This is a genomic window from Xenorhabdus cabanillasii, from assembly GCF_003386665.1.
GTDB lineage: Bacteria > Pseudomonadota > Gammaproteobacteria > Enterobacterales > Enterobacteriaceae > Xenorhabdus > Xenorhabdus cabanillasii.
On record NZ_QTUB01000001.1, the window covers coordinates 3,457,979 to 3,515,649 of the forward strand.

General features: G+C 47.6%; 23 protein-coding genes and 5 pseudogenes (2 of these 28 running past the window's edge). 4 read left to right on the plus strand and 24 right to left on the minus strand.

What is annotated here, in order from left to right; genetic code table 11:
- Positions 1-1,076, plus strand: the 3' portion of a protein-coding gene (locus tag BDD26_RS15655; protein WP_170140417.1) for a thioesterase domain-containing protein. The gene continues 574 nt to the left of window position 1, outside the view; 1,076 of the gene's 1,650 nt are visible here — the last part of the coding sequence; the start codon falls outside the window, past its left edge; the stop codon is at positions 1,074-1,076.
- Positions 1,077-1,366: 290 nt separating this feature from the next.
- Here the strand turns inward: BDD26_RS15655 and BDD26_RS15660 are convergent, their stop codons facing one another.
- Positions 1,367-2,992, minus strand: a complete 1,626-nt coding sequence (locus tag BDD26_RS15660) for a cyclic peptide export ABC transporter (protein ID WP_115827075.1) — start codon at positions 2,990-2,992, stop codon at positions 1,367-1,369.
- Positions 2,993-3,181: 189 nt separating this feature from the next.
- On the opposite strand from BDD26_RS15660, the pseudogene BDD26_RS20325 reads away from it, so the two are divergent.
- Both BDD26_RS20325 and BDD26_RS20870 read left to right on the plus strand, forming a co-directional pair.
- Positions 3,182-3,311, plus strand: a pseudogene (locus BDD26_RS20325) (IS6 family transposase); the annotation flags it as partial.
- A gap of 59 nt (positions 3,312-3,370) precedes the next feature.
- Positions 3,371-3,506: pseudogene (locus BDD26_RS20870) on the plus strand (IS6 family transposase); the annotation flags it as partial.
- 66 nt (positions 3,507-3,572) lie between these two features.
- On the opposite strand, the gene BDD26_RS15670 reads toward BDD26_RS20870, so the two are convergent.
- From BDD26_RS15670 to BDD26_RS15740, 17 genes are all read right to left on the minus strand, one after another.
- Complete coding sequence (locus BDD26_RS15670; RefSeq protein ID WP_115827076.1) at positions 3,573-4,436, minus strand: 3-hydroxyacyl-CoA dehydrogenase family protein; 864 nt, start codon at positions 4,434-4,436, stop codon at positions 3,573-3,575.
- A 248-nt stretch (positions 4,437-4,684) separates the two neighbouring features.
- The gene (locus BDD26_RS15675) at positions 4,685-5,416 is read right to left on the minus strand and encodes a GNAT family N-acetyltransferase (protein ID WP_115827077.1); all 732 of its coding nucleotides are present in this window, start codon (positions 5,414-5,416) and stop codon (positions 4,685-4,687) included.
- Between the two features lie 203 nt (positions 5,417-5,619).
- A complete protein-coding gene (locus tag BDD26_RS15680; protein ID WP_115827078.1) occupies positions 5,620-6,723 on the minus strand; it encodes a cupin-like domain-containing protein in 1,104 nt (367 codons plus the stop codon).
- A 9-nt stretch (positions 6,724-6,732) separates the two neighbouring features.
- The gene (locus tag BDD26_RS15685) at positions 6,733-11,793 is read right to left on the minus strand and encodes an SDR family NAD(P)-dependent oxidoreductase (RefSeq protein WP_115827079.1); all 5,061 of its coding nucleotides are present in this window, start codon (positions 11,791-11,793) and stop codon (positions 6,733-6,735) included.
- 34 nt (positions 11,794-11,827) lie between these two features.
- Entirely contained in the window at positions 11,828-16,759 is a 4,932-nt protein-coding gene (locus tag BDD26_RS15690; protein WP_147299026.1) for an AMP-binding protein, read from the minus strand.
- Between the two features lie 4 nt (positions 16,760-16,763).
- The gene (locus BDD26_RS20570) at positions 16,764-18,341 is read right to left on the minus strand and encodes an AMP-binding protein (RefSeq protein ID WP_115827081.1); all 1,578 of its coding nucleotides are present in this window, start codon (positions 18,339-18,341) and stop codon (positions 16,764-16,766) included.
- 43 nt (positions 18,342-18,384) lie between these two features.
- A complete protein-coding gene (locus BDD26_RS15700) occupies positions 18,385-25,155 on the minus strand; it encodes a non-ribosomal peptide synthetase (protein ID WP_115827082.1) in 6,771 nt (2,256 codons plus the stop codon).
- 17 nt (positions 25,156-25,172) lie between these two features.
- Complete coding sequence (locus BDD26_RS15705) at positions 25,173-26,807, minus strand: serine hydrolase domain-containing protein (RefSeq protein WP_244922753.1); 1,635 nt, start codon at positions 26,805-26,807, stop codon at positions 25,173-25,175.
- Between the two features lie 13 nt (positions 26,808-26,820).
- Positions 26,821-29,889 carry a zinc-binding dehydrogenase gene (locus BDD26_RS19780; RefSeq protein WP_244922819.1) on the minus strand — a complete coding sequence of 1,023 codons (3,069 nt, stop codon included), beginning with the start codon at positions 29,887-29,889 and terminating at the stop codon, positions 26,821-26,823.
- 154 nt (positions 29,890-30,043) lie between these two features.
- Positions 30,044-31,444: a hypothetical protein gene (locus BDD26_RS20335; RefSeq protein ID WP_244922754.1), complete on the minus strand. Its 1,401-nt coding sequence runs from the start codon at positions 31,442-31,444 to the stop codon at positions 30,044-30,046.
- The gene (locus BDD26_RS19785; protein ID WP_211305484.1) at positions 31,392-33,464 is read right to left on the minus strand and encodes a type I polyketide synthase; all 2,073 of its coding nucleotides are present in this window, start codon (positions 33,462-33,464) and stop codon (positions 31,392-31,394) included. Before BDD26_RS19785 ends, BDD26_RS20335 begins: the two co-directional genes overlap by 53 nt.
- Positions 33,461-36,937 carry an AMP-binding protein gene (locus tag BDD26_RS15715; RefSeq protein WP_211305485.1) on the minus strand — a complete coding sequence of 1,159 codons (3,477 nt, stop codon included), beginning with the start codon at positions 36,935-36,937 and terminating at the stop codon, positions 33,461-33,463. Before BDD26_RS15715 ends, BDD26_RS19785 begins: the two co-directional genes overlap by 4 nt.
- On the minus strand, positions 36,937-38,175 hold the full coding sequence (locus BDD26_RS15720; protein WP_115827083.1) for an ACP S-malonyltransferase: 1,239 nt from the start codon (positions 38,173-38,175) through the stop codon (positions 36,937-36,939). Before BDD26_RS15720 ends, BDD26_RS15715 begins: the two co-directional genes overlap by 1 nt.
- Positions 38,172-43,013 (minus strand): AMP-binding protein, encoded by a 4,842-nt coding sequence (locus BDD26_RS15725; protein WP_115827084.1) that lies wholly within the window; start codon positions 43,011-43,013, stop codon positions 38,172-38,174. Before BDD26_RS15725 ends, BDD26_RS15720 begins: the two co-directional genes overlap by 4 nt.
- Positions 43,006-44,661 (minus strand): amino acid adenylation domain-containing protein, encoded by a 1,656-nt coding sequence (locus BDD26_RS15730; protein WP_038260990.1) that lies wholly within the window; start codon positions 44,659-44,661, stop codon positions 43,006-43,008. The genes BDD26_RS15725 and BDD26_RS15730 overlap by 8 nt, the downstream gene beginning before the upstream one ends.
- Positions 44,662-44,910: 249 nt before the next feature.
- Entirely contained in the window at positions 44,911-46,059 is a 1,149-nt protein-coding gene (locus BDD26_RS15735) for an acyl-CoA dehydrogenase family protein (protein ID WP_115827085.1), read from the minus strand.
- Positions 46,052-46,303 carry an acyl carrier protein gene (locus BDD26_RS15740; protein ID WP_038260984.1) on the minus strand — a complete coding sequence of 84 codons (252 nt, stop codon included), beginning with the start codon at positions 46,301-46,303 and terminating at the stop codon, positions 46,052-46,054. The genes BDD26_RS15735 and BDD26_RS15740 overlap by 8 nt, the downstream gene beginning before the upstream one ends.
- A gap of 453 nt (positions 46,304-46,756) precedes the next feature.
- On the opposite strand from BDD26_RS15740, the pseudogene BDD26_RS15745 reads away from it, so the two are divergent.
- Positions 46,757-46,876, plus strand: a pseudogene (locus BDD26_RS15745) (IS630 family transposase); the annotation flags it as partial.
- Between the two features lie 4 nt (positions 46,877-46,880).
- Here BDD26_RS15745 and BDD26_RS20340 read toward each other — a convergent pair.
- The 6 genes and pseudogenes from BDD26_RS20340 to BDD26_RS15775 all read right to left on the minus strand — a co-directional run.
- A pseudogene (locus BDD26_RS20340) lies at positions 46,881-46,964 on the minus strand (type II toxin-antitoxin system prevent-host-death family antitoxin); the annotation flags it as partial.
- 161 nt (positions 46,965-47,125) lie between these two features.
- Positions 47,126-48,082: a fimbrial protein gene (locus BDD26_RS15755; RefSeq protein WP_115827086.1), complete on the minus strand. Its 957-nt coding sequence runs from the start codon at positions 48,080-48,082 to the stop codon at positions 47,126-47,128.
- A gap of 12 nt (positions 48,083-48,094) precedes the next feature.
- On the minus strand, positions 48,095-50,578 hold the full coding sequence (locus tag BDD26_RS15760) for a fimbria/pilus outer membrane usher protein (RefSeq protein ID WP_115827087.1): 2,484 nt from the start codon (positions 50,576-50,578) through the stop codon (positions 48,095-48,097).
- A gap of 77 nt (positions 50,579-50,655) precedes the next feature.
- Positions 50,656-51,282 carry a fimbrial biogenesis chaperone gene (locus tag BDD26_RS15765; protein WP_306414906.1) on the minus strand — a complete coding sequence of 209 codons (627 nt, stop codon included), beginning with the start codon at positions 51,280-51,282 and terminating at the stop codon, positions 50,656-50,658.
- A 171-nt stretch (positions 51,283-51,453) separates the two neighbouring features.
- The gene (locus BDD26_RS15770) at positions 51,454-52,002 is read right to left on the minus strand and encodes a fimbrial protein (RefSeq protein ID WP_115827088.1); all 549 of its coding nucleotides are present in this window, start codon (positions 52,000-52,002) and stop codon (positions 51,454-51,456) included.
- Between the two features lie 342 nt (positions 52,003-52,344).
- A pseudogene (locus BDD26_RS15775) lies at positions 52,345-57,671 on the minus strand (non-ribosomal peptide synthetase) (it continues 701 nt past the right edge of the window).

Here is a 57,671-nt window from a genome sequence, read left to right on the forward strand (position 1 = left end):
TCACGGTACAACTTGGTCAGGGCTATATTGCACCAAAATCGTCCCTGCCTATTCATCTCTATACCGCAGATGAAACTATCAGCGAGGATATCTGGCACGGTTGGTTTGGTGTCGCCGGCCTCAATTCCGCACGCCACACTATCGGTGGGACGCATTTCTCCATTATGCACCCTCCTTTCCTGAACCAGATAGCGGACTCAATCAGCGAACACTTGCAGGCCGTACCTGTTTACGATCCGCGTGTGACGATTCAACGAGGCTCGCAGTCAGTGCCACCGCTATTCTGTATACCCGGTGCAGGCGCCAGTTCTTCCAGTTTGCTTGAACTGGCATTGTCATTCCCACCACAACTTCCGGTATACGCTTTGCAGGCACGTGGTTTAACTGACGAACATAACTGTCCTCATACAAGTGTGGAAGGCGCTGCTCGTACCTATATCCGGTACATCCGCCAAATTCAGCCTTATGGCCCTTATCATCTGTTGGGTCATTCTTTTGGCGGCTGGATTGCTTTCGAAATAGCCCTGCAACTGCAAGCGGCAGGAGAACGAGTATCTGATCTGATTCTTATTGATACCGATGAACCTAATCCGCCAGGAAATACTCTCAAGCCGGTCAACAGAGTCGGGACGATAATGGAGCTGATCGATATCTACAATATGATGCTGAGCCAGCCTCTGCCCCTGACAAAGCAAGATTTTGATGATCTGGAGCCAAATGAACAGATTAAATATCTACTTCATGCTTTGGTGAATGCCGGTCTCCTCCCGGCCAAAACACCAACGTCACTGTTACAAGGGGTCATCCGCGTGATGCAAGCTAATCTGAACACTTGCTATACACCCCGTACTTGCTATGAGGGGCTTGTTCATCTGATCAGCGCAGAGGAAGGCGATGCAGAAGAAACGAAAACCCGCGAAACCATGTGGAGAACTTACGTAACTCAACTCAATCCTATGCTTGTACCCGGCAATCATATGACTATGCTATCTATGCCTCAGACTAAACACTGGGTAGCTCAGTTATGGCAGAAGCTGGAATACATGCAAAAAAACAAATTTCGGCAGGCTAAATAAGTCGATAATGATCTAAAGAGAAGGATGGCTAAAATTACAGGCCATCCTTGAAGGCTATGAACTCGCACTGTCTCTTGAACAAGACTTGTGATCAAGAGACAGCCCGCATAGCGGGTGGTTTTATTTAAGTAGCGTAAGCTTCTTAAATTGGCTAAAGCCATAACCAAAAAAGCCAGCATCCGGCGCAAACGAAGAATCGCCAGTATGGATATTGGTTATCTGGATAAGGTATTAGATGCTGGACTTACCGCATTGGGTAAGAAATAAACTTTCACGCTCTTGCCCTGGCTCTAATCCAGCTTGGATTTTATTTCTTTAACTTTTCCATCTTCCAACTGAATGACTCGTTCTGCAATATCAAAATATGCATCATCATGGCTAATTACAATAATGGTCTTCCCTCTGGCTTTTAGTTCTGGCAATAATTCTGTATAGAAGATCCGTTTAAATACAGGGTCTTGATCAGCTGCCCATTCATCAAATAGATAAATAGCGCGGTCTTCTAAATAGGCAGAGACTAAGGCTAACCGTTTTCTCTGACCGGCAGAAAGATCGGTTGTTGAGAACTGCCCGTCAACAATCTTGACTTTGTGACCCATATTTAAGGATTCAATATAATGCGTTGCTTTCTCCGTGATATTAGCACCTGTATTTAATAGTTGGTCGAATAAATGATAATTGGAAAAAACGGCTGAAAAGTACTGCCGATAATGTTCATTATTCGTCTCATCCATTTTTATACCATTAAGCCGGATAGAACCTTCTTCCTGTTCGAACAACCCAACTAGCAACAAGGCAAGAGTGGTTTTCCCGCTCCCGTTTCCACCAACAATAAAGACGATTTCACCTTGGGAAATTGTCAAGTTTATAGGCCCAAGTTTAAATTCCCTATCCTCTGTGTCAGTGGTGTAATGATGAATAACATCCTTTAATTCAAGTGAAAGTGGCTTTTCGGTGACAAATGGATCAGGGGAATTATTCTGCTGTGACAAAGATTCGTCTAGCTCACTGCCTAATCGTTTTATTTTTTTTAATGAAATTTCGGCCAGTCTCAATTCAGGAATAGCACCAATAACCTCACTGATAGGGCCGGATAAAAACAGAACAATCAAGGTGACAGTCATTAGATTTGTAGGCTCTTGTGGCAACCAAAGGGGGACAACAAAAATCATCAAACCGATCACAATATAAAAGACGATAGAGCCAGCATTCAGTACCCAGATATAATTATTGTTGGCTTTAATACAGATCTGTTTGAATTTCTTTGCAGCAGGAGAAATGACGTTATTAATAAACTCCTTGCTTTTATGTCTATTTAATTTCAGCTCTTTACTGCCATCGATAAGATGTTGGAAGTTCAGATATATTTTATCAACCTGCTCACGCATCTCTTCCATCAAGCGAATTGGGCGTTTTTCCAAAAAATAGAAAATGTACATTGTTATCAGACAGATAGAGGTCAAAATAAAGAATAACTGCCATGAAAGCCATGCCAGATAGCCGAAGCAGGCAATAATAAGTGTGATATTACCGAAAACAGTCGGAGCTAACATAAAGGAGTGTATAAATACATCGACATCTTTAGTCAGCATTGCCAGTAGCCCATGTTTCCCAAATTGATTCAGTTTCTTAAAAGGTGCGCGTAATATTTTATTACTCAGACTTAAGCGAAGGGTATAAATTGTTGATTGAGTTAAATGTGATAACATAATTTCTGATAATGTCTTAGTAACAAAAAAAAGAATACAGACAGCAAAAAATTGCCATATAAAAGAAAAAAGATAAATATTACCTGTCATTCCTCGGCTAATCATTCCTACGACCGAAGCACCAGAAAATCCACTGATTAATGCAAAAGTTGTTGACAGAAGCAGCAATATCCAGGATTGGCGATAGAGATAAGATATTAAAGTCATAAAGTAACCGTTAGTTATAATAGTTTATGAGTAATATAAAAAAGATGAGTAGCCGTGGGAACTGCCCTCACAGCCTCTCGATTCTGTCTCATTAACGGGATATCAGGTATGTTCATCGGTTTTTTAAGAGAGTTCCGATGATATCCCTGATCCAAAAAAACCTTCAAGCGCCTCCTTTATCTTGTTGATATTATCGCCCAATGTGTTCGCTGATATCTGGATTACGTACTGAGTCTGCGTAATCATCGAAAAGATGATGGCAGAGCGCGGGATTGACGTTTATCATTCCACGTTCCCCCGCTGGGTTTCGCGGATAGTTAAACGTTTCCATTTGATTAAATAGGCGGTGTCAAACGATGAACACGCGCTATGTAGAGATTCAAAAATTTCAGACGGGCGCAAACCCTGCTTAGCCGGGATTGAACAGACCAACATGTTACGCAAAGGACAATATTCTCTAGAGCCGAGCAGTTTTATTTCACCCGCCGCCTTCTTCTGTCAACTTACTGCATGAAAATAAACCAAGCCCATCTTCACTCTAACTTCCTTTATCAATGCGACAAAACCAAGTTAAGCATCTTCAATTATGATGGGTATATGTATAAAATCCCTTACCGGATTTGCGCCCCAAATGCCCCGCATCAACCATTGTTCTCATCAGTGGGCAAACCCGGTACTTTGAATCCTGAAACATCAGGTAAAGCACATCAAGGGAATTAACCACCGTATCAATGCCGATTAAATCCGCCGTTTCCAGAGGTCCCATTTTATGGCCGAAGCACCCTTTGAATATCGCATCCACATCTTCCGGCAGGGCTACCCCATCTTGCACAGTGAAGGCTGCCTCATTCATAAATAAATGGGAAATCCGGTTAGAAACAAAGCCGGGGCTATCTTTCACCACAACGGCATTTTTACCCAATATGGACAACTGTTCCAAACAGCGTTCTTGGGTTTGTTCTGACGTATTCAGGCCGATAATGACCTCAACCGTCGGTTTCAAATACACCGGATTCATAAAATGCACCCCAATGACCTGAGAGGGAGAGTGGTGGAACGAACCCAATTTAGTGATAGGAATACAGGAAGTATTTGCTGCCAATACTGCGTCGGGAGCAATAAATTCCGCCATCCGCGCATAGAGTGCTTGTTTTAGCTCAATATTCTCGGTGATATTTTCCACGATCAACTCACAATCGGATATCGCCTGTAAATCCTGCTGCCAAACGATGTTTTGCAGAATCATTTCAGGTGTTTTTCCTTTGGCGAGCGGACTGAACAACGGCGCATAATTCGCGGTTTCCATAATGCGCTCTTTGCTCTGTTCACAAGAAAGTCCATTTTTTTCGATAACAACCACATCATGCCCGCGCAGAGCACAATCGAAGGCCAGGCTGGAGCCAATATTGCCCCCACCCACTACAGCTATTTTCAGTTTTGACATAGTGACTATTTTCTTATTTGCGTGTTAGCGGTTGTTAATACCCACCCTCATCCGCGCTATTGCATTATTGGCAATAACGTGAAATTTATCGGGTACATATCGGATGAATTTCCAGTTGCCGTCATGAACGCGGCAACTGGCAAAATGAAAGGAAAGATTTCAAACTAATTGAATAGAACTGGCTAACTTACTCATTGAGCGATTCATGGACGGAACCGCTCATGAACTAACTGAATATCAAACATCACTCAGTTTTTCGAATCAGGGGAAACCAGCTCCCACTTACCAAACAATGTTAACCCCGAAGCTTTTGCCAACGCCACAGATGCGGAGTTATCGAGCTGGCAGCGATACTGCGGTTCATACCCTTGAGAATAAGCAAATTTACTGATAGTGCGCACTATCTTACTGGCGTGGCCCTTGCACCGGAAAGATACCTGTGTCAGTACACCAAGATCGGCGATTTTCGCATTATCCCAAGGATACATACTGGCAGCACAAACTAATCTGCCTTGATCAAAAGAGCCGAATACCGCCCAATGATCCAATTCCACATACGCATCATCCAGATCTTGTTCTGAAACAGCAGACTGGAAATCCGCAAAAACCGTCTCATCTCCTTCTTCTTCCAGCTTACGCAGATCACCTTCCAGCTTCTCTTGCAGCAAGATTTTCTTTTCGGCTTCAGAGAAGTAAAAAATATAATCAGCTCCGTGCAGCGTAATTTCTGCTTCACTCAGTTTCTGGCGGAAAATCGACTCGGACATCGTTTCCTGATGATAAAGCCCTGCTTTTTCAGCCAGCTTTGGCGTCATAACTGCCAATATCCTGCCATCCGTCGTTTCCAGGACCATAAGCCGATCACATTCTTCCAGATTGGCGTTAGCGGCGATAGTGAGCACTTCATCACTATAAAGCACATCCCCATTTAACAAGGGAGCTTGCCAAAAATCCGTTATCGTTTTTGAAAATAAAGACATACTTCTTACTCGCTTTAGGTGAAATAGGTATCTAGAAAAAGCGTCTCCGGTACAGTCCGCACTGTTCACGTATACTGTTCAACGCAATATGTCATTATCCATCAATGCATCACGTTCAAATCAATGCACAAGACAGACAATCAGATTGTTCATTTCCCATTCAGAAGTCAAATGATCATTAATAATGAAACAATCTTTAATCATTACGTCATGCTAGAAAGGATATTGCGCTGATAAATATGCTCGAACTCAGGAACCGCCGCAATCGGGGCATTGGCTATCCAACCGTGCCCCCGCTGACTTTTGAAATCAAAATAGTCGCGATATTCTGCATTCGTCAGAAAGTTATAAGTTAAAGAAATACTGGGCGATAAAGTATGTACTTCATGGGATAACCCTTTCGGGATCAACATAATTTCACCCGGCAACAGGTCAAATTGCCAAATATGATCCTTCTGTCGGCTCTGGCGGGCAGATTGATGCATCATCGATGGGTCAACCGATGGCGATAAATCAGCGCGCCCTTCCGCGGTATTTCTGACCACATCCTCCAGTGATTCGGAAAAAATCCAGCCCGCTTTTCGGCCGACCACTTGGCACAGCACCGCATTCGTTCTCATTCCATCAACATGCAGGCGGGTACATGCGCCCGGTGCGGAGAAATAAAGCCCCCAATCCTGACACATACGCTTGTTGGGATGAAGAGAACCAACCTGAACCCAAGGGATCTTATAGCCACTTTCAGGCAGGAAATAAGGCCGTTGCCAATGATCCTGAATGCGTTGGAACGCCAGAAAACTAAATGAATCGGTTTTTACCCGATGTCCCAATCCCCACGTGAATAACAGATGCTTAAAGAATGAATCGTAAGTGTAACGGAGATAATCCAGATCATTGCCCATTTCCCCCAATTCAACCGCAGGTAACGAGGCAATTTCCTGTAAATAAGTACGCAACTCAACTTTGCTTTTTGGTTTAAAGCCCGCATCCTGCAACTGCACGGACATGTTGCCGAACTCCCTGGCAAAATAATCAAAATTCCAGATTTGCTTCGCTTGCCAATCCTTCAAGCCGTCCGCCACAATCACGGGTTCTTTTTTCAGTAAATAACGTTCACTGAACTCAGCGACCGAGATACCCGTGACTTTCTCCACCGTTTGGTATTCCGCTGATTCAAGGCGCATCAATGCATCACTGCTTTCCTTCTCTCGCTGTATTTTCTTACTGCGCCGATAAATGCTGACCTCTTCGTGAGCCCACATTGCAATATCACCGAGCGCATTCCAGGTCGTGTCGAAAAAACTCATTTTTTCCTCCTAAAAATTAAACTCTGAATCGACATCCTGATCATTGACCTGAGCGGATGCCATTGATGCATAGCCATAATTGAGATTTGTAAGCAGTTCCTTTATTTCCGCATCAGGATCTGCAATGACTTCATCTATCAACGTAAAGAAGTAATCAAACACTGCTGTTACGGTCTCTTCACTGAACATATGCCGGCGGAACTGAATTGTGCAGTCAAACGCATTTTTGGTTTCAGACACATCCATCGCCAGGTCGAACTTAACGGCTTCCAGTGTCAATTCGAGCCGGGAAAACGCATTTCCTTCCTCAAACTCATTCGCTCCATTCAGGCTCAATGGCAGATAACCGAACACCACATCAAACAGCGGATGTTTCCCCTGACGGCTCTGGAAGTCACTCTCAGCACTGAGATCTTCCAGCAATGCACTCATCGGATAGGTTTGATAAGGCGCACTTTCAGCCCACTGTGCATTCAGCTCCAGCAAATAATCCGCCATCGAGGCTCCTGCCTCTGGCTCCATTTTCAAGGCCAGCATATTGACGAGATAACCGACCAGCGCCAACTCTTCCGGCTGCATACGCCCTGTTACCGGCACACCGAGCAAGAAAGAATCCGTTCGGGCAATTTTCGCCATCAAGACCCCAAAGACCCCCAGGAAAAAAATAAACGGAGAGAGACCAAGCTCCTCACAGAGTTGTTTTACTTCCGCACTGGTTTGCAATGAAAGGCTTTTATCCACCGTGATCCCGTGATGGTTTTCGGCATCGTTACGCCAATCCCAGCAATATCCTTCCACCACCGGCAATGACAATGGTGCCGGCAGTGGCAACAAATTGGCGAGCCAGTAGGCTTTATCTTTCCGTACCTTATCTTCACTTTCAGATCCCTGCCTGTAGCGCCGATAGGCGGCGAAACTATACTCCGGCGCAGAAAGTGTCTGCCCTTGCAACAAACGTTGAAAATCATCGGTCAGAATCCCCAAGGATACGGCGTCGCATACAATGTGATGGACAACAATCAATACTTGGTGGAATGGCACTGCATCAGACCCAGTGAGGATCAGGGCGCGGATGGGTAAGTGGTTATGCAGGTCAAAAGGCATATTGGCGAACTGTTCGAGACGAGCTAAATTCTCCTCCTCCGTTTCCGCAGCTTCAAACACCGATAAACTCACTTTAGCATCAAGCTGGGGCAGCATTATCAAATCGGCGCCCTGTCTTTCAAACAGGCACTTCAATACCGGATGCCTGTCAACCACCTGCCCGATTGCCTCAGCAATGACAGACGAACTGAATGAAAGCGGGCACCGAAACGCTATTGGCATGTTGTAACTGCCATTGGTAAATGTTGTTTGGTGGATATACAGCAAATCCTGATCTGCGCTGGCAACAATCGGCCCGGACAAATCAACGGACGGTAAAACCGGATGGAAGGTGCTCTGTTCACTGGAAAACTGTCGTTCAATCTCACGGATGGTGGGTTGGGCGAAAAAGTCCTGAATGGAAATGCGCTTACCGAGTTTTTTATAGACTTTTTCTGCCATCACGATAGTTTTCAGGCTATCCCCGCCCAGCTCCATAAATTTGTCATCAATTCCCATGTTATCTACGCCGAGGGTGTGGCTCCAAATTGCGGCAATTTCCTTCTGCATCTCACTAACTGCCGGCTGATAAACAGACGTCAGCGTATTTGGTCTGGGCTTCAATTTGATGCGGTTGACCGTTTGCGGCTTGCTTCCCCAGTTAGCAGCCCGCCTGCCTCCCCAAGCATACAATCTGTCCATAAATTGCCCTGCTGAGAATATTTTCTGGTTTTCACGGTCATATTCACGCAAGCTGCGCTCGAACAGGGCGGGAAACTCCGTAGCGGAAAGTGCAACTTCATTTGCCCCCCAGGTCAATTCATTCCGCCGCTGCTCCCCGTCAAAATGAATCGTTTCCCAGTTCACCACAATCCAGCGGGAGCTTTGTGGACGCTGGTTCTGTCTCCGCGCCCAACCATCCAGAAACAGGTTCGCTGTGGCGTAAGGGGCATGGGCAATTCCGCCAAAAAATGCCGACATCGAAGAGGTAACAAAGCAATATTCGACCGGATTGTGCTCAAAAATCTTGTGCTCAAAAACCTTAGCAAGTATTTCCGCCACTTGCGCTTTTGGTTTTAATTGCGCGTGGTAGTGACCTGCATTGAGTTGAGCCAATGGTGAAAACGAATCGCCATCAGTCACCCCCGCAGCATGAATAACCGTGTGAATATCCCCCAAACGCTGGCGAATAGACTCGAACAATGCCAATGCATCCGCTTCGGTTTCTAGTGCATAGGGGAAAATTTCCGCCGCGCTGGCACCCGCTTCCCTCAGTTCTGCTTGTAAGTGTTGCATCGCCGGAGTGTCTGCGCTCTGACGGCTGACCAATGCCAAGCGCCCCTGAAAGCGTTGCGCTATCACCTGTGCCATCGCTTTTCCCATTCGGCCACCCGCACCGGTGATGACATACGTTTTCCCCATGAAATGGGATTCATCCACCACCTCGTTTTCTTCAGCATCGGGACAGCGAAAATCTTCTACAAACAACCCTTCGGCATTCAGTTTAAGCGGTCCATGCAGAGACGTTTGCAACAGTCTGGTCAGTGAATCCGGCAACCAATGCGCATCGGGGGCTAAGGCGTTTACATGCTGTACATTCTGCAAATATAAAAACGCACAAGTGATACCGGGGATCTCTTGCGGCATAACCAGCGCTAATGTCTTAAGTGCCGCTTCCGTCAGGGATGATTCCACCAAGTAACTGTTATCCCTGACAGTGTCCGGCAAAACCAAATAAATATGCACGGAAGTAAATGCAGAAAAATCCGTTTCTGCCAACGCCTTGCCCCATTCAGATAAAATGTGCAGCGAATCTGTCGCAAAAGAAAAGCTATTCGGCGGAAATGCGAGTGACAATACCAGAGAGGGGTTAGCTGGCTGCTCACCAGACAATGTTGTCAGTGCGTTCCGGATTTGCATCGGACACCGCATATTCAGACTGGTCATTTCAACCTGATTTGTATCAACCCAACCATTTGATAGCTCGGCCAAAGAGTGATCAAGCAGTAAGACAGCACGGAGATTATTCTCTTGTTGCGTCACTTTCGGCAGGCGAACAGGTTTCCAGAATGGCAACAATAAACCCGGTGCATTTTTAGATAAATTCTTGCCTTCCGGCGCAGCAATAACATTGGCGACTTGCATCCAGGTTTTGTCTGTAATATGCGCCGTGCCATGCTCTTCACGCAGGAAAGCATATCCGGGCACATCCATGAGGGGTTGCCCTTGGTAGGCAACTGACAGCACCTCCGCTGGCTCTTTAATCTGGCCGGAAATCCAATCGGTGATAGCCTGCTTACTTTCTTGTTGAAAACCAAGCTGTAAAAAATCAAGGCACAGCGCCACGACATCCCCTTCTTCCCCCATTTCCAGATAGGCTTTAATTTGCTGCATCAGGGTAAATTTTGAGTCAGCCACAAACATCACCCGACACGGGAAGCTATGCCGTTTGTTCAGGGTATGGGATAACGCGGGTAAATCCAGATCGGTCTGCACCACCAGCCACTGGGAAATTAATTCCAATTGCTGCGCCAGTGAGGCTTTATTTTTCGCAGAAAATGGGAAAAAACAGATTGCAGCGGATTTCTCCCCGTCCCCCGAAACCGTATCAGCTATATGCAAAGGTGTATTGTTCAAAGGAACGTGAGCGTTCGGGGAAAGATATTGTTGCAGCACCACATGCGCATTGGTTCCCCCAATACCAAAACTGCTCACGCCGCCCGTTCTCAATTTTCCGGCTTGTGGCAACCACGGTTCAGCTTGCGTATTGATATAAAAAGGGGATTGCTCAAATTCCAACTGTGGATTAGGGTGCTGAAAATACAGTGTCGGCGGAATGATGCCATGCCGGAGAGCCAGAACCATTTTGATAAAACCAGCAATGCCAGCGGCTGAATCCAAGTGCCCGATATTGGTTTTTACTGCACCCAAGGCGCACTGATTTAATGCCCCGACGTTTTTATCGGCCGCTCTGCCTGCATTGAAAACCTCACGCAATGCCATGAATTCAATGCTGTCACCTAACGCTGTCGCTGTTCCATGGCATTCAATAAAATCCAAATCTGCGGCATTCAGTTCAGCCATCTGCAACGCAGAACGGATCACTTCCGCCTGCCCTTTAACACTCGGTGCGGTATAACCTACCTTACGGGCACCATCATTGTTGATGGCAGAGCCTTTCAGTATTGCCCAAATGGGGTCATTATCAGCAATCGCATCCCCTGCCCGACGCAACACCACCGCTCCCAAGCCACTCCCGAACACACTGCCGGTTGCATCCCGATCAAATGCTCGGGTCTGCCCATCTTTTGAGAACAACATGCCATCCTGATAAAGATGACCATTTTGTTGCGGCAGCAATAGACTGACACCTCCTGCTACCGCAAAGTCACATTCACCACTGAGCAGGCTTTGCACAGCCTGATGCACACTGACCAAGCTGGTCGAGCATGCAGTCTGGAGAGTAAAACTAGGGCCTTCCAACCCCAGTTTCCAAGAAATCAGCGTACTCATGGCATCTTTATTGGCTAATTGCGAAGCCAAAAAACCACCGACATTCTCAACCTGTTCAGACAGCATTGCCTGCATTGTCCATTGCACGGTACTGCGGGCACCCAAGAACAGCCCGATATTGCGCCCCCGTTTGTCCGGGTCAATACCGGCATTCTCCAACGCATGCCAGACACACTGCATCATCAAACGGGTTTGTGGATCTAAAAGCGCGGCCTCTGCCTGACTGTAGCCAAAGAACTCCGCGTCAAAATAATTTGCTCCAGCCAACACTCCATTGACCGGCACAAAATCGATATTGCGTATCTTGCTGATATCATGCCCTGCCTGAACCAGCTCCTCTTCCGTAAAGCGTGAGATCCCCTCCTCGCCCATCAATAAATTCCGCCAAAACTCATTGCTGTCTTCAGCCCCCGGAAAACGACCTGACAATCCAACCACTGCGATATCCAAATCTTCTCTTATTTCTGTACTCATGATCCTTTACCTTGTTCTAAGTCTGTACTATCAGTTACATAAAATTGTCAGGTGATAATTGCTTAATGAATTCAGCGTGACTGCCGTGGCAACGGTGAACAGCACAATGAGTAGAACGCCGTTCTGTCAGCTGCTGCGTCAATCCGGCAATGCTTTCAGCGTCTGCATCATCAGAAAAAAACATCTCAACGGGAATAGAATTCAATGACAGAGCAAGTACTCGCTCATAGAATGTTTGACTTTCAAGGATCTGATGCTGTAGCCAATAATGATGCCACTCTTGGTAGAGGGTCGGAGATACCTGTCGTAATGCCCCGACATCAATATCAGCCTCGATTTCACTGTTGATTCCGGCCTGATGGTTCATGTCACGGAATACCTGCATAAAGTCCGCATACAAAGTATCGCCGTCAAATAAATCGGTTTTCAGATTCGGATCGAAAAACACCAGCTTATCAATTCGCTGTAACAAATCATGCATCGACAAATCCCCTTGTGCCAAAAACATCGGTGACAGCAATGCGGCCAGCATCTCAGCACCAAGTGAATAGCCGCCCAACCAAAGGGGGCGTGACGAAGAATTTCCCTGCGCTTTAAGATGTGACACCAAGGTGTCCAACAACTTCTCTTTGAACGCTGATTCAGACATGTTTTCAGTGGCAGCCGGCTGGGCGGTCAATACAGAAACAGTTACCCGGCCCGCCAAATTATTCGCCAATGCCTGTAACTCAACCAATTCCCCTAACGCGGGCGGCAGCAACAGCAGTTTAGGAAGCGTCGGATCATCCATGTTCAGGCAACGCTCCACCAAACGGGCATCAGGGTTGCCAACAGAATGTCCAATCTCTTTTTGTCGTGACTGGATTAACGTCCACTGCTCACCAATGGTGGCATTGCGGAATACATCGACAGGGCTGAACATGACATCAAACAAAGTTTCCAGCTGGCTCGCCAGACGTACGGCGCTCAAGGATGATCCCGATATCAGGAAGAAATCAGAATTCAGTGTCAGTGCACCTTTGTAGCCCAGACATTTTTTCCAGCAATCCATCAGTTTTTGCAGGGTTTCATCTGCTGCCGGATCTTGTTCATCCTGTATTCGTTGCTCGCACTCCAGCCATTGATGAAACAAGGCCACAATTTGCTGCCTGTCCATCTTACCGACATCCGTGCGGGGTAAACTTTCTACTGAAAATATTGCCGATGGCAGGTGAGAACGCGGATAGTGACGAGCCAAATACTGTTGCAGGCCAGATTGAATATTTTCCTGCTGCGCGCTGTTTTCGCCTTCAATCGCCAGCACCAAACAGGCTTCGGATGTTCCGGCAAATGCCACCGCAGCCCCCGCCGCAATAATGCCCGGATACTGTCTGGTTCGATTCTCCAGTTCACCCAAGCCAATAAAATTGCCGCGAACTTTACAGCTATCATCCATGCGTCCCTTGAGATAAAACAGACCGTTTTTGTCCGCCATCGCCAGGTCACCGGTACGGAAGAAAAAGCCCTGCTCATCCTGACCAAATTTACTGGCAGTCAGAATCGGATCTTTCAGATAGCCATGATGTTCAAAGTCACCATAGATGACCAACTCTCCCCACTGACCAGCACGGAGCCGGATGTCATTTTTATCAACAATGGCAAACGCAACATGTTCAAAGGGAGTTCCAATGGACAGGGCTGTATCAGAGGCCAGACGTGCACAATCAACCATGGAAACAGCAATGCATGTTTCTGTCGGGCCATAACTGTTCCAAATCTGCGTTCTGCCGAGTAATTGTTCGATATCTCCGGCAACCAAGAAGTCGCCGCCACTAATACACACCTTGGGCAACGGCCCCAAATCTGGCATGCGGTTCCAGGCAGAGAAAAGCGCCGGGGCTGCCGAAATGACATCAGGACGGTAACGGCGCAAAAAAGCATTCGCTTTGCGCTCATCCAATAAGCTGTAACGATCGGCAACAATACTCGTTCCCTGCAATGCCCAAGCCAACAGGATTTCTTCAATGTGACCATCAAAACTGGGAGAAAACTGCTGAACTATGCGTACTCCCTGCTGTGCATTATTTATCTGCAACGCCTCATTCGACGACAGCCTATTGACAAGGGAATCCACATACTGCGCCGCTGTATTTGCCGTGACGCAAATACCTTTCGGCCGGCCGGTTGTGCCAGAGCTGTATAATATCCATGCAATAGGATTATCATCACAGGTTTTAACACTGTGAAAATCACGCCAATCCATCGCCACCGTTCCGGCTCCTGCGCTGATATCCATATTCACCACCAAATCCGGCTCGGCGTGGCGAATAACTTCTTTGAAGCGCTCTTCCGGAGTATCTATTTCCAACGCTAGATAGGTTGTATGTGTCAGCAAACAGGCAGCCAAAAACGCCTGCATCTGACTTCCGGCCCAGCCAAGAATGAGGGCTTTGCGTATTGAGGCTGTATTCAGCATCTGAGCATAAGACGCAGTTAATTCAGCAAACTCTTCCCAAGTGACAATGTCTTCATTGTCAATCACAGCCGGACGCTCTCCCAATGTGCGGAATGCGGCCAATAACATGACATCAATAGGCGTGTACGATGCACGCCGTTGCACCGGACGAAATGCTTTCTGCTCTTCTGTGCCGGGAGTAATCAGTGCATTGACCTGCAACTCAGAAGGAAAATGATGCAAAATCTGCTGCAAAATAGCCTGATAACTGTTTGTCATCGCCGCTAATTGCAGATCAGAGAAGACATCAGACTGGGATTCCAGAACCAACCGACAACTGTGTTCAGAATGAATGACAGAAAGATTGAGCGGGCCGTGTGCTTCTTTCGACAAATCTTCCTGAGCCGACTCCGCGTATATTCCTGTGCCCGTCTCATCTGCGACATCCATATAAACATAAGAAACATTCAGCAACGGGTTACTGCCGAACACGCGTGGATCGCTGCTCAACAATGAAAAGGCTTCTTCAACCGGGAAAAACAGATGCTCTGCGGCTTGCCACTGCTCATCCGTCAACTGTTTGACAAATTGCTCAAAAGAACCGGCAGGTTTATCAAAACGAAATGCACAGGGAGAGAGGGATACGAACATTCCCACCGTATCCAGCGCGTGTTTCGGGCGCAATGCGTTGGCGACGGAGATGGAGAACAAATCGCTGTGCCCCTCACGGGCGACGGTAAGTCCCCATACCGACAAGAAGAACATGGCCGGTGTGATATTTAATGTGCGGCACAACTGCTGTACAGCGGCTTTATCCTCTGCCGACAAATCCCAGGACTTCAACCCCATATTCCAGCCGGCCTCTACCGCACCATGACCGAATGGGTCAAATTCCAGGCCAGCCATGTAATTTTTCCAGAATGCCTCAGCCTGTCCCCAGATGGGATGCTTGCGGGCTTCCATCAAAGTTGCAGCATAGTGTCTGTAGCTCAGCGCAACAGGAGGGAGCGGAATTTGGTTCAACACGTGCTCAAATTCTTTCAGGAGAATTTCCAGTGAAGGCTTATCCACCAAAATATGGTGGATTTGCAACTGCAAGCAGGCTTGTTGCGTGTTCACATTCTGCAAATGCCCTCTCAACAGCGGGCCTTTCTCCAAATTGAAAGGCTGTCGCTGCACTTGCTGCCACTGTTTCAAATCATCAAACAGTACCTGCTCCACTTTCAGTGACGGCAATATTTCCGCATAGGGAATACCATCATCATTGATGCGATATCGGCTCCGCAAAATGTCGTGGCGATCCAATAACATCTGCAAGGCCTGCTTTGCCGCATCCGCAGAAATTGCCTCTGGCAGGGGAATATCCAGCGGCAACACACAAACCTGTGATTCCGGATTCAGCCGATACTGTGCATAGAGACGGGCTTCTTGGGCTGACAACACCCCACGCCCGTCAGTTGAAATCGCAGAAGGCATTTCCAGCAAACGCCCGAAATCATCAATCTTCACCCTTTCATCGCCGGCATCATTCCTGTTGATAAATTCCGCCAGCATTTCTATCGTGTCGTGTTTGAAAAATTCCTGCAAAGTCATCGGCGAGCCAAAGTGTTGCTGGATATCAGCCAGCACCTTGACTGCCCGCAACGAATGTCCGCCCAGAGAAAAAAAGCTCTTCTTCACCGACAGCGCTTCAACCTCCAGCTCCAAATGCCGTCCCCAACAAGCCGCCAGCCATTCTTGCGTGGCACCAATGGGACGGGCATTTTCAGCGGTAGCCATTGTGCCGAGCCTCTGTTTCAGCGTGTTCCTGTCCAATTTGCCCGTTCTCGTCAACGGCAATTCCGGTATCAGAACAATTTGGCTCGGCACCATATAAGCAGGCATCCGACCCAGCAATGCCTCCCTGATATGCTGCTCAGTCACCGACGGCTCCGCCGGAACAATAAAGGCACCCAGCAGTGCGTGTTTTCGGTTGTCTTCCAGGCTTATCACCGCCGCTTCGGACACCATCGGCAGATCCAGCACATTTTTTTCGACCGAATCCAACTCAATGCGAAAACCATTTACTTTTAGCTGGCGATCGCGCCGTCCGAGAATTTCGATTTCACCCTGAGCATTCCAGCAACAAAGATCCCCGCTGCGATAATATCTTCCTTTTAGCCACTCCGTATTCAGGTTGATAAACGCCTGCTCAGTAAGGTCGGAGCGATTAAAGTAACCCGTGCCAACACCAACACCACCTATCAGTAATTCCCCCGGCACCCCAATAGGGCAAAGCGCCAGTGTATCGGGAAATACCACGGCACATTGGCAACCGCCGAATGGCTTGCCGATCGTTATTTTTTGATCACTGTGCGCTATAGATAAATAAGTCGTGAGAACACCCGTTTCGCTCGGGCCATAGACGTTAAGTAATTGGTAATTATTCTTTTGCAACGTCCGGAGGCTTTCACCGCCAAAATAGAGTTGCTGCAATGAGGGGATATCGCCCAGCTCCATGATATCTTCGGCAAATACGGTCGTGGTAAACAACAGGTCAATCTGTTTTTCCCGCAGGAATTCGACACATTTTTTTCGCCTCTATGCGTGCATCTTCCGGTGCCATCACCAAGACAATGTCTTGCGTCAGAAATTGGACGCACTCCAGAACAAAATAATCAAACGAATGGTTGGCAACAGATGCAATGCGTGAACCCAACGGGCGATACAGCTTGTGCATTTCAGCACTAATATTGAGCAATGCCCTGTGTGTGTTAAGGCAGCCTTTCGGCTTGCCTTCACTGCCGGAAGTCATGACGGCACACAAAGGCTCATCGGGGCTGACGGATTCACCTTTGCGCAATAGTTCCGCTAATGAAGCCGAATGTGAAACATCGGCCATTGGCGCCAAAGAGGCAGGTTGATACTCAGGTAACATAATTACCCGGCATCCCTGCTGGCGGAAAAATACCGCCAACAGGTAATGCTCTTTCTGCAACAATACCGTTCTGGTCTGCTGCAATGTGATGATATCCAATAGCTGCCTTTCCGGAACGCTATTTGACTGTATGCAAAACGGCTTGCCAATACGGATACACGCCATCGCGCCAAGCGTGATCTCAATTCCCTTCGCGCCCACAATCAGCACACAATCTCCCAGTGATTCCCATTCCTGCCATTGAGGATCAGCCAGCAACTGCTCCGTATATTGTGCTAACTGCCGAAAATTAACGGTTTGCTCACCCACTTCCAGACAAGGCATGTCTGCCCTGTCACGGATAGACGCAGTGATAGCCTGCGCGACGTTTTGATATTGCAGTGGTTGCATGGGTTGCTGTGCGGATAAAGCGAGCACCCGTTCCTGCTCCTGCGACGATATCCACGGCATGGATGCAAGCGGTGCAACCGGATCAGACACCATACCGTCCAACAATAGAATCAGGCGTTCCATCAACAATTCAATTAACTCAGGCGCCACAACCTGGGGATTAAAACGCACATGCAGTTCAGTTTTTTCCGGGCGGGCATGACACCAGAGGCTCAATGAATAGTGCCTGGCCTCCATTTTCTCCCGGGTATCTTCATCAGCACCTTCCACCATAAAAGGCGGCAGAGTTTCCGAATAGCCCACCAGAACCTGAGGGAACTGAGAGATAGCAGACGATACCGTCTTTGGCGGCAAACCTGCTGTTAAAGCAGCAACCTGCTTCCATTGGGTAAGCTCTTCACCAAACCACAGTTTGACCGGTTGTTCTGCCCTTTTTCCCGCCAGGTTCCATTTGTTCGGAACAAGACAACCTCCCGCAATTGATGGATGGTTTCCCGTCGGTTCAGTTTCCCCCAAAGCCCACAGCAAGCTGCCCTCAGGTTCGTGACAATGCAAAAATGCGAGATATTTGATACAGGCAGAAAACAGCGACAAACGGTGCAGCGGAGAAGCGGCCGCCATAGTAAAAATTCTGTTGTTAAGTTTTTCAGGCAGAAGGAACGGGAGAGTGACACAATCCGCCTCCGATACAGATTGTGCCGCCACAAAAAAGGGGCATCCCTGATATTCCGTATCCAATTGTTGCTGAACATACTCTTTTAATGCTTGTTTTTTTGCGTTCATCGCAATGGGATCATTAGTGAACATTTCTCAATTTCCTATTTGATTTATACCCTATCGATTTCTCAACTCATCCAGCATTCAGCCCGCTTTGCAAAATCGAACTAAACAGGGTTTCCCAGTTTTCGGTATCGTTGACCACATTGAATGAGAGAGCTTCCAGATGGATATCAAAACCCGCAGCATGTTCAGCAACCTCACATGTCAAATTCCAATGCGACTGGCCGACTGAAATATTGGGCGTTTCCAGTTGTCGACAAGCTGTACCGGCAATGCAGCCGTCAAATCCCTCTTTTTGGAAATAACCGAAAAAGGTCGTGGGTAACAATGCTTGTTTGGATAACGCCGGATACAGTACTGACAGCTCTTCGGCATCAAACAGGTAGTGGCGGCAGGCCTCACGTATCGCGTTGCTCACGATGTCGAAATCCTGCATTGCAGATCCCCCAGCATCGCCCTGCAATGTCACCCGCACAGGCAGAACCGTCATCAATGGTGCAACCACCGTTTGTTGCTCCGGCCTGTCCCTGCCGTGAAATATCATTGAGGTCAGTTGTTCTGAAGAGGTCAGAGGGGCGTTGGAAAATGGATTGGAAGAATAGAAATAGTTAAAACGCGATTCCAAGTGCGCTTTAAACCGTAAAAATATCGTCATAAAGAATTCTGGCACACTGATTTTCAGACGCGCTGTAAGCACTTCAACCTGTGCTTTATGCTCTGCGTTCAGGCTGACCAGCCAAGAACCCGTCACAGATTGAGCGCCCTCAATGCCGACAGGAGGCTGCCAATACTGTAATTTCTCCCGCCAGAAATTCCCGTGCAATTGTTTCAGGGCGGCAAATTCGCTGCTGTAAAACAGATCAGCATACGTTGCCAGGCTAATGCCCGAATTGATACCTGAGTGGCTCTCCGAATCAATGATGTGACTGGCAGCACTTCCGGGAGCCAGTTCACTGCATATTTGCATTAATCCGGAACCATCAATGCAGGCATGAGAAAAGTCCAGCAACAATACAGGATTGGGTTCAGCGGCCACCCATCGGCTGCGGACATTCATCCCATCCTCCAGTGAGAAGGGACGGACAAAATCACGCAAATCCTCTTCCAGTAAGCCGAGGCTCTGACGTTTTTCCAGACGGAAGACAAAACGCTTGGCTGGCTGCAAATACAATTCATCATCGAGCAGAATAAATTTCGCACTGAGGCTGGCATGGCGGGCGAGGACTGACTGCAATACACCGCGCAATTGTTTAAGATCAGGCTCCGCCTCGAACGACAGGGCAATAAAGCTATTGTTGCTCAAATCTTGGGGATTAAGTTTCAGTGCTTTGTAGATGGCTTTCTGCGCTGGCAATGCCCGAATCAGCCCCGCAGAAACAGATTTGGCAGGTGCCACGGAACCCGAAGGTGCCTGTGCTTCCATCTTACTCAATTCAGCCGTGTTATTCAGTTCAGCATCAATAAGCGCCGCCTGCGAAGCCAGATCCAAATGGCTGACCAGTGAACTCAGAAGTACCGACACACCAAACTCCTGATGTATCCGCATCATCAGTGCTACCGCCAGTAATGAGTACCCGCCGGCTTCAAAAAAATGGGTTTGGCGACCGGGTGGATTGATGTTCAACAGTTCCGCCCACAATTGAGCCAACCGCGTTTCCGTTCCCGAACGGGGAGGTTCAGCCACCTCACTCGGTATCATGGATGCAGCTGGAAGCGGCAATGCTTTACGATCCAGCTTACCATTGGCAGTCAGAGGAAATGTTGCTAACCAAACGATATGAGATGGAACCATAAACGCAGGCAGGCACGTTTGCAGATGCGCTTTCAACGTTTGATTCAAGGTTTCCGTCTGCTTGTCCGCTAGATCAGTCACAGAGGCAGGAATGACATAAGCGACCAGGCGGGCATCCCCCGGTGTATCCTCCCGTACCAACACCAGACACTCTTTCACACTGGCGTGTGATGACAATGCAGTTTCCACCTCGCCCAATTCGATACGGAATCCCCGCAATTTAACCTGAAAATCATTGCGTCCCAGATATTCAATATCGCCATTGGGGAGATAGCGGGCTAAATCCCCGGTGCGATACATCACGCCAGCCGGTGCCGTGCCAAAGGGATCTTTGATGAACTTTTCCGCTGTCAATTCGGGTTGATTGAGATAACCGCGGGCGACACCAACTCCGGCAATATGCAACTCGCCCACAGTTCCCACAGGTGTTGGCTGACCGTAAGAATCAAGAATATAGAGCTGAATATTGTCAATCGGCTTGCCTATGGGGATTATGTTTTTACCAATGTTTCTTTCCGCAATGCCGCCAGTTGGCTGCCCCATCGCCTGTAAACTGCAATCCCATGCACTGACATCGATCGCAGCTTCCGTCGGCCCATACAGGTTATGTAATTCAACATGGGCAAACTGTTCATGAAAGCGCTGTACACTGCGTACCGGCAATGCTTCGCCGCTGCAAAACACGCGTTTCATGCAATGATGGATGCCAAGGGAAGCATGCTCCAAAAAGACCGACAGCATGGACGGAACAAAATGCAGGGTTGTGATTTTCTGTTCCCTAATCAGGGTACTTAAGTAAAGAGGATCTTTATGTCCTTCGGGTTTCGCCACTGATAAACGGGCGCCAAACATCAGTGGCCAGAAAAACTCCCAAACAGAGACATCAAAACTGAACGGTGTTTTTTGCAAAACGACATCATCTTCCCCCAGCGCATAAGCCTTTTGCATCCACACCAGACGATTGACGACAGCACGGTGTTCATTCATCACCCCTTTCGGCCGGCCAGTCGATCCTGAAGTATAAATTACATAAGCCAGATGAGAAGAAGTCAGTCCCATCGCCTCGATCGATAAATCATCTGTGTCTTGCGCAGACCACTTCGAGATATCTTCATTCAGGTCGATGACAGCGGCACCTGTCTCGGTAGCATAATCCGCCAGCAATGTACGCACCGTATCTGATACCCCTCGATGGGACAGCACTGCGCGGGGAGCAGCATCATGCAACATGTAATCAAGCCGTTCTGCCGGATAGTTCGGGTCAAGGGGCACATAGGCTCCCCCGGCTTTCAGCACCGCCAGCAAGGCCACGACCATCTCGATGCTGCGTTCCACACAAACTCCCACCAGCGCATCCGGGCCAACTCCCAACTCAGTCCGAAGATAACGAGCCAATTGGTTCGCTTTCTGGTTCAATTGCCGATAGTTCAAAATATGGCACGGCGCATTGCCTGCTGATCCCGTATTTCCAAATGCAGCACCATCAAATGCCGTATCATCAAAGACTACAGCGATAGCATCCGGTGTCCGTTTTACCTGTTCTTCAATCAACGTATGAAGACATGCCTGTCGCGGGAAATCAGCGCCAGTCTGGTTCCACTGATACAGCAGTTTGTGTCTTTCCTGTGCAGGCAGTGCATTGATGCGGCCAATCCTTCTCTGCGGCGCACTTGTCAGCGCTGTAACAATTTCTGACAACGCTGTCTGCAAGTAATCGCCAATCAGCTCAGGATCAAATCCTTCCCCAACCTGAGTATTGATGACAAAATCGCTGGCGAAATCATCCACATTGACAGACACGGGATAATTCGTCCGCTCCATGACGCCGGAATAGCGGATGCCTTCTACAGCCGATGGATTCACTGCCTGGAAAGGATCTGCCGAAGGAACATTGCGCACTTCGCTATGGCGATAATTCAATAGTGAGGTGAACAGAGACGTTCCTGCGGCTGTTTGTACGGATTTTTGAGCCAGCGCCAGTGATGCCTGTTCATGCCTGACTAACTGCGTCAGGGTATCCTGCGTTTCCCAAAGGCATTCAAGTACTGGCAAATTCCCCAAACGCATGCGGATTGGCAATGTATTGATAAACTGTCCCATCACATTGATGGAAGCCTCACCCGCAAACAGACGTCCCAATAGAACTGTACCGAAAACCACATCATCTTGTCCGGTCAGGCCAGAAAGTACCTTGGCCCAAGCCAGATGGAAAATGGCAGCGGCACTGACTCCGTGCGTTTTGGCCTGTTGGCGGATCTGGTCATTCAACGGTTGCGGCAATGGACGCCACGCTTCCATAATGGTGTCATTACCTCTTAATGCTTTGCTCTCCAGCGCATTGCTTTCCTGTGCATTAGCGTCAGAATCGCTACCCGCCCCCAACGGAGCCGAAGCCGGCTCATAATCCTGCAACAAGCCAGCAAAGAACGCCTGTTGCTCTGCCGAATTCCCCGCGTTGAAAAGCGTCACCATCGTCTGCCGGAACGATAAAGGAGAAACCTCTGCCAATGGCTGCGAAAGCAACTGAGCTTCAATCTCAAGCTGCATCATTTCAATTGTTACGTGATCTACCGTGATATGGTGAAGCAAATACAGCAATACCCATTCATCCTGTCTCGAGTCATAACAGTAAAGGCAACGCTGCAAAGGTGCCTTAGTCATGTCAAAGCGCTGCATGGCAGGGTCACAGTATTGTTTCAGTGCGGTTAAAGGATCATCCTGCTCTGCCGTCAATGGCAGTTCTTCCACGGTCAACTCAGCTTCTCGCCAGACCACCTGTACTGGCTGAGAAAGACCTTCATAATGGATGCTGACACGGAATGCATCATGGCGGGCAATCGTGTGGCGCAGGGCGTCAAGGTAAGCATGCAACAATAGCGAGTTGCTAAAACGAGTCACTTGCCAAAGTACGTAGGGATCTCCGCCTGAATCAGCAAGGGAGTGATACAAAATGCCCTGTTGCAGCGAACCCAGGGGATAAATATCCTGAATATTGGCAGCGCCACCGGGGATCACCGCAGATAATGCCGCCATTTCCGCCTGACTCAGCGGCGCCCAGGGGAAGGCATTTTCCATCCCGTCGTGGATCATTTCAGGGGCACGTTCCTGCTGGAATTCCGCTTGGGAACTATGTTGTAATTGTTCAGCCAGTTCAGACAAGACCGGATATTGATATAACGTCTGTGCATCTACCCTGAATCCACGGCGGCGCAATGCCAGCATCACATTGACGGCAAGCAACGAATGGCCGCCCAAGCTCAAGAAATGTGAATTCCGGCCTACTTTTTTCACACCGAGCAATTCACTCCATACCTCAGCGACAGTGTGTTCCAAGGCTGTTTTTGGCGGTTCAATTTCTTGTTGCATCAATGCATCAGGAGAGACAGTCGGGAATGCCTTGCGGTCAATCTTGCCGCTGGCGGATAACGGAAAGTGGTCAACGATAACTATCGCGGCGGGGCACATATAATCCGGCACGGCATCCCTGATAAAACGCAGGATGCTCTCTTTTACGCCATCCTGCGCTTGGCGTTGCAAAGCCCGTTCAGAAACAATGACAAAGCCGACCAACCGTTTTTCTGCTATTTCTTCTATGCTGCCCTTCTGTGCATATCCGCCCTGAGCCACGACAACCGCATCCCGCACAGCGGGGTGTGTCATCAGCAAGGCTTCAATTTCCCCCGGCTCTACCCGATGACCGCGTATTTTGACTTGAAAGTCGATCCGGCCAAGCACATTCAGCAAGCCATTTGGCCCCCATTGTGCTAAATCACCGGTGCGATACATGCGTTTGGAAGTTTCCCCATCCAGCGCAATATCAACAAACTTAGCCGCTGTCTCTTCCGGGCGTTGATGATAACCGTATGCCAATGGCGTTCCGGCAATACACAGCTCGCCGGCAGAACCATCTACAATTATCTGATTTTGATCATCCAGCAGATAAATTTCAGCATTATCGATTGGCGTTCCAACAGGGGGCAGTGCTGACCAATGTTCGGCATTTCCCTCCAAGGTATAAGCCGTCACAACATGAGTTTCTGACGGGCCGTAATGATTGTGCAGACGACACTGGGGCAAGGTTTTGAAAAATTGCCTGATGGCGGCAGTAATGATCAATTGCTCACCGGCGGTAATGACATCAATAAGACTCGCTGGATAGCAATCTTCAGATACCGCGGCCGATGCCAAGCTGTTTAATGCCACATAGGGCAAAAATAACCGTTCAATCCGCTGTTCGGACAAAAACGACAACAATGCGAGCGGATCGAGCCGTAACAGATTGGGAATCAATGCCAATTCCCCCCCGCTGGACAGCGTGGAAAAGATCTCCTGAAATGATACATCGAAACTTAACGGCGAGAACTGCAAGGTTTTTTTAGGGACTTCACCGCCGCCCAGCTCATCACTTTGCTTTTTGTTCTGCCAAACCAGCAGATTCACCAGCGCCTTGTGCGGCATGCGGACGCCTTTGGGGTTTCCGGTTGAACCTGAGGTATAGATAAGATAAGCAAGGCTGTCAGGCGTGCACGTTGCCGTTAAATTTTCTTCATCGGTAAAATCCGCTTTATCCTGATGAGGGAGATTCTGCTGATCCAGATCAATACAGCGAATTGAGCTGGGGAGCGAAGAAATGATATCACCGCTCGTAATTACCACTGACACGTTAGAATCGTGCAAAATATAGGCCTGACGCTCTGCGGGATAACTGAGATCAACCGGCACATAAGCGGCGCCTGCTTTTAAGACACCACAGACCGCGACAATCGTATCAATGCCCCGATCCAGACAAATGCCCACTGCTGAAATGGCATTATCCGGCGTTTCATCACCCTCATTTCCGGGCGTTTCCGTTTGCCCGCAATGGCGCCCAAGGTGATGACGACGCAAGTAATGTGCCAGCCTGTTCGCCCGGCGGTTCAATTGGTCATAAGATAGCGTCTGATCGCCGAACCGAACGGCGATGGCATCCGGTGTTTTCATGACCTGTTGTTCAAACAGTTGATGAACGGCATATTCATGCTGCCCTGATAACAACGACTTCTCACTCATGACTCACTTCCCTCAACTCACTGTAACCTGTCCTTGGATTTCGCCAAGGGTGAAAAAAACAGGGCGATGGCGTTAACAAACAAAATCAGCCCCGCAGCCGCAACAGGCAGACTTAAAGGCCCCCACACCCACAAATTTGACCATCCCAATCCCAGTAACAGTTTCGGTGCCAGTGCAAGCAACGCGATAATCGCCGCATTCAGTACGATGAAATGGATGGAACGATGTTTGATGAAATAGTCATAACTGAAAGGTTTTTTCCCGCTCTTGTACTGATAAATAAACACCAGTAAAAGGAGCGTCCCTCCCAACCAAAAAATCACCGCCATCACAGAGGACACCCAGTCGTTCATATCGATAGCAGGATTTTCTGGCAAGAACTGCGGGGAAGCGCCACGCAAATATTTGAATATCGACTGCCCCAACGCCATGATTTGAGGGCTGTTGCTGTTTCCCAGCAAGGCAATACCGACGCCTGCCTCTGGATCAAACGCAACATAAGCGGCAGCATTGGGATTCTGCCCCGGGTGGCTCCAGTGCGTGGCGGCGTAGCCAAGGGCGTTGTCGGTTTCCACATCCCAGCCATAAGCGTAACCTTGTCCCCCTTCTCCCGCGTAAGGCCGTTTTGCTTGTTCCAACGCCTTATATAACGCAGACAATGAGTGACCTTCGTGCTCCACTGGCAGACGGTGCAACAAAAACTGTAACCAAACTGCCATATCCTGCGGCGTGCTGAGTACATAACCTGCCGGGGCATTCTGCCAATACCGGGGAGCGTCGTAGGGCAATGCCGCCATAAAACTGATCTTATATCCCGGAATGCGCGCCAATGGAGGGGATTCCGCCGAAGCACTTTCTGTTGCGGTACTTCCTGTTGTAGTACTTCCTGTTAATGTGCTTCCTTCAACTACGGTGTGTTTCATGCCCAAAGGCAGAAACACCTTCTCCCGCAATAACGTTGCAAAAGAGTGCCCCGTTGCCCGTTCAGCCACCAAACCGAGCAAACTGTAATTCAGCGTGGCATATTCCTCATGGGTGCCGACCAAATGGGTCAGGGGAACGTTTTTGAGCAACTCCGGCAGTTGTGATAATGCAGCCTGATTAGTGTTTGGTTGCAGTAAATCAAGGGTATCGCTTGAAATACCGCTGTTATGGAACAACAGATTCTGTATCTGAATGGCGGAATAGCCCATTTGGGGATTTTCCGCCAGTTCCGGTATCCACTGAGTGATCGCATCTTCCCGACTCAGCACCCCTTCCTGTTCAAGCAACGCGATCAGCAACCCCGTGAAAGCCTTGGAAGTCGAGGCCAGTTCAAACATCCCCTCTTCTTGCTTGCCCAAATGCAGGGTATACACTTTATTGCCGACCACCATGCTCAACCCGCCACTGGGCACCTGCACGGTATCCCAGTTCTGATTTAACTCAGCAGCTATTTTCTCCAAATCAATTTGTTGCCTTTCGACCGATTGTTTCTCGAGCAGCTTCTTTTTGAGCGATTGATTTGAATTGACTGAGCTTGACGTGCCGGAACTAAAGCTAACCTGTACTGGGTTGACCTGCTCCGAATTAACTTGTCCCGCATGGCCCGGTAATCCAAGCCACATGGCGGCAAGGAAAATACCTATCCGGGTACTTCTAAAATTAGTCATTGAATCTACTCCCTTATTCAGATGCACTGTCCCGTAATTTGCGACGAGCCTGCAATGAACGTCGTTTATCCCCCAATCCGGGCTGCGGCATTTGCGATTCATTTTCTGTGACTGGTTTTCCTGCAACTGGCTGTTCTACAGATTGAGATGGCGCCAGTTCCTTGCTCAACTCACGCAAAGACGCAGCTTTAAATAACAAGGTCACGGGGATATCGCGCTCCAGCCGTTGCTCCAGACGTTTGGCGAATTGGATGAGATCCAGCGAAGTTGCTCCCAAAGAGAAGAAACTGGCATCCACATCCAAATCGTCCATTCCCAAAAAATCTGCCAGCATGGAACGGAGCGACTTAAGCAGCTCTTCCGCATTCACTCCTTTCAAGGATTGTTGGTCGCCATCATTGGTGACACTCGGCGCATTCAGGGTTGAATCGCTGCTGAACAGCATTTGTTGGGTATGCCGCTGTTTTTCCAGCACAGAGCCAATGGGCAGTTTGGAGACCGCAACATAGGATAATGAGGTTTGGCGAACCAATGCCGCCATCGCCATGGCTATCTGCGTTCCTTCAGCATTGGAGAGCCCTTCCGCCCGCAGTTTTTCCACAAAGCTGCGTTCCTTATTGCGCTCATCCATCGCAATGACAATCTTGCCGATATGTTTTCCCTGAGCCATATACTGGAATGCCCCGGAAATTTCTTTGGCGGGATAGACTTTCGTCGGTAAAGGTTTAAGTACCTCTTGTGTCAGTAAAGTAGTAACTTCTGACCACGCCTCTTGATAAACCGGGTGTTCCGCTCCGGCCTGTACTGCATGGAAGCTGCCCCCTCCGGCAAAGATCGACAGACCTAATTGCCAGTTTTGCAAAATGTCCCGCAATCCCAGCTCCAGGAAGTGACCCTGTGGTGCCAGAAGTGAAACGCTTTCTGCCAATAATTCCCCTGCCAACGCATTGAGGATCACATCAAACGGCCGCTCTCCCAATTCACGGCGGAAAACATCCCCGAATTCCCGAGTTCTGGAATTTGCCGCTCCTTTAGCGCCCATGCCCATCAACAAACGGCGTTTTTCTTCACTGCCAGCAGTCACCCAGACTTCTGCCCCCAAATAGAGCGCCATCTGCATTGCGGCCATTCCTACGCCACCTGCCGCAGAATGAATCAAGATGCGTTGCCTTGCTTTCAAATTGGCCGTATGTTTCAAGGCAATCCAAGCCGTGGTGAAGGCAACGGGAATACCCGCAGCTTGCTGGAATCCCAAGATTGGCGGGATCGGGGCAACAACATGCTGCGGCATCACGACGTGTTCCGCCAAACAACTGTGCCCTGCGCACATCACGCGATCCCCAACCTGAATACCAGTGACATCCCGCCCGACCCGGGTCACAATCCCTGCGGCTTCCTGACCGAAAGTCATGGTTGGATCAATCGGCGCCGGCAATACGCCAAGTGCTATCAATACGTCCTTAAAGTTAAGTCCTGCCGCCTTGACCTGAATTTCCACTTCCAGAGGGCCGGGGGCTTTACGGGCTTCAAGTTGTGAGACAAAGGAAAAATCCGCATTGCCTGTTTCACTGTGCTGCAAGCGCATGACGTGGTGCACTGGTGCGGTTTGATCCTGCAAAACCGCGGAGGCATCAACCAGTAACAGATCGTTTATCGTTACCAGCAGAGTGTCCGTCTGCGAGTAAATATTAACCTGCAACAGTTTATTGGTGCCGATATCCTGTATCTGCACATGGCTTTTCACATGGTCAGACATGGGAGCAAATTGCGTAAATCCGCCGATTGAAACAGGAGCAAACTGCACATCGTCATTTTCTGGAGAGGCAATCAATGTCGCCGTATCCAGCAACGCAACATGAAGGCCATTGGCTTCGGCTTCCCCTTGGTAAGCGGGCGGAAGCTGCAACTGGTTCAGGATTTCATGGGTAGCGGTTTGCTCGACCGCAATAATTTGGTCAACCGAAATGACATTGTGCCAGCGAGGGCCGAAAGTCAGTGCCGCTTTCGGACTGACGCCGATATTGTCCGCAGCGCGGAACAGGTTCAGAAGAGATGATTCAGGCAGCGGTTTAATCGGCGGGAGAACCTGACTATCGCGCGGGGCAATTTTGCCACTGGCATGTTTACTCCATGTCTCACGGGAAAATTCACCGTTACCCGAGAAAATCTCAAACCTATTCAAGTCCGCGGTAAATACGACAGCGGCATCAAGCCCAGCATTATCATTTCCTACGATCAAATCATCAACGACGATAAGGGGGCTTTCAATGGTGATCCCCTGCAATGAGAAAGCTGGCATTGTTGCGCCACCCAATTCACTCGCGGCCCGATGTGCAAGCGCGACCATTCCCATTGCCGGCATCACGGCAGTGGATTCATCAAGACGATGCTCATCAAGCCACCAGTCATTTTTGGCCTGCAATGGATAGCGCCAAACCACAAAATCCGTGGCGTCATGCTTCACCGGATGCTTGAGTGCCAGATCCAATTGCTGCGCAGAACGCGTTGCCATGCCGGATTCTGCCCAATCATCCCACGCAATGGCCTGTGCTTTGCCGCCTTTGCTGCGCACTTGTTCTGCATAGGCTTCCAGACAGGCGTTGCCGGCAACATAAGCAATCTGCCCAATTTTTTCTTTCGGCAGTAAATTACCCAGGCTGGAAAACAGCAACAGTGCCGGATTGCCCAATCGCTTTAAATTGTCGCAGAAGAAACGAGTTCCGGTGACTTTGGGAGCCAGTGTCGCAATGGATTCGGCCTCGGAGCGCATCTGCAACATGGCACCTTCACCCCGTCCGGCGGTATGGAATAGGTAATCGATCCCTACCCCTCGTTTTGCCAACTGGAATACAGGTTCAAACGCTTTTTCCAGAGAATCACTCTGTCCAAGGTCAGCATGCAGGAACTCAACCCGGCTCCCTTTGGCTTCAAGATCCCGCGCCCATTGCAACAATGGGGCATGGGGAGAGCCATTTTCAATTTCAGCCAGCCACTCCCCTCTTTTCGGCAGCGGCTGACGCATCAGCAATAATAAGTTGCAGTGATAGACCCGCGCCAGATATTCAGCAATCGCTGAACCCATGCCGCCATTGGCACCCGTAATCAACACCCAGCTATTTCGGCTGATATTGGGCAATGTTCGAGCCACTGGCTGTTTTTGCACCCGTGACGTGATCCGGCGGCGCCAAAAGCCCTCTTGCCCAAAGTTATTATTGTCAGAACTATTGATGTCTGGGTTACTGTTGCCGGCACTCTTCTGGCGGAAACAGTAAAATTGCCCGCCTTGCCAGCCCAGCTCTCTCCACGGCTGTAATCCACGGGCGGCACATTCTGTATCCGGACTGACCAAATCGACGCAAAGTGTCGTGATATTGGGATACTCTTCCGGCAGGATCAACAACGGCCCCTGAAGCTGGTTTTTTTTCCGCATTCAACGTTTCTGTGCCATTCCATGCCGCCATTTGTGTTGCGGGGAAAAACAGCCGCATGTCCGGCACACAATTTTGTTCTGTACTCCATCTTGCTAAAGCGGTAGGCAACCAAAATGCCCAGAATTGAGCCTGTTGCGTATTTACCTCATCCAGCAGCCCGGTGATAATCACATCCATCGCTTCCGACGTCTGTAATCCTTGCTGCACCAACCATTCCGGCAATTCTGTATAGATATTTGAAAAATCACCGCCGGATCTCTTCATCATCTCAAGAAACGTATCTATGGCGATAAACCGCAGTGTGTCGCCATTCAGCCCCAATGCGCCAGCCAGCGTGTGCTCTCTTTCCGTTACCTGTAGGCAAATTATCCACGTTGTCGGTATTGCGTCCCGCTTGACGACGTTCTCTGGTGCCTCAACACTGACTTTTTCCCATTCAAATCCGTAATAATGTGAACCGAAAAATAGTGATGAAAGCTCAGGTACAGCGGATGCATTCTCTTGCGTAGCCCGCTCTTGTGGCAAACACACTACCCGCTCAAACGCATGCCCGGGCAAGTGCAATTTATGCTGGGGTTGTGGGTGATTGTACGGGGAATTGTGGAGCCGTGACCATTCGATGGTGCCGCCATGTGTCCAGACCTTAGCAATAAACTGCAATACCAAATTTATTTCCTGATCCACGCTCTCTGCCCCCAGCGTGGGTATTACTCTTTCTCCGCTCAAATGCAGCCACTTGCGCGTATGTTGCAATAAATCCACGCCGGTGCCGATTTGTGCAAAAAGTGCATCCGGATTATCTTGCCCCATCTGTTTTAACGCTGCGCCAAATTGCACAGGCATAAGTATTTGTTTGACCCAGTATTGCGGATCGCTCATTTCATCTGCGGCGATTTTTCGCCCTAATGTCGTTGAATAAACAGTGCATTTGGCGGGTTTCAGAGGATAGTTTTTCAACAAATCACCAAACGCTTTCGCCGCCGGTTCAATCATCGGGGTATGAAAAGCATGGGATATCGGCACTCGCTTAAAGGTAAAACCATTCTGCGTTAACCAATTTTCAGCTTCTGCCGCTAATTCTCTTTCGGTCGCCAGTGCCCACGTTTTTGGGCTGAGTTCAGATATACACCAAAGTTTGTCCGGGAATTTGCCATCAAATTCTTTTTTTTGCAGAACCGTTTTTCGTGGATCGAAGGCTGGCAGCAAAGGCAGCGCCCTTTGGCATGTCCTCCATCAATTGCGCCCGGGCGACCATCAGTTCCATGCCTTCTTCGGGGGTGAACACGCCCGCAATCGTCGCCACCGAAAGCTCGCCCATACTGAACCCGCACAAGGCGGCAGGCTGGCAGCCCAGTTTCTGTAACCAAATCCCCAATGCCACCTGTAAGGCATATAAAATCGGTTGGAGATGATAAGTTGACAGTTTTTCCGGTGGTTGTTTAATCCAGCCAATGACCGTTTCTTTATCCACCGATAAAAGCGCCGCAGCTTTATCCATCAGCCCCAGATAAATCTCTCCAAACTCCGGGTATTCTGCCGCGAGGCGCAGCCCCATCTCCTGTGATTGCGAACCTTGTCCCGAAAAAAGCCAAACCTGACCATCCATTATCTCACCAGCGCCATCCATCAGTTCCCAGTGGTCAAGCTGGTGTTTCCACTCATCACGGTTTTGAGCAACAAAAGCAGCGCGGCTCTCATACGCGATCCGGTTTTCCTGCAATTGACAGGCGATGGCGGCCAGATTTGACGTTGCCAGCCCGCCCTGATTCATATTGGTCACATCAAGGTGGTTGGCATATCCCTTCACCAAGGTCGCCAATGCCAGCGGTGATTTAGCAGAAAGAGGTAAAATTTGCATGGTCTCACTGCATCCTGCGCGTTCCGCTGCGTTTTCTTCTTCACTGGCAGCTTCCGGTGGCTGTTCAAGCAAAACATGAACATTCGTCCCGCCAATCCCGAATGAGCTGACACCTGCACGGCGGATTTCTTGTTGCTGCGGCCAATCAGTGGCTTGGGTCGGTATCCAAAAAGGCGTTTTCTCCAAATTCAGGTGAGGGTTCGGCTGATTGAAATGCAATGATGGCGGGATCTTGCCAAAACGGACGCTTAAAGCGGCTTTGATAAGTCCGGCAATCCCCGCCGCCGCATCCAAATGCCCCATATTAGATTTGACACTCCCCACCGCGCACCGGAATTGGTTTAGCTCATCCGGAGACAATAGTTCCTGTGCCGTTTTGTTCAGAGCCTGAATTTCAATGGGATCACCCAGCACGGTTGCTGTTCCATGTGCCTCAATCATTCCCAGACTTGAAAACGGAATGTCTGCTAACTGATAAACCTGTGAGATAACTTCCGCCTGCCCTTGAACACTGGGGGCTTCAAAACTCACTTTTCTATCACCGTCATTGTTCATGCCGGATTCGACAATTACCGCATGTATGGGATCGCCGTCCGCCACTGCATCCTCCAGCAGTTTAAGCAGCACAACCGCAACACCATTGCCATTCACGGTGCCCTGCCCGTCATCGGCAAACGTTTTGCAATGCCCGTCCGGTGACAGGATCATGCCATCCTGATGCAGATAGCCTCCCGCAACCGGATCAGTAATGCAGGCGCCCCCTGCCAGAGCCATCTCACACTCTCCCGCCAACAGCGCCTTACATGCCAAATGCACGGCAGATAATGACGTAGAGCAGGCCGTTTGCACATGTACCGCAGGGCCGTTCAATTTCATCCGATACGCAATTTGCGCCGCAAATGAAGCCGGATCGTTGTAATTGCTGACATCGAACATTTCCGAGATATCCTGACTGACTCCCGAGAATTGTCCCAATCGGGTCAGGTTCAGCGTAGAGCCGATAAAGACACCGGCATTTTTCAATGACTCAGCGGGAGTCATTCCGGCATCCAGAAAGGCGTTGTAACTGACTTCATGCAGTACACGGAGTTGTGGATCCATTTTGCTGGCTTCACGGTGTGAATAACCGAAAAATTCATAATCAAAACATTCAGTATCTTCAAGGACGGCTTTAGCAGGGACATAATTGGGCTGGTCAATAATTTCCGGATTTGCCCCGGTCGCCAGCAGTTCTTCCCGAGAGAAAAAAGACACTAATTCCTGCCCTGCCAACAGATTGCGCCAAAAACTTTGCCAATCGGGGCTTTGGGGAAATTTGCAAGAAATGCCAATAATAGCAACTTCATTACCGGTATATTCACGCTTCATAATGCTGAATTTCCTTTTGCTTTACGCCGTCTGTCCGCCAGTCTGTTTTTACCGGAGCGGGCTGACGACAAAGTGGATTCTTGGGATGGCTGATTGCCGGAATCGGGACGGGTTCCTTCGGGGGCTGCATAGTCAGACGATAGGCTGCTTTGTTTGAGCCAGCCTGCAAAGGTGGCAATGGTCGGGTATTCGAACAAGGTTGCGACACCAATATCCAGCTTGAATGCTTGTTGCATCTGGGATTGCAGCGTGATGATCTTGATGGAATCACCACCTGCATCAAAGAAATTCACGTTGGTGGCAATGGCCTGTGTTTCTAAAATCCCGCACCAAATCTTGTACACCTGAGTTTCAATGGGATCGGTCAGTGTCACGGGTGCTACGGCAGATTGCGCTTGTTGCCATTCAACCGCGCACGCCCGCAGCCATTTACGGTCGACCTTGCCCGTGATCGTGCGTTGAAAGCCATCCACAACCACAATCAGGGCCGGATCCCACGATGACGGAAAATGGCGGCGGATATGTTCCCGCACGCGGGGTTCCAATATCGCTGCTGATTCGCTGCTATTGACAAAAAGGTGCCACTGGCGCTTGCCTGCCTGCGCAGCCGGCAGCAGGTAACAAGCTTTGACCTGCGCCAACATTTCGACTGTGCGTTCCAGTTCCCGTGGTGCAATGCGAACACCGTTCACTTTGACTTGATCATCAATCCGTCCCAGATAATTAAAACCGGACTCATGGGAAAATGTGACCGCATCCCCTGTGCGATAGAAATAGGATGCAAGGCTCCGGTATTCAGGGAGCACACTTTCATGCATCAAATGATTGGCAGGCACGAAATATTTTGCTGATTCAACCGGATTGGTGGTGTAACCGTGGGCGACAGCCCGCCCGCCAACCCAAAGCTCCCCACGGATACCGGCTGGCAATGGGTTGCCGAATATATCCGCGCCGTAAGCAATGACATTCTGGATAGGCCAACCAATGGATACCGCGGATGCCAGTGTCTGTCTGGCGTTAAGGCAATCTACCGTGGTCTCGCTCGGGCCATAATGGTTGCTGACAGCATAGCCCTGCTGTAACAAATCATCCCTGAGACGTTTCGGCAGCTCTTCTCCTCCGAATATCCACAACCGCATGGCCGGGAAAAAGGGCGCCCCCTGAATCAGCTGCGCTATGGCACCCGGAATAAAGTTGACCAATGTGATGGATTCATTTTGCAGCAGATCGATAAATGCCTGTCTTTCCAGCAAGACGTTAGGTGATGGGTAAACCAGCGTGGCTCCGACAGCAAGGCTGGCAAACAAATCCTCTACACTGGGATCAAAATTAAGATCCGTTAACCCCAGAACCCGATCTGCGGATGTCAGGCGAGTCTCCTCGATGAACCAATCCAACAGATTCGCCACCGATTCGTTGCGAATGGCGATACCTTTTGGTGTGCCGGTCGTTCCTGATGTGAAGATAAAATAAAATTCACCTTCTGGCGGACGATGACTTAAGCGTATTTTTCCGGCTTCACGGGTCAGCGGTTCTATATCAAACGATGCAATACCGGATAATTCAGTGCCGGATGATTCAATATCCAGCAATAAACAATGCCCGATATCAGAAGCCAGCTCGCGTTTCAACGCCGAGTTGGCTAATACCAACCGACACTCGGCCAACGCCAATAGCTGTTTTCTGCGTTGCAACGGATCTTTGGGATTGAGGTAAAAGTAGCTCCCGCCACTGAACAGGATTGCCAGGAGAGCCTGTGTGGATAACAACCCTTTTTCAAGGTGAACAGCCACGCGATCGCCCGGAATAAATCCCGCTTCCTGCAAGCGTTCCTGCAAAATGGCAATGCCCGATAGCAGGGTGTGATTGTCTATCCTGTACTGATGATCTATCAGGCTGATGTCTTGGGGATGGTCATTGAGTCGCTGATAAATACGCAATAAAAACTGATTGATATCGGGGCAATCTGCCTTGATTTCTCCCGCAACCAGTGAACTTTCAGACCCTGTCCCGGACACTTCTATTGTGGAATTAACTCTCAGCGCCCTATTTTCAAGCAATTTTTTCGCAGGCTGGTTGAGCAAGTCGGTTGCCAATGATTCAAACGCGTTGAATACCACGGCGACCGCAGCGGGATCACCTTCGTAGGTTTCCCCTGTGCTTAATTCAACACGCCACTGTTCGACGCCAGAAACAGTCAGGGTTAAACCAAAGTGGGTAGTCTCTTCACTGTGAAAATCCGTCAGAAATGCCCTGTGGCTTCCATCCCGCAATGTGACATCAATGGGGTAGTTATCGAAAACGACAATCGAATCATAAAGTTCGTCACGGGTTCCTGCTTCTTCCCGAATAGTCAGGGGCGGTGTTTTTTCATGCTGTTGGGTCTGCTGCAATATTTGAAAAACAGATCGCAATGCCGTTTCCAGATCCCATTTCCCATTGAGTTCAAGGATCAGCGGTACAGTATTGGTGAACAGCCCCAATGGTTGGTGTTCAGCGTTTTGACTCAATGCCGCGCCCCTGCCAGAAAAAGTGCAACCAAAGGCAACCGTTTTTTGGTAGGTGAATTTGGATAATGTCATTGCCCAGCACAAATAAATGAAGCTGGCTGGTGTCACTCCTGCTCGGCGGCACAATGTTTCTATCCCGGTCTTGCGCTCCTTGCCCCACAACGCGTTCGCTTTGTTCGCCGCCGATTTGTTACCTGCTCTGTCCGTGCCATCGTTATCGGTTGAAGTAGTTACAGTTGTTGCAGCATGCTCTGACGGCCGGAACAGCGGCTCATCCAGCAATTTGGTTGTGGCAGAATCTTCTCCGTCCGGCAATTGCCGGAATTTGCTTTGCCAATATTCCCGGCTGACCATCAACTCTTCCGGACTCAATCCCTTCCATAGTTGCTGTGCATATAACCGTGAAGCCAGCGGGACTATTTTTTGTTTACGCAGCCCTTGCAACCACAGGGAAATCAGTAATGAACTGCTCCAGCCATCCATCAAAATATGGTGGAAGGAGAAAGCAATACTTAATGTTCCCGCGTCAACATCGTGGAAAACCACAATGCGGAAGACTTCGCTATTCAATGCAAATGGAGTCGCTTTCGACCGGGTCAGCCAGTCAAGGCAGCGTTGTTTCACCGGCAATGATGGGACGCTGGAGTCAACACGGGTATATTCCAGTGAAACACGCGGCAAGGCATAGACAAGCTGGTGAGGAACCCGGATGCCTTTCCAGACAAATACCGATCTCAAGGCGGGCTGCGCCTGCTGGATCTGGTGCCATACTTTCCGGATCTCGTCTTCTTCAATATCAGCGGATAAACTGAATGCCACCCCAATGTGATAGGCGCTATTGCCATCTTTCAAGGCATGAAACAGTAAGCCATTCGCCTGTGGTGTCACCTGTAGCAATTCTTCAATGTCGTTATGATTTATTTCGTTGTGAGCCGTAGAGTTGTGATTTGCAGTTGTCATCATTAATACCTCCCTGCATCAAAGAGGCTCTGCAACTTCGCTTTTTCCATCGACAGAGGATGGTTTCCGTTCACTTCAAGAACGTCCAGCCACTGCTGTGTCATTTTATGGAGAAAATGGCATTCTTCCGTCTTCAGGTGAGAACCTGTGAACCTTTGTCGGGTTTGCTCCCTGATGCGATGCAGTTGCTCGATTGCCTTCGGTTCCGCCAAGGCCGGCACTTTTGAGCTATAAAGATGGAAATAGCAATACCGGGAAAAACGTTCTAACCGGCTCTCTTTGCTATTCAATTCCTGTGTAAATGTGAACAGTTCATCGGGTTCACACAGGGAACGCATTGGTAACTTTGCGCGCTGAGTGAGATAACTCAAGACATTTTTCGGCGAGATTTCCAAATAGCGGGTAACGCCTTTTTGCGCGACGTATTGCAAACTCGGTAACCACTGCACCGGAGAGATCAGATGCTGCACAATCGACGCTTTCAGGTTTTCTACCTGTAACTCCGCCCCACTGACATTACAAACCAAGCGGGAAACCGGAACAGTTTGCGGCTCTCTCTCCGGTAAGAAATCAAGTAATGCGGTTAATTTTGCTTTTGCCTCTGCCATTAAAGGCGAGTGAAACGGGCCGCCAATTTTCAGAGGGTAAACCAGTCCTCCTAACGTTTCCATGCGGGGAGCAAAGCGTCGGATATCGGCCATCTCACCGGAAATGGTGACTTGATCAAATGCATCCACGGCGGATATATAGACCTCGATTCCCTCATCTGTGCGGGCTTTTTCCACTTCCTGTATCACAACTTCGGCAGGAATGTGCAATACCCAGCACATATCCCCCTGCTGGAAATGGCGCGCGCAGGCTTCCACCACTTCGGAGCGGATATTGACGATTTTGGTCAAAGTCGCCAGATCAAGGTATCCGGCAGCGCAGAGTGCGGGATACTGGCCCAGGCTGTGTCCCATCATAAATTCAGGAATCACTCCTCCATGCCGCCGCAGGATGTTGGCGATGGCGACCGTGGTCGCTGTTAATGCCAACTGAGCGATGCGTACTTGCTTCAATGTGTCATGGCGCTCGCCGTGAATGATTTCATGCAAGTTGACCTGAGATAGCTCTGACACTTCGTCCAAACAAGCCCGATACTCAGGATATATTTTAAATTCAGCAAACATGTCCGGCCGTTGAACACCGACACCGGGAAATAAGAATACGGTTTTGGCTGAGTCGAGAGCGATTTTCATGCTGAGGCTCCATGAATAATGAAATCGAGCTCCGATTGTGAGAGCTGACAAAAAGGGAAATCCGTAGGGATCAGTGATAGGTTCAAACCGTGTTTTATCGGCCTGCCATCTTGTTGTTCAAGCTGGTCATGGCGGATATCACTCCAGCTCACGAGTTTGTCATTCAGTTGGGTTAAATAACGTCTGGCTTCCTCAATGTCGGCACCAGCAATTCCCAGCCTCAGCTCAACAACAACAGCACTTAATTCACGGCAATCACGAATGAGTACGTCAAAATCAGCGATGCTCTTTTCATCGGGATGGCGGAAGCCACCGGAAAGCGATTGAACCAAGCTGACATTGCGCCATGTCCCGATGCCATCCAAACCCAAACCAATATCATTGATACAGATAAGTGGCCGTCGGGCTGTAGCATTCAGCCCCAACTGTTTTTGCCAGTCGGCAGCATCTGTATGTAAACGATGCTTCAACGTTTGCAACAGGCTGAACGGATGCTCTGAGGAAACATCAAGATCCAGATGGTGGAAGCCGGTAAACCACCCCACTGCATTCGCCATCTCTACGTTCCGGCTGGCTGGCATTTCTGCTTTGGAAAACGCTACGTTGGACACACTGGAAAAAAAGCGCCCGTGATTTTCAAACAACACTCTGGGTTGTTCCGGCAGCAGAGTGTTATCCTGCATCACTGTCAGCAAGGCGGCGGCAATTAACTGTGAACGATCCGCTTTAGCACGCTGCTCCAGCATGTTGATATCTTCACCGGCAATGGACAGCGTCAGTGTGACTGGTGCCGTGGCTGGCGGGCTGTCATTGTTCGGCGCCGCTGTTGGTTCCACACTCAGTTCGTGCCCTCTGCGCCATGTTTTCTCAAACCACGTATTCCCCAGCCATTGACCCCAAAGGAAAGCGCCCTGCTCGGTATCCATGCTGGTCGTCATGTCGTTTTGAATAACGGTTCCGCTTAACGCCTGATCCAATTCATCCAACAAGAAAATCCATGAATGCACATCGCAAATCAGATGATGGCAAACCCAGAGCAGATAGCGTTTGTTGGTTGCCGGATCGAATATCACCTCATGCACACTCGGCTGAATATCCAGACTCACGCGCTCTTGTAATTGACTGAGCCTGTTTTCAAGGGATTCACCAGGCGTCAACGGATTATCCTGCGCCGACATCGTTCCTTGTTGGTTTTCTTCACTAGCTGGCAATGCGTGTTTCGGCGGTAAAAAATAAAACTCACTCAAATCTTGATTGGTTCTCAGGGAGAAAATTTGGTGTCTGGTTTTGATAGCGCTGATTGCTGCGTTGATATGTTCAGCCGAAAGGCCGGGAGCCAGCTCAAGCACCACGCCTTGCTGGAATCGATCTGCGTAATTAAAGTCCTGCTGCCGGAACCAGCGCACGCTGGGTAAGTATTTCAGCCACTCCGCCGTTAATTCTTTCTGTACCGTTACATGCGATAGACGCGCACCAGCGGCGGCTTCGTTTTGTTGTTCTGCACTGGCTGTTTCTAACACGGCTCCCAGCGCAGTTGAGCTTAACAATGCTGGCGTTCCGACCCTGACGCCCTCTTTTGCCAATAGCGCAACCAAGCGGATTGCCTTGATGGAATCCCCGCCCTGCTCCAGAAATGAGGCGCTCAGATCGACAGGTTGCGGCCAAATCGGCTTGAGAAATTCAGCATTCAACCACGTGGGAAGTTTATAAGTTTTCGCCTTTCCTTGATTTTGGTTATCAGCTATGGCGGCGGTTGCAAAAGATCGAGACCTGTCACCCGATGCCCGGTTTGCTTTGGCAGCCGCAATAAGTACGGCCATATCCACTTTACCGTTGGAATTTATTGGCCAAGGCTGTACCGTGCAGTACAAGCTGGGCAACCAAGCTTCGGGAAGCCGGTTTTTTAAGTTGCTTTGAAACTCATGGCTGTCATAAGACACAGGATAGTTGCTGCACAGGACAAGGATCTCATCACCCGCCATTTTCTCCATTCCACCCACTTGCGCCATGCCATCCATGACCAGTTTCAGTACCTTCAATTGCCAACCGTGGTCATTGCCGCGCCCAAGCTGGGCCAATGTATCCTCTACCGCTTTTTCAATTTCCGCCGGATGGATCCGGTGCCCGCGGACTTTAAATTCATCGTCGATACGCCCAAGGCAATGGAAGATCCCCTGTTCATCCTGCAAACCTAAATCCCCGGTTCGATACCAACGGTGCTGTTCACTGCCGCTGTACACAAATTTTGCGTTTGTCTGGGTGCTGTCATTGAGATATCCATCCGCCAGAACAGGGCCGCCAATCCAAATTTCGCCCCGGAATCCTTTGGGCATGTATTGCCCCCAGCTGTTCCTTATCGATATCTCGGCCCTGCCCAATGCTGTTCCGATGGGAGTAATGGACGGTAACGCAGTGTGGGCAGCATCATTGTGGAATGGCTGGCTCACGGTATAGATGCAACACCCGACAGTTGCTTCCGTCGGCCCGTATTCATTGATAATTCTGCTGCCTGACGGCAAGAACTCCAGCGCCTTGCTCACCAAACTGGTGGGTAAATTTTCACCTCCGACAACAAAAGTCAGTGGGTTTTGTCTTGCGGCAGTGTGTTCGATAAGTAAAGCAAGATGAGATGGCGTGCACTTAACGCCTGTCAGCGCTTCATCAGCAAGAAGACGGTGCAGCAATTCAGGGTCATCACGCATGTCCTGTTCGTGAATTTGCATAAATCCACCGGACAGAACCGATGCCAGAATTGCGGTTTGTGTTAAGTCAAATCCAAAAGAGGTAAATAACGGGGCATTGAACGGAGTTTCATCGGCATAGGCTGTTTTGGCTGCCAGTGCATAGTTTGCCAATGCTGCGGGAAAAATTGCCACCCCCTTGGGTTCTCCGGTGGAGCCGGAAGTATACAGAATATAGGCAGGATTGCGGGAAGCGGGCTCTGATTGCATCTCAGGATAGTGTTCGTTCTCTATCCAATCCTCGTCCCCTGCGTATTTTTCCGACGACATCGTTTGCAGTGCCACCGGAAAGAGTGGTAAATGCAATGCCTGTGCCAAATCCTGATCAGCTTCGGTGTAAATGCACAGGGCAGCCCCCGAAGCACGGATGATCGTCAATAACCTTGTTATCGGCATTGTGGTCGGGCAAACCGGAATGACCGTCACATTGCCAATCAGGCAGGCCAGATAAGCCAGCGTCGTTTCAGGCGTGCGCCTCCCCAAGAGCAAAACAGGGGCTTGCCCCGAGAACGTTTTTTTTGCCCTGTGCAACTGTCTTTGCAACTGCGCGCTAAATTGGTGGATCCACAACAAGCCCTGACGATAAGTCAGCCCGTCCGCTACTGAGGCTAATTTAAATAGTTGATTGTCAGCATGATGTCTAAAGGCTTGGGATAAATGTTCACCTATCGGTGCCGTTGTGCTGTCCTCAACGTTAGCGGGGATTTGATCCTGCCCTGACACTTGCGGGGATTTGTTTATGCTGTCTTGATTGAGTAGTTCACCAATGGCCGCTACCGCATTTTCAAGGACGGATTGCAGAAATGCCTGACACTGTTCCAATGTCCATATTTTGCGGAAATCGGCTTCAAGCCAAAAACAGTTTTGCTCAAAACGGTCATGGATATGAATGGTTGCAAACAGCGCTTCGACGGCCTGAGTGTGGTCAATATGCATTTCCCCACCCGCAACAATGCCCTGAAACTCATCGATTTGGTAGGAGACACCAAAAGCCGGAATGATTTTCTTCCAGTCTGAGGAAGCAAATTCTCCCCACCGGGTAGCTGGCGTATAACGTGAATGTACAATGGCTTTTTGCAGTTGAGCTTTCAGAACCCGGTAACAGTCTGCAAGAGTTGTATCCGCTTCGCGGAATACCGGCAGCAAGATAGGTGCCACCGACATGGATATCGTCCGTTTTGCCTCTTCGCTCCAGCGATTAACAATGGGTGCCTGCAATAAAACGCCATTGCTGTCTTCAACTATCATTTGTGTATAGGCAACGGCTGTGAAAAATAATCTGAAAATCGAGCCTCCACTGTTTTTAAAGCGGGATAACAGCGCATTTTGCTCATCAGTAACGAGCACTTTTACACGTCTGGAGCGGGGTTCTAATCCACGATAATCACCTATCGGATAGCGGGCGGAGATTTTACCGGCATCTGTTGAAGCCTGATCGCCAAAAAGACTTTGCCAATACGCGGCATCTTTTTCAAAACGCCGGGAATTTGCATACTGTTGCTCTTCCTCAATATGCAAAGAAAATAAAGGAGACACTGGCTGTTCTATTCCGTCTCCCTTCTGCTCCAAGGCCTTGACCAGAGCATCCGTCAAAATGGCTAATCCGGTAGCATCCGTCAAAGCATGGTATGCCTTAATGAACCAACCTAATTGCCCTTGCTTGAAATGAACCGCAAAAATTTGTATCGGTATAAGAGATAAATCATCTTCTATCAATAACTGGCGATTGGCCCAGTGTTCAAATGCCTGATCAGGATCGGGATAGTTGCTGAAATTGACTTTGACCACTTCCGATTGCACGGGATCATGCCGATAGCCATGCCACTTAAGTTCTGACGGTTCACTTTCCGATACTTTCGTTTTTACCGCGTGCCCTGTTATTACTTTCTCTTCTATTGCTTTTTCCACAAAGCCAATACGAAAGACATCTTGCGTATTGCGAACAATTTCAACGGCACGGGCAAGCTGTTCCAGAGACACTTCACCATCCAAGCGAATCACGCCCCCCAAATAAAACCGATAGCCAGACAGATAAAACACGTCCATTTTGAAAATAGCCTGCTGCGACCGGGTTAACTCAAAAATCGATTTATTCATGACTTGTCCCCCCGCCTTGGCCGAAAAACAACTCCCGCAGATTTTGGGCGATCACTTTTCTGTCAAGTTTTCCGGAGCTGGATCTCGGCAACTGCTGTGCCTGCCAATAACGCATGGGCAGCATGTAGGCAGGCATGTGTGCGGAAAGAAATTGCCGGATATCCTGCTGCTGAAGCTCTTCTTGCCCTGCTACGATGGCAGCCACCAGCCATTGCTGTTGTTCGCTGTCTTCAACAACACAGACCACCGCTTCCGTAATGTCCGGGTAATTGAGCAGGTGATGTTCTATTTCACCCAATTCAATCCGCAACCCACGCAGCTTGACTTGTGTATCCTTTCGTCCCTGACAGAAAAAACCTTTTCCTTCCTCATACCATCCGAGATCACCCGTCAGATAAATTCGTTCCTGAAGTTCGGGATGGAAAACAAATGCCTTATCGGTCAAATCCGGTCGGTTGTAATACCCCTCAGCCAGACATATTCCGCCGATAGCGATTTCACCTGTTTCTGACGCCGTTTTTAATGTCAGATCCTCCGGGTCAATGATGTATATCCGGCATCCGGTGAGTGGCTGGCCGATAGGAATGTGTGTTAACGGTGTTTCCATACCAGTTTCAAACAGATCGTCATAAAACATGCAGTCATAAAAACTGACATCGATGGCCGCTTCCGTCGGGCCATACAAATTGGTCAGCAAGCAATGCGAAGTAAACATGTCCTGAAATTGCGTCACCAGACTGGCAAGCAACGATTCCCCGCTGACATAGACTTTGCGCAACGCCGGCAAGGGTGATGGAGATCCTTCATGATTGCTCTGGGGTACTTGTTCCAGCAATTGCTCCTGTAGTTCTTGAAGTACTGGCTTCAACAAACTGGGAACAAAATGAACAACCGTAATATTTTCGTCTGCCAGCGCTGCCACAATGCCTCTGGGGAAAGACTCCAGCCCCGGTTGCAGCAGATAGTTGCTAGCGCCATTTAACGCGGGCAAAAAAATCTCCCACAAAGAGACATCAAAAGTCAGTGCCGTCCTTTGCAGGATAATATCCGCATCTGTCATTTCGCTGTGTGCCTGATGCCATTCAAGCCGATTGATAAATGCCCCATGATTAACCAGAACACCTTTGGGTGTGCCGGTTGTGCCGGACGTGAAAATCAAATACGCGGGATCTGTCGCCCGCAATTGAAGTGCACTTGGCCCGAACGTGTCTTGCGGGGCTTGCTCCGAAAGTGGCGAGGTAATTATTTCTTCCAACTGCTCACAGCTAATCAGTGCCAGTTCAACACCTGTCTGAGTCAACAAATTTTCCTGTCCCGCATGACAAAAAGCGATGCAGCACTGAGCCGTCACAAGCATGGATGCCAGACGGGCGGTGGGCGTCTTCATGTCTACAGGAAAATAAACCCCTCCGGCCAGTAACCCGGCATAAGCGGCCACCAAAAACTCAGGGCTGCGTTCAAGCCCGATGGCAATGCTATCCCCTTTACGTACACCGCATTCATTAATCAGGTAATGAGCCAGCCGTTGTGAACGTTGATATAACGCTTCCCAAGATAGAGTATTTCCTTTTCCCCAGCGTACCGCTGGAGCCGGGTTATCTCTCGCCGTACTTTTGAAATAATCAGTAATCAATCGTCCTGTTTTCATGACGCTCTTGTCCTCTGATTGCTGGCTTTTTTATACCCACCGTCTTTCAAATTGCAGCTTGGTCGGCAGCATCTTGAAATTCATTGGGTATCGTTTTTATAGTCTCAGATGTGTTTGCGACCCTATGTCATCGCTGTTCGGCAGACAATAGGAATCCGTCCGCCGAACAGGATGTTTGGCTTTTCGGGTCATATTTATGGGAATTAATGTATGGATGAAGCGATACGGTTTAATTTATCTTTTAAAGACTTATTGGGTATAACTGTATCGATTACAGACTTCTTTGCCGATCAGCATTTTTTGCAGTTCATTACTTCCTTCAACAACTTGCAAGATTTTTGCGTCCCGATAAAGTCGGCTGATGCCATTTTTCTCCTCACATCCGTGACCACCGTGAATCTGAACTGCTTTCGCGGCAGCAATACCGGCTTCATGTGATGCGAATAACTTGGCCTGAAGGATTTGCACAAGGGCATCTTCATCCTTGGCTTCTTTGGTTTTTGTTGCTGATAAGCAAATGAGTTGTGAGGCGAGCAGGCTACTGGACATTTCAGCTAAATAGCCGCGGATAATGCCCTGATCTGCAAGCAATGTTCCAAATGTGGCGCGTGAATTGGCCCGATGGGCTGATGCGGCTAAGGCGGCTTGCTGTATTCCCAGCGCAGCCCAAGCCACGCTGATACGACCATAATCCAATGCGCTGTTAGAAATGAGGTTTTGTCCAAATCCGGGTTTCCCGACAATATTTATCTTGGGGATTCGGCAATCGTTGAAATCCAATACGGCCAGATAGGCACTCTTGAATCCCAACATATTTTTCTTGGCCGTGATTGTTAATCCCGGCGTGTCCTTGGGAACCAATACTGCGGTATCCAACCCTTGGTATTTACCGAAGACCAGAAACAGATCCGCTATCTGAGCGAATGTAATCCAGCTTTTTTGCCCATTTACACTCAGCCCATCACCAGAATCTGTAAATTGTGTCGATAAATTTTTAGAATCCCCTCCCGCAGACACTTCCGTTTGTGCGAACGCCCCGATAATTTCCCCCTTCACCAAGGATGCCAAAAAACGCTGTTTTTGATCTTGAGTTCCCCACTCCTCAATGGTTTTAAGCATCATTGAATGTACATTCAGCAACCCTGTCAGTGATCCGCTGCCTGCACCTATCGCCATATTCAATAGCCCGAATGTGGTGGCGTCAAAGCCCAAGCCACCGTTTTCAGGTTTTGCCAATCCACCCAGCCAGCCATTCTGCGCCAGTTTCTGTACAACATGGGCTGGAATTGCTTCGGCTAAGTCCCATTCATCGGCATAAGGTGCAACCTCGGTGGCTGAAAATCGCTCAAACTCTTGTAACCATTCCTGCTGTTTTACAGATAAAAAACGATTAAACATTTGCTGCCACCTTCCTATCCAAAAAATCACAGACTGCTTGGATACTAGAAAAATTAGCATTATCAAGGTCATCAAGCTCAACCTTAATTTTGAAGTTTTTTTCCAGGAAGGAAATTAATTGAATGGCAGCCAACGAATTAACCAAACCGGTTTCAAAGATATTGACTGTATCGCCTAAATCCTGCTTACCCGAAAGTTTGCACAAATATTCAGAGACTAACTTTTTATGTTCAGATACGTTCATTACGACTTTCCCTTTACCAGCTTAATTTCATGATGAGACTTTTGTTTGCAGTATTCTTCCGGATGATTTATAGCCTTCCCTAATGTATCTTTCGTCTTCTTGCGTTACATTTTTGTTAACTTAATATTCATTGGACATAGCTACCGCATGACGGATTAATCCACCAAAAAATTGCAATAAGTATCTATTTTCTCCAGAAACCAAATATATGTTAACAATACATTAAATGCACTTACATAACAAAACATAACGAGCAACATAATAACCTCAAAAAATAATAATAATTAACATTATATTATCATTGTCAGGCGAGCGGGTCTAAATTATACTGATGCAAAACCCCAGGGTAAGAGCGTGAAGATTTTGTTAAAACCGGGGTTTGAATAAAGCGTATATACCAATCTCCCTTGAAGATGCCTGATTTCTTATCCAAACCCGATCATGCATGCAACCATGAAAATTCATCTGACACCAGAACAAAAACATGCCCTCGAATTGATGCATGATACAACGCGCGACAGTCGAGTGTGTGATCGCATCAAGGCGGTGCTTTTGGCCTCCGAAGGCTGGACTGCTCAGATATAACCACAGCCACGGGTTTTCCATTTTTATTTATCTGGACAGGTGCGCGCTGTGCTTTAAGCAGCACATCGTCCACAATACCAAGCCTGTATGGATCAGGGGTTGCTTCAGAAAACGAAAAAATCGTACCATAAGAGCTTCCCCGGATAGTCAACACCAATTTATTTTTTCCTGCTGCTTTATCACTGAAGTCAAGGGATAAAACTGCGGAACTATAAACGGTTATGATGAATTTCTCGATTACTTATAATCGACAGTAAAAGTGGCCGTGGCATTAACACTACCGGCAGTGACGGTATTACTGGTTTGATAATACTTTGCCGTATATGACAATATTTTCGAAGAATTTATCGTGCCAAGATCCTGCTGTTCACCAAATTTCACAGGATTGCTTTTGTCATCTAAAATCTGAATGCCGATTCCTGTTGCTGATGAGGTTGCATCAGCATTTATCACGCCATTTGTGCCAGTCTTTCCCGGCTCCCAGGTAATATTCGCGTTCGGAGAACCTTTGCATTGCACATTAATCTCGAAAGAACGTCCTCCAGCGGTATCACCTATGTTCTTAAAGTGACTTTTTAATACGGCTCCCATCGGGACATTAACAACTGGAGTGGTTATTTCACAAGATCTTGTTGTGATGTTAAATTCAGGGATTATATAAGAATACAATTCCTCTCCGGTAAATTCTCCATTACTAGCTCGACGAGCCATCGTTATTATTATCTTTTTGACTATTCCGGATTTAACATCATTACCGATCTGTAAATAAAATTTACTGCTAAAACCCTTGCCTCTGCCGATCCCTCTTGAGTTATTCACTGCCAGGTCATCAGCCTTCAAACCATCAGGTGTGAGGCTCAATTTAAATTTGACATTAGTAGGACTGGTAACATAAAACTTACTTGTGGAGGATTCACGCGTTGCTCCCTCGATAGATTTTACATATATCTGATGGCCACCTTTATAATCGCACTTTACATACACCCTATTGCCATCTATGGTTTTTTTATATGGTGTTTTATTAGAATCAACAGAAATATCACCAAATGTGACTATCTGAGTCTTATTATTGGCCGTACATACTGCTGCTGTAATCCGTGTTGAATAACCTCCCGCGGCAATAACAATTAGTAATCCCAATAAAAAGTTATTAGCTTTAATCTGCAAGCGATTATTATATTCAAAATTAAACATTATAAATTCCTTTTAACTGCGGCAGTCAGCCGCCAGCTGTAATACGCCTGTCTTTTCGGGCAGCACTGATAAATCTATTTTTGCATGACATTGTTGACCTTTATTTTTTCCCCACTGTACTTTTATTTCTGCCTGCTCAGGGACAGCATTCAAATACAGCTCACCGTCATCACCAACAATCCCGCTACTGTCACTGTTTATTAACGCTGCGCTGGCACCAAAAGGTACGGGTTTGCCGTTGTAACATAATGTCACCAATATCCGGTGCCCCTGACGGACGCGAAAATCGGCAGCAACCACGGCACCGCGAGTCGGTACAATGTGTTGCACTGAGTTGTCAAGGTCAACGCCATCAGCCAGCATTTCAGTATCCAGGGCAACCCGGTTGTAAGCATATGGTTCAACCGACGGGATTACGGCATAGCCACGTGAATCCGTTTTAATTCCACTGTGATTTAAAACTTTTGTTTCTGCTGCACCAGCCGCTTTAACCAGTGCCACGGTCTCACCTAATGATTGGGAAAACGTAATGCCGTCTTGATGGGCAACAAGACCGCCAGACAACCCGTAGTTAAGCGATCGGCTATTATCGCCATAGCTGTAGCCCAGATTCACACGGCCAGAAGAATAGCTATATTCCAGCGAAGCACCGCCGCTCGTCCCTTCCATATTATTGCCATGTTCCCCGTGGATATGATATGACAAAGCATGATCATCCAATGCGCTGCCACTAATCGCCAGTTGCTGGCTTCCCTGACCGCGGCCGTTTCTGTTGATGCTGTAAGTTGCCCATCCATCAGGCAGCCACTTATCCAGTGGAATAGAGACATTAAACGATGCCTGTATATCCTTATTCTTAATGGATTCATGATTGGCACTGTAAGAAAGATTCAACCCATAACTGATCCCGGCAAGGTTAATGTTATAACCCGCAGATAATGACTGGCTGGTGCCTTGTTTGCCCCAGTAATCCTGCTGATAGGCAGACACATAAAGACTGCCAAAATCCCCCATCCCCTGGTTCAGGGTTAGCTGCAACTGGCTACGCTTATTTTGTGCGCGGCTGGTTTCTTTTCTTACTGAATATTCATTCGCCTCTGCAAATGAATAGTATTCTGGTGTGGAATAGCGATAGCCAGCCAAAGTCAGGGATGTCCCTGTTGCCTCAATACTTTTTGTATATTGGATTCGATACGATTGCCCTCGTTTATGTTCATTCTTCGGCAATCTGGCATCAGCCAGTGTCATATCCAGAGAAATCGCCCCAAAATTACCTAAACCAACCCCCAGGCCAGCGTTAAACGCCCGGTAGTTTTCTGCTATCTGCATACCAGACAGCAAACTTAATCGGTTGGAGAACCCATAGATAAATGTCGCTTCGCTAAAATAAGGTTTATAAACGTTGGCATCGGAATAACGGTAACGCCCCAGGGTAATCTGATATTTTAATTGCCCTTCTCGCTGCATCACTGGCACTGATGAACATGGTTGCACGAGTTTACGCTGTCGCCCGTCCTTTTCGGTGATCGTGACATCCAAATCACCGGAACCGGAAGTTGAATAAAGATCCGTGATAATAAAAGGCCCCGGCGGAACATAGCTTTCGTAGATGACGTAATTATTTTGGCGAACTGTTACGCGCGCATTGGTTTGAGCAATACCACGGATAATTGGCGCAAAGCCACGTTGGCTGCCGGGCAACATTAAGCTATCGGATGTCATAGAAGCACCAATGAACGGCACGCTTTCAAATATATCTCCGTCAGTAAAGGTTTCGCCAAGAATTATTTGACTTTTTAGCCCATGGATGTCCCGTTGGATGTAGCTGTTAATGGATGAAAAACGATTCTCACCTTTATTTTTCCCAGAATCATAATCATAAACTGATTGATTTCTTACCCGCCACGGTCCGATATTTATTCCACTTTGTAAATTTAAAAAATAACTTTGGTTTTTTGTGTTTTTGTTATAACTCTCTGATCCACTAAAATTATAGTTCATTAAAAATGCTGACTCTCCCTGTTGCCATAAATGTGATGCCACCGTATCTCTGGCCTGATTATCCAATGCTGCTTGTGGAATACTGATATCCAGATGTTGCTCATAAAAATCAAATGAAGCCGATGCCTGCGGAATATACTCGCTAATATCATCAATAATTTGTTCAGGAGAAATTTTCATCAGCGCCGGAAAAGCTGACATTTTCACGCCGAACTGTTTTAAATTATCGACCGTTAGCTGTGGCGATAGTTTGCCGTTTTCCAGTTTAATAAAATTAACCTGTTTTGTTTCTTTCTCTTTGCCGTTAAGAAATATGTTCACCAGATACTGACCCGGTAATTGGCCACCGGGGGATGAAAATACGCTTAAATCAATCACCGGCTGAGTATCATTTAATTCCAGTGCTGATAATCGAAAATAATCCTGTGCCATGACGGGTAATGATAACAACACAGAAAAACATAAAATAAAGACCGAAAGAAAACATGTTGGCATAATTATTCCGCCACTTGTTTTATATTTAACAAATATGATTTTTAGTCCCCAATATTTATCTTTCATCTTCTTTTTAATTAAGGCAGATTTTTAATTATCTCTTTGCTCACGCCACCATAACTGTTAATGCTATTCCAGCTAACTAAGCCTGGTGATTCAGATGGCAGGGCGAAATATGCTACCCCTTGTGGAGCGATCATGTCAGTACCCGTCAGGGTTTTCCCGGCCACTTTAATCTGTCCGAGGGTTACGTAATAATTACTGGGGTTTCTTACCTCAAGTTGGTTATCAATGCGACGAAATGTCAGCATTTTATAAGCTTCTTCAGAATCGCCCTCAATACCTTCAGGCCGATAAAACAATTTGATTCGGGTTTTCACCGTAATCAATAACGTATTCTGTTCGTTTTCTTGTACGGCAGGGATAGATTTCACATTAAGGTAAAAAACCGATTCCCTGTTCTCAGGTAAATTTCCGCCGGTACGGATAATACGAAGAATACTTTCTTTGCCAGCATCCAGACGAAACAGCGGCGGTGTCACAATAAAAGGAGCTTTTTCTCCCTTTGAATCAGTACTGATAAAAGACTGAATTAAATAAGGCCGGCTTTCGTCAGAGTTTTTCACTGAAATTGAAGTTTCTTTTTTATTCCCTTTATAAATAACGCGGGTTCCACCAACGGTTACACCCGCCCAGGCTGGCAATATAAAAAACAATGAGAATATGAGCGTTATTTTTTTCGCTAGCATATACGATGTAAATATTTTTTTTATTTTATCTTTCATTATTACATGACTACTTATGATGTTAATAGCTCCCGGCCGCAGCCATAAAAATGCCTCTGCGGCCAGGAAAGAAATACCTATAATTAATTTTTATTTGTAAGCTATATTAAAATTAAGCGTGGCATTGGCCTGTCCGGCTGTAGGGGTTTCTCCATTAGATACATAAGCCACTTGTAAAGGTATTTCTGTATCAGCTTTGTCAATTTCAATATCTTTTAGTTGGTGAGAACCAGAAGTAAAATCTATCAGATTACTTTCGGAATAAACACCGATGCCAATCCCTTTTGCACCCGAAGATGATTCTATTGCTAATAGTTTGCTATTGTGGACATCACTCGTCCCTGATATTGTAACCTTCATCATAATATGTGTTGTACTATCAACAGGGCACCCAGTTAATTTGATCTTAAAATCCTTTTTGCTCCCATCAACTTCCCTTCCCTTTTCTTTTATATCGCTTTTGATATATGTCCCCATGTGCACAATTTTGTCAGAATCACCATCAATAGTGCAGGCTGAATCTATAATGCGTCCCTTGAATTGAACTGTCCCAGTTGTTGTCGCAGGGGCAGCATAAGAAATACTGCTTATTGAAGCCAATATTGCGGCAATAAAAGATGAAACAAAAATATTTTTCATTTACATATCCATAATGATCATAATATACAACTACTTATTATGCATAACGCAAAACAATAATGCGGCATAACAAAAAATTTCGGACACAGGTTTCTGTGTACGGAAGAAAAATTTACCTTAAGAATCAAAAAAGATCAATAATTTGATCGGAATTGACGATCAATTATCAATATATTGATAGGATTTATCAATCAAGAAAAAGTGAAGCGATCGAGAGAAGCATTTTTACATGTACGTCATAATTGTATAGATTAACGTTAACAACTGACTGAGGCAACTCTGGCTACCGAATTCGATACTGGCCTCATCCATGAGGCTAATCTATTAATTTTACAGATAAATTTAATCATAAAACTGACTGATACTCTCTTTTTCCTGACCGGATATGATGACATTCAGTAGTCGTTCATAATATTCAGCCAAACTATCAATGACTTCTTCTGTATACAGTTCTGGGTTGTAATTGAGTTCACACTCGATCTTTTGTGGCATATATATGAGATTCATTCCAAGTGATTCAAAAGGAATCACTTTGGCCTCTATCAATTCCACATCAAGATTTGGCAGTAATATTTTTTCATTTTTAGACATGTCGATAAAATCATAGAGATTTTGCGCATCCAAATAGTTAAACAGAACATTAAATATATTATCTATCACTTTTTCTCCCACCGCTTCAATCACGACAGACATGTGGATATTTGAATTCTCTATGGTGCGATGAATAGACTGACTGACCTGCTTAATGATTTCTTGCAGGCTCATCTCTTTACTGATGGTCGATTTTACTATTAATTCACTTAAGAATAACCCTATTGTTTGATGGCTTTCTGTGCGAGTACGGTCAGCTTTTGGTGAAGTAACAATATGTTGTGATTCACCGGAATGCATAAAGAGACAAGTATGGAACAAAGCCATAAATAACATATAAGGCGTGATCTTATGCGTTCCACAATATTGCAAAACGGCTTTATCGAGTGAATCAGGTATTTTGATATGACGGACGTGAGACCGATATTTTGAGGCAAGGTGATGTCTGAAAGGAACTGGAAAATTACGTTCTGTACTAACTTCGGAAAATTGTTGTTGCCAGAATTTAATCTGTTTTTTAATCGCCTCAGTTGTATGAATTTCTTGCAAGTCATAAACATAACCAGAATATTGCATGGCAACCGGTGATAACGTATTTTCTTGCCCCTGTGAATAAGCCGTATATAACTGTTTAAACTCATTAATAATGATATTGACAGACCATCCATCGGAAATGATGTGGTGTATATCAACAAATAAAACCGTAATTGTTTCCGAAACAGGCAGTAAGAATGTCCTGATTAATGGGGCATTATAAATATCAAAAGGTGTTCTTAATTTCTCTTCCCAGAGCTTGTTAATTTCAACAATAATTTGTTCTTTCTCTATTCCTCCAGGTAATGCTTCGATAACTTGCAGGTTAATTTTCATATTGTTATCAGGTTGCATGAAAATTTGTTCATTTTCTTTATAAAACTTAAAACGTAAACTTTCATGCCGTTCTAAGATGGTATTTAAACTTTTTTCTAACGCATTATGATTCAGTTCTCCCTCCATCAGCAAAGCAATTGGTACATGGAAACTATCCTCCAATAACCCTTCTTGAACAAAATACCAAAACAGTTTCTGACTATAAGAAATAGGTATTTTTCTATCAGATATACTGTGATCAGATATATTGTGTGTTGTCTTCGGTGCAGATATTTCGTGCTTATGACTGTGACGGATCACACTTGCGATTTGTGCAATAGTTGGATTTGCAAACAGCTGCTGCATACTGAAATTATTGGTTAACGTATTTCTTATGGAAGCGGTTATCTTAACAGCCAGGAGTGAATGACCTCCGAGCGAGAAGAAATGATCATAAATACCAATTTGATTGATTTTTAGATGTTCTTGCCATAACTGACAGAGTTTTTCCTCAATTTCATCTCTTGGCGCGATATAAGTCTGACGGCGTAAGTCACTTTCATCCGGAACAGGTAACGCTTTTTTATCCACTTTATTATTCAGATTCAGTGGCATGCGTTCCAATGGGATATAAAGACTGGGCACCATATAATCAGGCAATTGTTTTTTCAGCGCGGATTCCAGTCGCTCTGCAAGTTCTCCGCTAATAGCAGGGAGTTGCGGATAATTGGCCAAATGCGTCTGGCTGTAATCTGAACGTGCCTGTATTTGAGGTAATTCACCCCGACTGAAAATCACATCCAGTAAATCAGGTTGCTGCTGCGACCAGGTAAGCTCACACTGGTAGCCGCACTGTTGTGCATACTGAAGTAAAGATTCGAGTGCCAAAACTTGTTCTGTTGCTTCTGGAGAAAAACCGCCGGCCTCTTTTGGTGAAAAAACTATCTGATTAGACGGCCAATGACGTAGCCCTTCCGCTAAATCAAAATCCTCTTTGATGCGGGCATTAGGAATCCCGGAAACGCCGAACGTATCGAATTTTCCTGTCTCCAACACATTACGAAGCTCTTCAATAGAATTGAAATCGCACCAGGTTATAGGAAAATTACGACATAATTCTGTCTTCTTGTCGCATTTATGTAATATCACTTCATAACGATAGCGCAGCATTTCATTGTCACTGATGCCACGTTTGACCAAAATATCAACTCTGCCAATTTCAGGGTAGCGTTTCGGCAATTGTGCAAAATAGGTCGGGCTAAGTAAAAACTCTTTTTCCTGCTGTAAACGCCGTTGAATGCGATTTGCCAGTGTACCCACCGAAATACGTTGCCCATTCAGGCGATTTTTCTCGATGGCCGTTACATGTGCAGTTAACAAATCTAAGTTACGAATATCGCCCAGAAGGATTTTTCCCCCTGCTTCAACCGCAGGTAATAACTGTGTAATGACTTTTTCCAGATATTGAATATTGGGGAAGTATTGGACAACGGAATTAATCACAACGGTATCGAACTGATCAGGCGTGATTGTGCCTAAATTCAGTGCATCCCCCCTTCTCAGTTCTACGTGCGACCAGCCACGCTGTTGCAAAATCTTCTGGTGACGAGACAATACTTCCGCTGAAATATCAGTGGCCAATACGGATTCGCATCGTTCAGCATAACGATATAACAATAAGCCAGATCCACAGCCGATTTCTAATAAGCGGCGGGGATGCAGGGATTCAATCCGCTGCATCGTCCCCGTCCGCCACTCTTCCATTTGCTCCAACACAATCGGCTGTTCGGTATAACTGTTCATCCAGCCACCAAAATCACTATCGTCATCGCTCTTATCGGTAGCATCAATAGCAATGTTTTCTGTTATCTCCTGCCGATACTGACCATCAAAGATTTCTGTCCAGCTTTCAAGGTAATCGACATTAAAAGCGGCCGCTTTCTCCGCCAGCCAATTCGTACTCGGACAAACATAAGCAATGAGTTTCCTGTCTTCACTGTCATAACCATCAACGATCACGGCAGCATTACTTAAAATCTCCTGCCCCGCAAGAACGGCTTCGATTTCTCCCAGTTCAATGCGATGGCTGCGGATTTTGATCTGCGAATCCAGACGGCCAATAAATTCCAGCTCACCTTCCGGCGTCCAGCGCACTAAATCACCGGTACGGTAAAGCCGGTCTGCCGGACTGGCACTGAAAGGATCACGGATAAACTGTTTTTCTGTGATGTCCGGTGCATTACGGTAACCGCGGGCCAGTTGAATACCACCGATATGCAGTTCCCCGACAGCACCAAGAGGCACCAGATTACCGTCGGAATTCAGGATACGCATGACGGTATTCGGCAACGGTTTTCCAATCGTCACTCGCTTATCTGCCGTTAATAAGGCGGTGGTCACAATCGAAGTACACTCCGTCGGGCCATAAACGTTAAACAGCTTTCTGCCCTGCGACCACTGTGCGGCGATATGTGGCGCCACTGCTTCCCCTGCCAACAGCAAGGTTGATACTGTGCGCCATTTGCTGAAATCCAGATGGGGCAACAGCGCCGGCGGGAGTACGGCGTGAGTTATGTGGTGTTTTTCAACCATCTCATCCAGCCATTCAGGGGAACGGCGGTGTGTTTCTGAAATCAAATACAGCGTGGCACCATAGGCCAGAGTCATTGCCATTTCCAGCACGGCGGCGTCGAAGCTCCAGGAAGCAAACTGCAACCCGCGAATATCAGCCTCCGCACCAAATAACCGGGCTTGCGACTGTGCCAGATTCACCCACCCTTTATGCTCCAGCATCGCGCCTTTTGGCCGGCCGGTAGAGCCCGAAGTGTAAATGACATAGGCCAGATGATCTTCTGTCAGGGGGAACGGCCGTTCGATGATATTCTCTGAAGGCAATTTTCGCAGGTATGACTGAATAACGTCTGTATCCAGACACACCACTTTTTGCCGGCTGACAGGCAATTTTTCAACCAGATGGGTTTCGGTCAGAATAAACATTGCCCCACTGTGTTCCAGCATATATTGCAGACGGGCTTGCGGGTAGCTAGGATCTAATGGCACATAGGCCGCACCGGCTTTCAGGATCCCCAATATTGCCACCACAGTTTGCAAGGAACGGGGAATGCAGAGCGCGATAAGGGTTTCAGATTGAATACCCTGTTCGAGCAAATAACGGGCTAATTGGTTGGCTTGTTCATTCAGGGCTTGATAGCTTAAAGTACTGTCACCAAAGACCAGTGCAGTTTTTGCAGGATTTTTCGCTACCTGTTCTTCAAACAGTTCATGGAAGCAACGTCCTCGCTGACTATATTCCTGTGGCCCACTCCATTCATGCAATAAGATCTGTTTTTCCGCCTCTGCCAGGATTGGTAATTTATGCACAGAGGGTTCTTTATTGACTGAATTATCTGCCATTACGTCCACAAGACCAGAAAGCAAAGTTTCGTAATTGGCGATAAATCTTTCGATGGTGCTCCTGTTAAACAGCCTCATATCTGAGATCCAGACTATAGATAATTCGTCTGTCTGTTCTTCTTCATAAACATGAACTTCCAAATCAAATCGCGTGGTAATAAACGCATTTTTTTCAAATGTAATAATATTACCTTGTTCCAACGTTGTATCCTGTTGGTTGTTCTGTACAACAAACATGATTTGGAAGATGGGATTATGATTTAGGTTCCGTTCCGGGCTGATTTTTTCTACCAACATCTCAAACGGTAAATCTTGATGTTCGTAAGCATCCAGGATGGTGCGGCTATTTTGTTTTAATAATTCACTGAACGTCGGCTGGCCGGATAAATCCGTTCTGATCACCAATGAATTTACAAAAAAAACCGATCAGAGATTCAATATCAGGATGTTGTCTGCCGGCAATTGCTGTTCCAACCAGAATATCTTTTTCATTACTATAGCGGCTCAGTAATACGGTAAAAGCCGTTTCCAGAAACATAAATAGTGTCACTTTATGTTTGATGCATAATGCTCTGATTGCTTGAGTAAGACGTGCTGAAATGCGCTGTGGATGAAGCCGTCCTTCGAAATTTTGTTTCTCTGGACGTGGGTTATCCAGAGGTACATGATGAAGTGGCGAAATACCCGCTAACTGGTTTTGCCAATAAGTTTGTTGTTTGTCCAGAGTCTTACCTTGCAGCCAGTTCCGTTGCCACTGGGCATAATCGGTATACTGAATTTTCAACGGCGGTAGTGGATTTACTTCATCTCGACAA

Excerpts from the sequence above, each read along its gene's own strand:
- BDD26_RS20570 (WP_115827081.1), bottom strand. The coding sequence starts at position 18,341 with ATGTTCACTAATGATCCCATTGCGATGAACGCAAAAAAACAAGCATTA.
- BDD26_RS15755 (WP_115827086.1), bottom strand. The coding sequence starts at position 48,082 with ATGTTTAATTTTGAATATAATAATCGCTTGCAGATTAAAGCTAATAAC.
- BDD26_RS15720 (WP_115827083.1), bottom strand. The coding sequence starts at position 38,175 with ATGAAAATCGCTCTCGACTCAGCCAAAACCGTATTCTTATTTCCCGGT.
- BDD26_RS15685 (WP_115827079.1), bottom strand. The coding sequence starts at position 11,793 with ATGAGTACAGAAATAAGAGAAGATTTGGATATCGCAGTGGTTGGATTG.
- BDD26_RS19780 (WP_244922819.1), bottom strand. The coding sequence starts at position 29,889 with ATGGGTTCAGCGATTGCTGAATATCTGGCGCGGGTCTATCACTGCAAC.
- BDD26_RS15770 (WP_115827088.1), bottom strand. The coding sequence starts at position 52,002 with ATGAAAAATATTTTTGTTTCATCTTTTATTGCCGCAATATTGGCTTCA.
- BDD26_RS15735 (WP_115827085.1), bottom strand. The coding sequence starts at position 46,059 with ATGTTTAATCGTTTTTTATCTGTAAAACAGCAGGAATGGTTACAAGAG.
- BDD26_RS15660 (WP_115827075.1), bottom strand. The coding sequence starts at position 2,992 with ATGACTTTAATATCTTATCTCTATCGCCAATCCTGGATATTGCTGCTT.
- BDD26_RS15715 (WP_211305485.1), bottom strand. The coding sequence starts at position 36,937 with ATGATGACAACTGCAAATCACAACTCTACGGCTCACAACGAAATAAAT.
- BDD26_RS15675 (WP_115827077.1), bottom strand. The coding sequence starts at position 5,416 with ATGTCTTTATTTTCAAAAACGATAACGGATTTTTGGCAAGCTCCCTTG.
- BDD26_RS15760 (WP_115827087.1), bottom strand. The coding sequence starts at position 50,578 with ATGCCAACATGTTTTCTTTCGGTCTTTATTTTATGTTTTTCTGTGTTG.
- BDD26_RS15705 (WP_244922753.1), bottom strand. The coding sequence starts at position 26,807 with ATGACTAATTTTAGAAGTACCCGGATAGGTATTTTCCTTGCCGCCATG.
- BDD26_RS15725 (WP_115827084.1), bottom strand. The coding sequence starts at position 43,013 with ATGAATAAATCGATTTTTGAGTTAACCCGGTCGCAGCAGGCTATTTTC.
- BDD26_RS15670 (WP_115827076.1), bottom strand. The coding sequence starts at position 4,436 with ATGTCAAAACTGAAAATAGCTGTAGTGGGTGGGGGCAATATTGGCTCC.
- BDD26_RS15700 (WP_115827082.1), bottom strand. The coding sequence starts at position 25,155 with ATGAGTGAGAAGTCGTTGTTATCAGGGCAGCATGAATATGCCGTTCAT.
- BDD26_RS15740 (WP_038260984.1), bottom strand. The coding sequence starts at position 46,303 with ATGAACGTATCTGAACATAAAAAGTTAGTCTCTGAATATTTGTGCAAA.
- BDD26_RS15680 (WP_115827078.1), bottom strand. The coding sequence starts at position 6,723 with ATGAGTTTTTTCGACACGACCTGGAATGCGCTCGGTGATATTGCAATG.
- BDD26_RS15730 (WP_038260990.1), bottom strand. The coding sequence starts at position 44,661 with ATGAAAACAGGACGATTGATTACTGATTATTTCAAAAGTACGGCGAGA.
- BDD26_RS19785 (WP_211305484.1), bottom strand. The coding sequence starts at position 33,464 with ATGAAGCGTGAATATACCGGTAATGAAGTTGCTATTATTGGCATTTCT.